Consider the following 57,399-nt stretch of genomic DNA (forward strand, 5'->3'; position numbering starts at 1 on the left):
CGGACGGATCCGTCGGACAGGATTCGTACCGCGAGGGCGCTCTGGCACTGCCGACAGATCGCGACCGATCGCTGTCCGTCGACGGGCATGCCCCGTCGTATTCTGTCATATCACGTTAACGTTTTGGTGGAACGGCTTGTCATCCTCTTGAGCACGATCCGTCCGGTGTCACTATCGCGGATACCGCTCCCACTTCGGTACCGCGCTGCTCGAACCCGCTACGGTACGCTCGAGTTACCGTCCAGATCGATCGCGACCGGCGGCTTTACGTTCCAGCCATCCAGATCACCGGATAATGACGGTCGTCCTCGCCGGTGTCGGCGCCGACAGCACGAATCTCGGGGCGCTCGCCCCGCTGTACGACGACGGGCGCTTCGAGTACGTTCCGATCCCCGAGAAAACCCCGGAGACGGACGAGACCGAAACGCTCGGCTCGTGGACGCTCCGTGCGAGCGACCGCACCGCGGCGGCGCTCACCGATCGAATCGCGCCCCAGCCGATCGGTGACGCCGACCGGACCGTCTCCGGGGATGACCTCGAGTCCTGGCCCCTCCACCGCGATCCGAACTTCGCCGCGTTAACCTACGGCGAACACCGCACCAGTGGCTACGTCTCGAGACTCCGGGCGCTCGAACCGGGCGACGTCGTCGGCTTCTACGCCGGCCTGCGTCGACCCGATGGCGACCGCGCGCACCGCTACCTGATCGGCTATTTCACCGTCGATCGCGTCGACGTCGTCACGCCCGAGATGCCTCGCGACGAACGCGAAGCCGTCCTTGCGGCCCACCCCGAGAACGCCCACACGAAGCGCGCCCGCGACGGCGAGTGCTACCTCGAGAAACCGGTCGTCCTCGTCGACGGACGCGAACCCGGCGGTCTGTTCGACCGCCACCCGATCCGGCTGAGCGACTATTACGTCAAGGCGGGGAACGAACGGGCGCAGTACTATCTGCGGGAGGACGTCGCGACGGGGTTAGCCGTCCGCGCCGGCGGCGAGAACATGATGTACAAACCGGCCTATCGCTGCGAGCTTTCGGCCGAAGCGTTTCGCCGGCGGGTTGGCCGCCCCGGCGAACGGACGGCCGAGCACGCGGTCCTCGAGGGCTGATTCTGCATCACACTCCGCCCCGATCGGGAGGGTCCACTCCGAAGCGGACGGGTCGAACTGATCGAAGTTCAAGGCGCGTTCCGAACGGTCGGTTTCATGTAGTGACAGGACCTATCCCCGGCCAGTGACCGACGAGACGACGTCCCGACACGACCGTGTTCGACGCCATCCGACGCCGGGGCCGGGGAACTCGCTCGCGGACTGGACGGACGCTCGCAGCCCACTTCGGGTCGCCGTCTCCTACGTCGTCGTCTGGCTCGTTCGGACGTCGCCGAGCCTCCGGCTCAAGCGCTGGCTGTTGCGGCGGCTCGGCGTCACCGTCGGCCCCGGCGTCTCCTGGGGTCTCGAGGCCACGCCGGACGTGTTCTGGCCCGAACTCATCACCGTCGAAGCCGAAGCGATCGTGGGCTACGACGCGACGATTCTCTGTCACGAGTTTCTGCAAGACGAGTACCGGACGGGGGAGGTCCGGATCGGCGAGCGGGCGATGATCGGTGCCGGGGCCATCGTGCTCCCCGGCGTCGAAATCGGCCCGGACGCACGCGTCGCGGCGAACTCGCTCGTGACGCGTGACGTGCCGCCGGACACGACGGTTGCGGGCGTTCCGGCCGAGCCGATGGGGTCGGGGAAGACCGGGGGCGCTACGGAGGGCGACGGTGACGGGAGTGGAAACGAAGATGCCGCCGACAGCGAGCGCTAACTCGAGCGGACGTTGTTCCTCGTACAGCCGCGATCAGCGCGACGGTAGCGACACTGTTGGGTCGAATAGAACGGAAAAGCGGTCGCCCCAGAAGTCGGAACCGGTCGGGGAACGGTTACAGCGACGACCAGGACTTGCGGGCCTGGTTCCAGGAGGTGATGTCCGCGATCCAGCGGGCGGCGATCATCTTTTTGAGATTCTTCGCGGGGATGCCCCCGAAGGTGTCGAGAGGGAGCATCGCGACGTCGTGGGCGACTGCCTTCTCGCCGACGGAGACGACGGTCCCCTTGTTGTTGTACTCCCAGGTCTTCAGCGGGCGATTCTCGATGGCACGGGAGATGTTCTCGCCGGCGACCTCCGCGGCCTGCCAGGCGGCCTGTGCGGTCGGCGGTGCGGGCTGGTCTCCCTGATCGATGATCGCCGAGTCGCCGATCGCGAAGACGCGCTCGTCGGATGTCTGAAAGTTGGCCGCCGTGTTGACGCGGTTGTGCTCGTTGTCGAGGTCGACGTCGTCCATCGCGTCGCGGCCCGTGATTCCGCCGGTCCAGACGAGGACGTCGTGGTCGAGTGGGTCGCCCTCGTCGAACTCGATGGTTTCCGCGTTGGCTTCCGTGATCGGGTCGTCCGTGTGAATCTGGACGCCGGCCTCCTCGAGCAGGTCTCGTAGGGCCTGCTGGATCTCCGGATCGTTCCCGGGGAAGATCTCATCGAGCGCCTCGACGAGGTGGATGTCGATCGGCGCGCGGTGGGCGTCGCGGAACTCCGCGATCTCGCCGGCGGTTTGAATGCCCGAGAGTCCGGCACCGCCGATGACGACCTGTGCGGGTTCGCCGCGGGTCGCCTCCTGGCTGGCGTCCGTGATGGCCTCGTGAATCTCGAGTGCGTCATCGAGACTCTTCAGGGTGAGCGAGTGCTCCTCGAGGCCGGGAATGCCGTAGTAGGCGGTTTGGCTGCCGAGTCCGACGAGGACGTAGTCGTACTCGACGTCGTCGGTGTCGGCGAGTTCGACGACTTGCTCCTCCACGTCGAGACCCGTGACGTCGTCATGAATGAACCGCGTCGACGGGTCCGCGATCCGATCGACGCGGAACGTGATGTCCGAGCGGACGTCAGGGTCGCGGATCACGCGGTGGGACTCGTGGAGAACCAGATGATAGTCGACGTCTGCGATCCAAGTGAGGCGCGCGTTGCCCCCGAGTTCCGACTGGAGTTTGTTGATCGCACCGGTACCGGCATATCCGGCCCCGAGCACGACGACGTTTTCAGTCATACCTATTCATCTGAAACACTACGATACAAAGGTGTTGGAACCGATACCTACGTGATGTGTGTTCTCATGACGCAATGGGGTCTCGGTCCGGCTGTCGACCCTGCGACGGCCGTTCCGATCAGAGGATTCGTTCGCCGAACGCGCTCGCGGTGAGTTCGGCTGCGAGCGTCGCCGTCTCGTTGCCTTCGTCGAGGATCGGATTCACTTCGACGACGTCCATCGACCGGACGATCCCGTCGGTCTCCTGACGCTGAGAGACGGTCTCGAGCGCGGCGTGGGCTTCTCGGTAGGTGACGCCGCCGCGGACGGGCGTCCCGACGCCGGGGGCCGTCTTGGGATCGAGCCAGTCGAGGTCGAGACTGACGTGAATCCCGTCGGTACCGTCGGTTGCGACGTCGAGTGCGTCCGCGACGACGGCGGTCATCCCGCGCTCGTCGATGTCGGCCATGGTAAACGCCGTCATCTGGCTCTCGCGGAGCAGTTCCCGTTCGCGTTCGTCGATGCTCCGCAGGCCGACGTACGCGATCGACTCCTCGCGGACGCCCGGCGCGGTAGCCCACTCCATCTCCTCGAAGGCACCGCGACCGAGCGTCGCGGCGAGGGGCATCCCGTGGACGTTGCCGCTGGGAGACGTCTCCGGCGTGTTGAGGTCCGCGTGGGCGTCGAACCAGATCACACCGAGGTTGGCATCTCGCGACGAACCGTGCATCGATCCGATCGCAACCGAGTGATCCCCGCCCAACACGAGCGGAAACTCGTCGGCCGCCAGCGCGTCCGCAACCTGATCGCTCAGTCGCGTACAGACGTCCTCGACCTCGCGAAGGAATTTCGCGTTTCCTCGACTCGGCTGGTCGACGTCCGGATCGCGCTCTTCCGCCCGCGGAATCGAGAGATCCCCCGCATCGACCGGTTCGACGCCGGCGTGCACTAATCCGTCGGCCAGTCCCGCGTACCGAATAGCCGATGGTCCCATGTCGACGCCGCGGCGATCCGCCCCGTAGTCCATCGGCGCACCGATGATTCTGACGGTCGTACCCATACGCTCCCTACGAAACGGCGTGGTTTGATCGTGACGATCGATACCGGCGGCCACCCCGCTTAGGTGCGTCCGGTCGATCGGCTGGCCGCCCCCGTTACCGGCTTTTCCCCGCCGTATGAGACAGCGACAGATTTAGGGTTAGATGGGGCTAAATTCCGAGTACGATGATGCTGAGCGACGTGATGGAGGACTATCTCAAGGCGATCTATCAGCTTCAACGCGAGACCGACGGGCGAATCAAGACGTCGGCCATCGCCGAAGAGCTGGACGTCACGTCGCCGACCGTTACCAGCATGCTCGACAAACTCGAGGACCGCGGCTTCGTCGACCGCGAGAAGTACCGCGGCGTCACCCTCACCGGTGAAGGCGAAACCGTCGCTCTCGAGGTGATCCGCCATCACCGGCTGCTCGAGGCCTACCTCACCGAACATCTCGACTACGACTGGGCGGAGGTCCACGAGGAAGCCGACCGACTCGAACACCACATCAGCGAAGACTTCGAAGCGCGCGTCGCGGACGCCCTCGGCGAACCGACCGTCGACCCGCACGGCTCACCGATTCCCGGTGCCGACCTCGAACCGCCCGAACGAACCGAGGGCAAGTCCGTCACGGAGTTCGAGGAGGACGACGTCGTGGTCGTCGAGGAGGTCGCCGACCGCGACGCCGACGTCCTCTCGTACCTCGCCGACCACGGGGTCGAACCCGGCGTCGAACTCGAGATACTCGAGGTCGCCCCCTTCGGGATGGTCACCGCGCGCTCGAGCAGTCGCGAGGGAACCGTCTCGCTCCCCGAATCCGTCGCCCACCACGTTCGCGTCGCCGCACCACCGGAACTCGAGCAATAGCGCACAGGGATCGTCTCCGCGCAACTATCCGGAGGGGAGCCGCATTCAGACGCCCACCGCTGTGAATATTCATGACCACGCCCGATTTTAGACGCGTCTAACCGCTGGCTGATGCCGTCTCGACCTCACGCTACCGAGGGTGACGTAGGTCCACGACGGGGCAGGATGGGGTACACTCGCCACTGAGACACTGCTCGCCGTCTCCTTACATACGATCGCGCAGTTCGTTTCAGTCGTGCCGATAGCTCGAGCGACTGCCGGTCGTCGCCAATCGGGTGGTCACGAGGACGAGCCGAAAACCGCCCTACTGCGGTACAGCTAACAGCTCATCATCAGTATTCCGTCACGAACTGCGGACAACTATCGAAACAAAACGCCTTACTGTAGCCGACTCGAACGTCAGAATCTGAGGGAAACAGCGTAACCCACCCGTCGGGTTTAAGGAACCCACTTACGAACAATATAGTATGTCATCCATCGAACTCACCCCCAGCCAAAAGAAAATTCTCCGGGCGCTAACGAATCTGCACAAAGAGTCGGAAGCCGCCATCAAAGGAGAGGATATCGCCGAACAGGTCGATCGAAATCCGGGGACGATTCGCAACCAGATGCAGAGTCTCAAGGCCTTGCAACTCGTCGAAGGCGTACCAGGACCCAAAGGCGGGTACAAACCCACCGCGGCCGCCTACGAAGCCCTCGAGATCCAGCAGATGGACGATCCGGCCTCCGTTCCGCTCGAGCACGAGGGGAACCCCGTCGAGGACGTCATCGTCGAAGAGATAGACCTCTCGAGCGTCCACCATCCCGAACTCTGTCGCGCCGAGATCCACATGCAGGGATCGATGGGCGAGATTCACGAGGACGACACGGTTATCGTCGGCCCGACGCCCCTCTCGAAACTCGTTATCGAGGGCCGCGTCGACGGCAAGGACGACACCAACAACATCCTCATCCTGCGCATCGAGGACATGGTCGCTCCCGCCGAAGAACCAGCCCACTGAACCGCACGCCGGTAGCCCGTCTCGTCGCTCCTCGCTCTACCCGACGGGTTCTCTTATGCGCTCTCGAGACAGGATGTGTGTCACGAGACCGATCCTCACGCCGTTTCTCTTCCGCCGAGCGCTCCCCCGCCTCTAGAGGCGTCGAAAAGCCGTCTAAACGGAAAAGAACCGCGCCGTGATACTCAGCTCTCGTCGGTATCGACCGTCGTAGCCGCCGGAATCTCGTCGACGCTCGCGACCGCGTCGCCGTCTTCGACGGCCATCACGATCACGCCCATGGTGTTGCGCCCGACCGTCGAAATTTCGTCGACGCGGGTGCGGACGATCTGCCCGCGTTCGCTCATCACGACGAGCTGATCGTCGTCGGCGACGGCCTTGACGGCCGTTACGGGTCCGTTTCGCTCGCCCGTTTTGATGTCGATCAGTCCCTTGCCGTAGCGCGACTGGGTGCGGTACTCCGAGAGGCGGGTCCGCTTGCCGTACCCGTTTCGGGTTACGGTCAACAGCGCCCGCCCGTCGTCCTCGTCGGTCGCGACCAGGCCGGCAACGGCGTCGTCGTCGGCGAGTTTGATACCGTTGACGCCGCGGGCGTTTCGCCCCATCGCGCGAACCTCGCTCTCGTCGAATCGGATCGTCATCCCGCCTTCCGTCGCGATGACCAGATCCTGCGAGCCGTCGGTGACTTCGACGTCGACGAGTTCGTCGCCCTCCTCGAGGTCGGCCGCGATGATCCCGGTCGAACGGATGTTGTCGAACTGCTCGCCGGCCGTTCGCTTGACGTATCCGTGACGGGTCGTCATCGTCACGTACTCCTCGTCGCCGAAGGCGTCGGTGTCGACGATCGCCGTGATATCCTCGTCGGTATCGAGATCGAGGATGTTGACCGCCGACTTCCCCCGGGCGGTTCGGCCCATCTCCGGGATTTCGTAGGTCTTCAGCTGGTAGACCCTCCCCTGGTTAGTGAAGCACAGCAGGTAATCGTGGGTGTTCGCCCGGAACACCGTCGTCACGCGGTCATCGTCCTTGACGTCCGCACCGATGATCCCCTTGCCGCCTCGACCCTGGGGGTCGAAGTTCTCGATCGGCATCCGCTTGACGTAGTCGTCTTCGGTCATGACGACGAAGACTTCTTCCTCCGGGATGAGATCCTCGTGGGTGACCGTCCCCTGGTCCTCGACGATCGAGGTTCGACGGTCGTCCGAGTACTCGGCTTTGATCTCGCGGAGTTCGTCCTTGATGACGCCGAGCAGTTCCTGCTCGCTCTCGAGGATCGCCGTCAGCCGTTCGATTTCGGCCTGAACCTCCTCGTACTCGGTTTCGATCTCGGCCGTCTCTATCGACGTGAGGCTGCCGAGTTGCATCCGGACGATGTGTTCCGCCTGGTCCTGGGAGAAGTCGTAGGCCTCCCGCAGCGCCTCCTTCGCGGCCGAACGATCCTCGCTGTTGCGGATCAGTTCGACGACGTCGTCGGCGTTCTCGACGGCCGTCAGCCGGCCTTCGAGGATGTGCGCGCGGTCCTCGGCTTCTTTGAGGTCGTACTCGCTGCGCCGCCGAACGACGTTCCGTCGGTGGGCGACGTACTCCTCTAGGGTCTCTCGCAGGGAGAGCACCCGCGGCTGGCCGTCGACCAGCGCGAGGTTGATGACGCCGAAGGTTTTCTCGAGATGGTTCTCGAGCAGTTTGTTCTTGACGACGTCGGCGTTCGCGCCGCGTTTGAGTTCGATGACGATGCGGACGCCGTTTCGGTCGGACTCGTCGCGCAGATCCGAGATGTCCTCGATTTTACCCTCGTGGACGTCGTCGGCGATTCGTTCGACCATTCGGGCCTTGTTGGACTGGTAGGGGAGCTCCGAGACCACGATTCGCTCGCGGCCGTTCTTCCACTCCTCGACCTCGAACTCGGCGCGGACGCGGATGCGTCCGCGGCCGGTCTTGTACGCCGAGTAGATGGCGTCGCGGCCGACGATGTTCGCACCGGTGGGGAAGTCCGGCCCCTTGACGTGCTCCATCAGCTCTTCGACCGTCGCGTCGGGGTTGTCGATGAGTTCGATCGTCGCGTCGATCACCTCGCCCAAGTTGTGCGGCGGGATGTTCGTCGACATCCCGACCGCGATCCCCGAGGAGCCATTCACGAGGAGGTTCGGGAACGCCGCCGGCAACACGTCCGGCTCCTGCAGGCGATCGTCGTAGTTCGCCGAAAAGTCGACCGTGTCCTTGTCGATGTCCTCGAGCAACTCCTCGGAGATGGCCGCCATTCGCGCCTCAGTGTATCGGGGCGCTGCGGCGGGGTCGCCGTCCATCGAACCGAAGTTCCCCTGCCCGTCCACGAGGGGATAGCGCATCGAGAAGTCCTGGGCCATCCGCACGAGCGTGTCGTAGATCGGACTGTCACCGTGGGGGTGGTAGTCACCCATCGTCTCCCCGACGATCGAGGAGGACTTTCGGTGACTCGAGCCGCTCGAGACGCCCATTTCGTGCATCGCGTACAGAATGCGCCGGTGGACCGGCTTCAGGCCGTCCTCGACGCGTGGGAGCGCCCGACCCGCGATGACGCTCATCGCGTAGTCGATGTAGCTCTGCTCCATCTCGTCTTCGATGCGGACGTTTTCGACCGTCCGTGCCTGTACGTCAGTCGGATCGGGTACGTCTGAACTCATGTAGTTACCTCACCTCGTCTCCAGCGCTCAAATGTCGATCCATTCGGCCTCGGGAGCGTTGTCCTTGATAAACTGCTTTCGCGGTTCGACGGCGTCGCCCATCAGCACGGAGAACATCTTGTCCGCCGCGGCCGCGTCCTCGATCGTGATCTGTTTGAGGATACGGTTGTCTGGGTTCATCGTCGTCTCCCAGAGCTGTTCGGGGTTCATCTCGCCTAAGCCCTTGAACCGCTGGACCTGCGTCGGGTTCCCGTCGCACTTCTCCTCGACGATCTCGTCGCGTTCGGCGTCGGTCATCGCGTCGTAGGTCTCGCCCCGGTACCGGATGCGGTACAGCGGCGGCTGGGTCGCGTAGACGTAGCCGCCCTCGAGCAGCGGCCGCATGTGCCGGTAGAAGAACGTCAACAGAAGGGTCCGGATGTGGGCCCCGTCGACGTCGGCGTCCGTCGCCATGATGATCTTCTTGTAGCGGACGTCCTCGACGTCGAACTCGTCGCCGATCCCCGCGCCGATCGCGGTGATCATGTTCCGGATCTCGTCGTTCTCCAAAATCCGGTCGAGGCGGTGTTTCTCGACGTTCAGAATCTTCCCCTTGATCGGCAAGACGGCCTGGAACTCGGGATTCCGGGCCTGCTTCGCGCTGCCGCCCGCGGAGTCACCCTCCGCGATGAACAGTTCGGCCTCGTCGGGATCCTTGGTCTGGCAGTCCGCCAGCTTCCCGGGCAGGGAGGTCGAATCGAGCGCCGACTTGCGCCGAGTCAGCTCTTCCGCCTTCCGGGCCGCTTTCCGCGCCTTCGCCGCCTCGACGGCTTTCATGACGATGGCCTGTGCGGTGTCGGGGTGTTCCTCGAAGTAGGTGCCAAGCCCCGCGTGCATCGCGCTCTCGACGATACCGCGGACCTCCGAGTTGCCGAGTTTCGTCTTCGTCTGGCCCTCGAACTGTGGGTCCGGGTGTTTGATCGAGATCACCGCGGTGAGCCCCTCGCGGATGTCTTCGCCCGTGAGGTTCTCCTCGAGATCCGAGAGCAGGTCGTTGCTCTGTGCGTAGTCGTTGACCGTTCGCGTGAGCGCGGTCTTGAACCCGGTCAGGTGCGTGCCGCCCTCCCGAGTGTTGATGTTGTTCGCGAAGGCGTGAATCGAGCCCTGCAGCTCCTCGGTGGCCTGCATCGCGACTTCGACCTGGATGTTCTGGTCTTCGTCCTCGAAGTAGATGACCTCCTCGTGCATCGCGGAGCGCGTCTCGTTGAGGTACTCGACGAACTCGCGGATACCGCCCTCGTACTCGTAGGTCTCCTCGACGAATTCGCCGTCCTCGGCGTTCTCTTCGCGTTCGTCGCGCAGGGTGATGCGGACGCCGGAGTTGAGGAAGGCGAGTTCGCGGAGCCGATTCGAGAGCGTCGAGAACGAGAACTCGTCGGCCTCGAAGATTCCGGTGTCGGGCCAGAACTGAACCTGCGTGCCGGTCTCCTCCCCGGACTCCATATCGCGAACCCGCTCCATATCGCCGACGGGTTCGCCCTCCTCGAACGCGTGGCGGAAGACGCCACCATTGCGTTTGACCTCGGCCTCGAGGCGCTCGGAGAGCGCGTTGACCACGCTCACGCCGACGCCGTGGAGGCCGCCGGAGACCTGATAGGACTTGTTGTCGAACTTCCCGCCGGCGTGGAGGACCGTCAGGATGACCTCGAGCGCCGGACGGTCGTATTCATCGTGTGTATCGACGGGGATACCTCGGCCATCGTCCGCGACGGTCACCGAACCGTCGTCGTTGATCGAGACGGTGATGTCGTCGCAGTGACCGGCCAGTGCCTCGTCGATCGAGTTGTCCACCACTTCGTAGACGAGATGGTGGAGTCCTCGAGAATCGGTAGAGCCGATGTACATCGCCGGTCGCTTTCGCACAGCCTCCAGGCCCTCGAGGACCTGAATCTGCCCGGCGCCGTACTCGCTTTCCTGGGACATGTAAAACCTGCTTTCGGGTAGTGGTCGGGCCCTAATAAAACTCACGTGTACGCGCTCGCGCGCGAGCAGCACAAAAAAGAATGGTCGCCTCTACAAAAGCGAGGCGACGGGACCCCTGACCTCTTAGACGACCGCGTCGAACGAGTTGTGGCCCTGAATGTCGACGCCGTCGCCGGTGATCTCCGCGAGGAAGACGCCGTTTCCGGAGCCGGTATCGCGCTCGACGGCGCTCTTGATGGCGCGAGCCGCCACCGACCGCGCGTCCGAAAGCGAGAGCTCGTCCGCGTACTCGTTCTCGAGGAGTCCGTAGGCGAGTTGCATCCCGCTGCCGGTAACCGTGTAGTCGTCGGCCATCACGCCGCCGGCGGGGTCGATGCTGTAGACGTGACTGCCCGCCTCGTCCACGCCGCCGAGGATGGGATTGATCGCCTGAAACGGGCCGCCGCGGGCGAAGTTTCCCGCGAGCGTCGCCAGCGCCGGAACGCTCATCTGCTCGCCGCGGCGGGCCTCGTAGAGGTTGACTTCGGATCGCAGCGATCGGATGAACGACTGCGCCCCGCCGACGCTGCCGACGAGCGTGAGCGCCGCCGTGGGGTGGATCTGTTCCACCTTCTGGACGTTCTTGTTCGAGACGAACCGGCCGCCGAGGCTGGCGCGCATGTCCGTCGCGATGACGACGCCCTCATCGGTCGTAATCCCGACGGTCGTCGTCCCCGTGGAGTTTACGTTCTCCTCGTCCTCGCCAGCGCGTGGCAGCGAGCCGAGTTCGGGCTCGTAGGGCGACGGCGAGCCGTCGGCCGCGACGTTCGAGCCGGCGTTCCACTCACTCATCGAGTTCACCCCCGTCGATTTCGGCGAGGATCGTCTCGAGGTAGTCGGTCGAGACCGAGCGGAACGTCTCGTCGTCGGTGCCGATCGTCGCGACGTCGACGTCGGCAGCGTCGACGGGGTCGTCTTCGGCCGCCGCGAGCGCGTTCAGCGCGAGTTCGAGTCCCGCGTCGAGGTCGAGGTCGGGCCGATAGTGCTCCTCGAGGTAGTCTTGAATCTCGTTGCGATTGCTGCCGATGGCAGCCGCCTGCCACTCGTAGTCGGTTCCCGACGGATCGGTCTCGAACAGGCGCGGCTCGCCGTCGCCGTCGATACCGCCGACGAGCAAGGCGACGCCGAACGGGCGCGCCCCGCCGGTCTGGGTGTACTCCTGAATGTGATCGGTGACGGACCGCGTCAGCGTTTCGACGCCGATCGTTTCGCCGTACCGGAGCTGTTCGCCCTGGGCGCGCCGCCGAGCGAGGTCGACGAGTTGGCGCGCGTCGGCCACGTGACCGGCGCTCGCGATACCGATGTGATCGTCGGCCTTGTGGATCTTTTCGACGCTCGAGCGTTCCATGAGCGACGAATTGACCTGCCGGTTGGCCGCGAGGACGACGCCCTCCTGGGTGCGGATACCGACGCTCGGGGTGCCGCGTTTGACGGCTTCGCGAGCGTATTCGACTTGATAGAGGCGTCCGTCCGGGGAGAAGATCGTGATCCCCCGGTCGTAGGCCTGCTGTTGGGATTGACCTTGCATTGGTTCCTCAGGTCGTTCGTGACCTTCACCTCAGGTAAGGGACACCTATATATAAGGGTTTGTGAACGGTGAGCGTCGATCGGTGACTACGGTCGGGCTCCGCAAAGCGAAACGACGGGCGACTCGGAACGGACCCCCAGACGCCGTTTAATAATCGCCGAGGACGCCCAACGTGCGGGCGCGCTTCGTCGTGAGACCGAACACGGCGTAGCCGAGTCCCAGGTAGCCGACCGCCGTCGCGACGAGGACGGCGAACGCGACGGGGTCGAACTCCCAGAGTCGAACGCCCTCGGTCATCGTTAGCTGGAGCAGGGCGCTCCCCTGCACCAGCGGCAGTGCGGCCGTCCACCACAGATCGAAGGCGGGAGCCGAAATCAGGCCGACGAACGCGAACCCGAGGAGGTTGACGACGCTGTCGATCCGCTTGTACAGCACGCTCAATCCACCCATGGCGAGACCGAGGCCCAGCGCGGAGGTGATCGCCAGCATCGCCACGGGGACGACGGTCAGGAGGTGCAACTCGAGTCGCGTTCCGGTCAGCAGCAACATCACCACGAGGACGGCCGAGGACGTGAGAAACGTCCGGAAGACGATCGCGACCGCCTTGGTGAGGACGACCGGTCCGAAGCCGAAGGGCGTGATGTAGTGGCGCTCGAGGGTACCCCAGCTGGCCTCGGACCGAACGTCGTTGGTGATCCCCGAGTACGCGCCGGTCGACAGCGTCCACAGGAAGTAGCCGACGATCAGCCCTTCGATGGAGTCGCCGATCGCCTCCCCCGCGAGCAGGGTCCCGCCGTAGAACAGCATCACGAAAAAGAGCAGGTTCATGAACAACACGAGCCCCGCGTTGACGGGATACCGGATCCATATCAGCAGATCGCGGTAGATAACGGCCCGCAGGAGGTGATAGTAGCCGCCCGTCCGGAGCGGTTGCGGGGCGGCCGTCATCGTGCCCCTCCATCCTCACCGCGACTGCGGCCGATCGATATCATCGGTGACTCCCCTCCCCGGTCATCTCGACGAACGCTTCCTCGAGGTCGGGCTGGACGGTGTCGACGGCCGCGAGCTCGAGCCCGTGGCGTTCCATGGCGTCGGTCAGGCGGTAGAACGTCGCGGAGTCGGCCGCCACCTCGAAGCGCGTTCGGTCGTCCAGTCGCTCGAGCGCGGTCACGTCGAACCGGTCGCGGAGGTCGGCGAGGATCGCGTCGTCGGCTCCGCGGACGGTGAGCCGATACCCCTGCGTCTCGAAGCCCGCAAGCAGGCTCTCGACGGTGTCGTTGGCGATGATCCGGCCCTCGTTCATGATGATCACGCGGTCGCAGACCGCCTCGATGACGTCCATGTCGTGACTGGACACCAGCAGCGTCAGACCGCGTTCTTCGGCCAGCGTGACGAGTTCGCGCCGGAGTTTGAGCGAACTCTCGACGTCGAGACCGAGCGTCGGCTCGTCGAGGAACGCGACGGAGACGCTCCCGGAGAGAACGCTCGCCAGCGAGACTTTCTGTTTCATTCCCCGGGAGAGCTCCCGAACCGGGGTATCGGCCCTGTCCGCGAGGTCGAAGCGTTCCAACAGTTCGTCGTGGCGGTCGGCGAGTGCGTCGGGGTTCTGGCCCCTGATCGCCGCGAAGTATCGGAGGTTCTCCCTGACGGTGAGCCGCCAGTAGTCGTTGCGCGCTCCCTCTAACATGGCGTCGACGTGTTGATAGGCCTCCCGCGGTCGACCGTAGACGTCGATCCCCTGGATCCGAACCGATCCCGAATCGGGGAGTATCAAGCCGAGGATCGATTTGATCGTCGTCGTCTTTCCGGCACCGTTGGGACCGAGTATCCCGATCACCTCGCCGGATTCGACGGTAAAGGAGACGTCCTCGACGGCCGTCACGGCGTCTTCTCCGTCCCCGAAGGTCTTCGAAAGCCCGTCGACGGCGAGTGCGGGGACGCCCCGTTCGTCCCCGGAGCGGGCGCTCGCCGCTCCGGTTTCGGCGACAGCGTCGCTCTCGACCGTGTCGACAGTTTCGGGGTTCGTTGGCTCGGTACTCATGAATCCGTTGATATGTTCAGTAGTTCCGTCGAAAGGAAGACGCTTTTGGTCCGCTCGAGAGGGGGTGGTCTCGAGGGAAATCTCCTCGCGGTCGAATCGCTGCGGCGTTCCCAGCGTCGCCTCGAGATTTGTTATCGTCATTATTCATTTATCGGTCCGGTCGGGATCGGTCGGCTCCGCGAGAAGGTTGGCGGGTCGCACGCGGGTACTCATCGCTGGCTCTGGCAGATCGGCGACCTCGAGGGTTCTTACCTGCGGGTAAGCCAAAAGGAGACATCGCACGTTCCAAAAACGGAGACGAAGAGCGTACCGTCGGACGGACGCGCCTCATCGGCGCTCGGCCGCCGACAGGGTAAACGAGAACGTCGCTCCCGCACCCGGTTCGGAATCGACCCAGATGTCGCCGTCGTGGCGTTCGACGATCCGCTGACAGAGCGCGAGTCCGATCCCGGTGCCGGGATGTTCCTCGCGGCTGTGGAGGCGCTGGAAGACGTCGAACACGCGCTCTTGATCCGCGGGATCGATACCGATTCCCTCATCGTGGACTGACACCACCCACCTCTGTCCGCGCCGCTCGGCGTCGACGCGGATACGGGGCGTCTCGTCCCCGCTGTACGTGATCGCGTTCGTCAGGAGGTTCTGGAGGACCTGTCGCAACTGGCTCGGATCACCCTCGACGCGGGGCAATTCCTCGACCGTGATCTCGACCCCGTGGTCCTCGATCTGGAGTTGAAGATCCTCGAGGACGTCTTCGAGAACGGCCTCGAGTTCCACCGGCTCGAGCGGGTCCCCGCGCGTCTCGACCCTGGAGTACTCGAGCAAACCCTCGATCATCCTCCGCATCCGGTCGGCACCGTTGACAGCGTACGCGAGGAACTCCTCGCCGTCCGCATCGAGTTCGTCGGCGTAGCGGCGTTCGATCAACTGGAGATAGCTCGAGACCATCCGGAGGGGCTCCTGGAGGTCGTGGCTGGCGGCGTAGGCGAACTGCTCTAAGCGTTCGTTCGACTCCTCGAGTTTCGAAATTGTCTGCTCGAGTCTGCGCTGGTACTCCGTGCGTTCGGTGATGTCGGACATCGTCACCACGCCGCGAGTCACGTCGCCGCGCTCGTTCCTGATCGGCATTCCCTTGACGCTGAGGGTTCGCTTCTCGCCGTCTACGGCGTCGATCTCTAAGGTTCTGGGGTCGGTTAGTTCCTCGCCCGCCAGTACCTTGGCGAGCGTCCACTCGTCGCTCTGGCCCGGTTCGCCCGTGTCGGCCCACCTGACGGGGAACTCGTCGTAGTCCTCGATCGAGTCGGCGTCGAACACGTCGCCGCCCCAGATGTCTTCGGCAGCCGTGTTGGCCTCGACGAGGCCACCGTCCTGATCCGCGACGACGACCCCCACGGGGAGGATCTCGAAGAGGGACTGGAGCTGTTCTTTGTTCCGCTGCAGTTCCAGTTCGGCTCGCTTTCGCTCCGTAATGTCCGTCAACGCGCCGGGGAACGTGAGCGGCGTACCGTCCTCGTCACATTCGATGTGGCCACGGGCAACGACCCATCGGAGTTCGCCGTCGGCGTTCCAGACGCGGTACTCCTCCTCGTACTCCCCGCCCGATTCGATGGCGGCCTCGATTCGTCGCATCACCCGCTCGCGGTCGGCCTCGTGAATCGAGGACGTGATGCGCTCGAGCGGAACACCCTCTCGGGCCGCGTCGGGATCGACGCCGAACGTCGTGGCGAACGACCGCCCGGCCACGAACTGATCCGCTGGGATGTGCCACTCCCACGTTCCGACTGCCCCGGCCTCCGTCGCCGCCTCGAGCTGTGCTTTCGCGTCTTCTAAGTACCGCTCCCGTTCTTTCTGTTCGGTGATGTCCTGGGCCATCGTCATCCCGGCGAGGACGTCGCCTCGCTCGTCGGTGATCGGAACCGCGTGGATCACCCACTCCCGTCCGGCGTACGTGATTTCGACCGATCGATCCTCACCCGCCAGTGCAGCCAGAAACGCGGTCTCGAGGTCGGTGGCGATTTCCGACGGCCAGACGTCGACGACGTTCCGTCCCTCGAGATCGCTGGGATCGACGGGAATGCGGTCGAACCCCTGGCCCGCCGCCAGCGTGTACTCAAGGTCGTAATCGAAGAGCGTGACGAGACCGTTCGGGAAGTACTCCGCGAGGGTGCGATAGCGCTGCTCGGACTCCTCGAGGGCCTGCTGACGCTTCCGGCGTTCGGTAACGTCACGGAAGTACACCGAAATACCGGTTTCGGAGGGGTAGCAGTTCGCCTCGACCCAGAAGCCGAGCGTGTCGTAGTACAGTTCGTAGCTGGTCGACTCCTGTGTTTCCGCCGCCGTCCGGAAGGCGTCCCAGACCTCGTCGATTTCGGCGGCGGAGGGGAACACGTCCCAGAGGTTCTCGCCGAGCAGTTCCTCCTCGGAGTGCTGTAAGAGCTCTTCGGCGCGGTCGTTGACGTGAGTGAATCGGAACTGGTCGTCGACGGCGTAGAACGCATCAGAGATCCGACTGAGAATACGCTGGAGTTCCCCCTCGAGTTCTCGCTCGCGCTCCCGCCGGGCAGTCATGTCGCGAGTGACCTTCAGATAGCCACGATGGGTACCGTCGTCGACCCACACCGGGGTAATCGTGACGTTCGCCCAGAACTTCGTCCCGTCGTTTCTGACGCGCCACCCCTCGTCCTCGAGAGAGCCGTTCTCGATCGACTTTTCGAGGTTTCGTTCGGGCACGTTCGCCGCTCGATCGCTCTCGGTGTAGAACGTGGAGATGTGCTCGCCGAGGATCTCCTCGCGGTCGTAGCCCTTGATCTGTCTCGCTCCTTCGTTCCAACTGGCGACGTGTCCGTCCGAATCGAGCCGGAAAATCGCGTACTCTTCGACCGCGTTGACCAGCGATTGAAACCGTTCTTCGCTCTCCTGGAGGACTCCTTCAGAGCGCTTTCGATCGGTGATATCGTAGTAGAGTTCGACCCGCCCGCGTACGCTCCCGACTCGATCAGGCTTGCTCTGATACTCGAGCCAGCGTTCCTCGCGGCCTTCGGATTCGTCGGCGGTAACCCGACACTCGAGGCGGTCGACGTAGCTGTTGTCCTCGTAGCTTCCGAGGACCGTCTCGGCGAACGAGTCGGACTCGGCGAAGCGATCCGTGAGCGTGTTCTCGATCACCCTCCGATTGTCCCGTCCAACGATTTCGTCACGCTCGAGACCGAGGAATTTCTCGCCAGTCTCGTCGATCCAGGCGACTTCGAACGTCTCGTCGAGCACGACGAGACCGGTGTTGACCTCGTCGAGTACGGGTGTGTTCGATGCGGACGATTCCCCCGACGAATCGGAACGGTTCGATCGCGACCCCGTGTCGAAGTGCGTCCGAGCGACGCCAACGAACCCGCGTACCTCGACGTCGTCTCCGAGCGGGTTGAGGCGAAGTTCGCAGGAAACCGATCCGTCAGTGGCGCTCCGAACGGCGAGTTCGGCGGTCACAGTTTCGCTGTCCGCCGTCGAACCGCGGCGATCGAGTTTCCGTTCGATCCGTTCGACAGCGGTACCGAAGAGAAAAGAGACGGGTTCGCCGACGAGTTCCTCGCGAGTGTAGCCCGTCGTTTCGACGAGTGCATCGTTGATCGCGGCGAAGCGACCGTCGGCGTCGAGCCGGAAAATTCCGTCGTCGATCGTTTCGACGAGCGTCTGATACCGAGTGCGTGCCACATCGTCGTCGACGTCCCCCCAAAAGGATCCATCCGTGGCACCCGGTCGTGTACTCATGGTCGTTAGTGAGCGGTGAATCTCATAAATCCACTGCCCCGTAGGCCTATCTCTGAGGCAACCGGTCACGGCCGGATCGAAAAGCGTGTCAGTGTAACGCGCGACGGCCTCCTCGCGCTCGCTCGAGACGGCTTCTTCGCGCGGGTACTGAAAAAAGCGCGTCAGTGACCGGGGTGTCGTTGACGGGCCTCCGTCGTATAGGTGCGATTGAATGGACGCGCTGTATCTGCTCGTCGGTCTCGTCGTGCTCGCCGCCGTGATCGTCGACATTCTCTGGACGACGCTCTGGGTAGACGGTGGTTCGGGTCCGCTCTCGGCCCGGCTCACGACCTGGACGTGGCGCGGCCTCCGGGCGGTGGGCGGCGATCATCCGCGCGCGTTGAGCATCGCGGGTCCGCTCATCCTCACGCTCACGCTCGCGATGTGGATCGCGCTGCTCTGGTTCGGGTGGACGTTCATCTTCGCCAGTGGCGAGCCTGCCCTCGTCGGCCCCCACACCGGCGAACCGGCCGATTGGGCGGGACGCTTTTACTACGTCGCCTACACGATGTTCACCAACGGAAACGGCGACTACTCCCCCACGACGGGGACCTGGGAGATTGCCAGTTCGTTCACGACGGCGACGGGGATGGCCTTCGTCACGCTCGGCGTCTCCTACGTGCTCACCGTTCTCGGTGCGGTCTCCGAGAAACGCTCGTTCGCCAGCAACGTCACCGGACTGGGCGAACGCAGCGAGGCGTTCGTCCGCGCGGGCTGGAACGGCGACGAGGAGTTTCGCGGCCTCGACCTGCCGCTCGAGTCGCTCTCGACGCAGCTATCGCTGCTCGCGGACCAGCACAAGGCCTACCCGATTTTGCACTACTATCACAGCGAACGGGGAACGCGGGCCTCGGCGATAGCCGTCCCGATCCTCGACGAGGCGCTGACGCTGTTTCGCCACGGCGTCTCCGCGGACGCCCAGCCGAACCCCGCGCTGGTGGAGAACGCCCGCTCGAGCGTAGATAGCTACCTCGACACGCTCGGAACGGCCTTTATCGATCCGGCCGACGAAGTGCCGCCCGAACCGGAACTCGAGCGGCTTCGCGAGGAGGAGATTCCCACCGTTGACGACGAGGAACTCGCCGACGCACTCGAGAGTCTCACGGAACGCCGGCGGAAGCTCCTGGGGGTAGTGCGTGCCGACGCCTGGTACTGGCCGCCGATCGAGGAGTGAACACCGGTTGCGGTCAGCATTCGGGATCGACCGGACGGCGAGGGACCGCACTCGAGACCGTCACTTGATGCACCAGTTGGCAGCGGATCCGACGGCTACGGTGCTCCCTGCTCGAGCGCGGATCGAGTACGCCATTCACTTTCACTCCGGTAACGCACACCTTTTAGCCCCGCCGTTAGTATGAAGGGACAATGACGTCGTTTCAGTCGACACTCGAGGACGAGGTGGGAATCGCCGAGGAGCTGGCAGAAAGCCAGCAGGCGATCTCGATCGCCGAGTTCTTCGAGAAGAACAAGCACATGCTTGGCTTCGACAGCGGCGCTCGAGGCCTCGTCACGGCTGTCAAGGAAGCTGTTGACAACGCCTTAGACGCCGCGGAAGAGTCGGGCATTCTCCCGGATATCTACGTCGAAATCGAGGAGGCCGGTGATTACTACCGGCTCATCGTCGAGGACAACGGCCCCGGATTGACGAAGGAAACGCTGCCGAAGGTCTTCGGAAAACTCCTGTACGGCTCACGGTTTCACGCCCGCGAACAGTCGCGTGGCCAGCAGGGGATCGGGATCTCCGCCGCCGTGCTCTACTCGCAGCTGACCAGCGGCAAACCCGCCAAGATCACCAGTCGAACCCAGGGTGCGAGCGAGGCCGAGTACTTCGAACTCATCGTCGATACCGACAGCAACGAACCCGAGATCAGCGTCGAGGAAACCACCTCCTGGGACCGCCCGCACGGGACGCGCATCGAACTCGAGATGGAGGGGAACATGCGCGCACGCCAACAGCTTCACGACTACATCAAGCACACGGCGGTCGTCAACCCTCACGCCCGACTCGAGTTACACGAACCCCAGGAGCACTTCAAATTCGAGCGGGCGACGGATCAGTTGCCCGACGAGACGGAAGAGATCCGGCCCCACCCCCACGGCGTCGAACTCGGTACCGTGATGAAGATGCTCTCGGTAACGGACTCGCAGACGGTCTCCGGATTCCTGCAGGAAGAATTTACGCGCGTGGGGAAAAAGAGCGCCGAATCGGTTATCGACGAGTTTCGCGACCGACACGACGGTCGCGAGATGCGCTGGAGACCCCCGAAAGCGCACGAAGATCTCGACATTCGGACGGCGGTATCGGACGCCACCGTAAACAAAGGAGCTGACGCGACGGCGGCCTTCGCCGACGCCATCGCCGACGCGGTCGACGATCACGACCGAATCGCCCACCACGAACTCCTCGAGATCGTGGATTCGGCCGCCGAGACCGTCCAGAGCGAACGGGGAACGACGTTCGGTGACACCGTTCGAGAGAACGCCGTCGAGACCGTCTGGCTCGAGATCATCGACGCCGCAGGTCCCGACGAAACCGAATCAGACGACGACGCAGCGGGCGACTCGAGGCTCGTCGCCGATCTCTACGAACTCGCCGACGGCGCGACGAGCACTCGCAAGGACGACGAGGTGATCCACGCCTTCGCCGAGCGACTCGCGGCCAAGTTCGAGGACGAACACGAGGACGGGGAGAACGTCCGCCACCGGCTCACCCACAAGCGGCTCCGGGAACACGTCGACCGAGCCGCGGCGCTCACCGAGGAGTACGACGACGTCACCTTCGGCGAAACGGCCCGCGAGAACATCACCGAGGCCGTCTGGGACGTGATGGCGACGGTCCCCGACGATCCGCCGCTGGTCCGCGAACTCAACAGCGACCGCGACGCCACCAGCAATCTCGTCGACGGGATGCGCGCGACCGATATCATGGCCCCGCCGACGCGGTGTCTCGCCCCCATCTCGGAGGACCTGATCACGGCCGGCCTCGAGAAGGAGTTCGACGCCGACTTCTACGCCTCCGCCACGCGGGACGCCGAAGTCCACGGCGGCGATCCGTTCATCGTCGAGGCCGGCATCGCCTACGGCGGGGAGCTTCCGGCCGAAGGCAGTGCCGACGTCATGCGGTTTGCCAACCGCGTTCCGCTGGTCTACCAGCGCGGCGCGTGTGCGACGACAGACGTGGTCAAATCCATCGGCTGGCGCAACTACGGCCTCGACCAACCCGGCGGCTCCGGCCTCCCCAACGGCCCGGCCGTGATCATGGTCCACGTCGCCTCGACGAACGTTCCCTTCACGAGCGAGTCCAAAGACGCCGTCGCGAACGTCCCCGAGATGGAAGACGAGATCGAACTCGCGATCCGGGAGGCCGCACGCGAACTCAAGAGCTACCTGAACAAGCGCCGCTCGATGCAACAGCGGCGGAAGAAACAGAACGTCCTCGGGAAGATCCTCCCCAAGATGGCCGAGAAGGTCGCCGAAGTGACCGGCCGCGAGGAGCCCGATATCGACGACGCCATCGCGCGCATCATGAACAACGTACTCGTCGAACGCTCGGTCGAGGCGAACGGCAACGGCCAGAACGTCTCGCTCACCGTCGAGAACAACTCGAGTACGAACGAGTCGCTCGAGATTACCGAGATCGTGACCGCCGAACCGACGAACCTCTCCGACGGAGCCACCGTCGTCGAGATGGACGGCGAGTGGTTCATCAAGTGGGAGGCCGACGTCTCGAGCGACGAGGACGTCGCTCTCGAGTACGTCGTGCCCGACGACGCGAGCTTCGATCTGGACGTGAAAGGAGTCGAAACCGAGAAACTTACGGTGAAACAATGAGCGCAGACACCGACCAGCAGGCGAAAGCACAGTTGCTCGATCTCGCGGCGCAGTTCTACGATCAGTTCGAACTGGGCGAGATTCCCCACATGTCCGTGCCGACGCGGACGAAGAACAACATCGAGTACGACGAGGACAGCGACGTCTGGGTGTACGGCGACCGGAAGTCGACCCGATCGGCCAACTCCGTCCGCGGCGCCCGGAAACTCCTGAAGGCGGTCTACACGATCGAGTTCTTGGCGACCCAGCTCGAACAGGATCGCTCCTCGACCCTGCGTGAACTCTACTACCTCTCCGAAAGCTGGGACAACAACGAAGCCCAGTTCAACGACCAGGACGAGTCCAACGGGCTGATCGAGGACTTAGAGATCGTGTCGGGGGTTACCCGCGAGGACTTCCACATGCGACCCGAGGAGTCGGGCGCGAAGGTGATGGGCCCGCTTCGCATCCGCGAACAGACCAACCGCGGCGACCGCGACATCCACTGTCAACTCGACGTGGGACAGGGCGGCTACCAGATTCCGAACAACCCGGACACCATCGAGTTCCTGGACAACGACGCCGAGTTCGTGCTCTGCGTCGAGACCGGTGGGATGCGCGACCGACTGGTCGAGAACGGGTTCGACGAGGAGTACGACGCCCTCATCGTCCACCTCGGGGGCCAGCCGGCGCGGGCGACACGGCGACTGACCAAGCGGCTCCACGACGAACTCGACCTCCCCGTCACGGTCTTCGCCGACGGTGACCCGTGGTCGTATCGGATCTACGGCTCGGTCGCCTACGGCTCGATCAAATCCGCGCACCTGTCGGAGTACCTCGCGACGCCGTCCGCCCAGTATATCGGCATCCAACCCGCCGATATCGTCGAGTACGACCTCCCGACCGATCCGCTCAGCGACTCGGACATCAACGCCCTCGAGAGCGAACTCGAGGACCCGCGCTTCCAGACGGACTACTGGGAGGAACAGATCGAGTTGCAACTCGAGATCGGGAAGAAGTCCGAACAGCAGTCGCTCGCCGCTCGAGGGCTCGATTTCGTGACGGACACCTATCTGCCGGAACGGCTGGGCGAGATGGACGTCATTTAAACGCGTCTCAAAGCTGCCCGGTAGTGGTATCCGGTATCGCTTCGGCTGATCTCGGCGACCTCCCACCCGGTACCGATCGTTGCTTCCCGCAATCGGTCCGGACTAACGAGACGGAACAAGAGCGTCTCGCTCACGTCGCCCTCGTACTCGCAGTGGTAGACACGATACGCGAGCCCCGGCGACGGGTCGTCTCGGAATCCGAGTAACTCGACCGCCCTCTCGTGTTCCGGATCGTATAAGTCGATAACAGCGGTGGCAGCTGATTTCGTGACGAGGGAGAGGTCACCGAGAAAACGTCTGAGCCCCTGTAACGACCCGACGAGTCCGACCTGGGTTCCTTTCGCGTGGACCGACGCGAATCGGTTGCGATCGAAACGATCAGGCAGGGCAAACATATCCGCTCGCAACGCGTTCTCGACACCACGGTCTTGCATCGTTTTAACGAGGTGGTCGCTGATTTCGATGGCAACCGTTTCGTGTCGTTCTTGCCAGTACAGTGCCTCGGTCCCGACGCCCGCCCCCATATCGAGGAGCGGGCCGTCGAGCCAGGCGTCAACCCACCGTTGCGTTTCACTTTCGCCGGTCACATCTTCGAAATAGAACGCTTCGATGGGATGTTCGCGAGTCGCGGATCCGTCTCTGTCGATGAGCGGTTCGTCCCGTTCGCCGAGGTAGTGGTCTCGAATCGCCCGCCCGTATGGATCGGTGGAGCCCATATGTGCTATCACACATCAATTATAATAAGATTGTAATGACAGTCGGTACCAGTAACCGTCACCGGTTAGCGATCGTGAGCGGTGATTGGACGGTCCCTGCTGTGAATCACGGCTCTTCTGCTCGATCGTTGGGTTCACTGCATCCGTACACGGACGTACTGAATCGATCGGTGCAGTCGGATTCGACGCCGAACATCGGACCCGCACGCCCACCGACTGCGAGAGGGAGCACTACGCGCAGCGGCGGTTTGATACCGAGGGATGCGGCCCGTTTCATACGGTCTGCTGTACGTCATTTCCGGTGCAGACGGGACCTTTCATGCGGTTCCACCGGTAAATCGTTACAGCAGACCGTATCAGGCGTGATCAGGTTCGGGATCGCGGTCACCGTCGGCGGAGTCCGGCGATCGGCCGGTCTCCCGGTCGGGCGCCGCCTCGACCGTTCGTCGACTACTGGCCTCGGCTGCCGGCGAGTCGGCGTTCGCACACTGCCTGCAGTAGTAGTTTCGCCCCTCCGACGCCGTCAGCGGGACGCCGAGTACGCAAAATTCCTCGCGATACGTTCGCTCGAGACCGTGACCGACGGGGTCGGTACACGCCGAACACGGCCTGTCGTAGGCGCTGACGGTTCGCTCGTCCACCGAATGCGTCCGCCCGTTGGTCGTCACCGAGTGGCGGTTCTCAACGCGACGTTTGACCGACGGGAGGACGCTCACACCCATCGCGGCGAAGACGAACGCGAGGGCGAACAACACGTAACTCGCGGCCGCGAGCCCGACGTAGACGCCGGCGACGGCGATACCCGCCGCGACGAGCCAGCAGAACGCCGCGGTCGCCCGCCAGAGAATCGCCGACCCGATCGATTCACCGCCGTCCGCGTCGCTTCGCTCGACGCCGTCGGCCTGCAACACGATTCGCTCTGCGTCCCCGAAGTAACGATACGCGCCGTACAGCACGTTGCCGAGTCCGCCCGTGAACCAGATGGTGATCAGGGCGACCACCAGGTGTTCGTTCATACTGCCGACGGTCCGTCGCACCATGACCGCGTGATCGCCGAAGTCGTGCTCGAGCCCCCAGCCGTCTCGCGCGGCCGTCACGATTCGGTACTCGAGGACGTCGCGGTCGGTCGCGCCACCGTCCGCATCCCTCGCTCTCGATTCCGCGGTCGTCGCACCTCCGGGGCTCCCGATTCGAGACCGCGCGGTGGACCGTCCGCTCGCGGTCCCGCAGTTCGGACAGTAGTTCATCGATGGCTCGAGTTCGGTGCCACAGTTCGAACAGTAGGATTCACCCCCATCCCGACTCGAGCGACGATTCCCGTCCATATGCCAGGAGTCGTCGGCGGCGACACTAACGCTTTGGAGATATCGAATATCGAACGCGTTTCGATCGAACGCGACGGAGACGAACGGCCGTCGAAGCGGGAATCGACGTCAGCCGATGACGCCGAGGCGGAGCGTAGCGCCCATCGCCCCGAAGGCGAGGACGAGCGCGAGGCTCACGACGTAGTAGGCGTGCCAGGCTCGAGACGGCCGGAACGGCTCGGGCAGGTGTTTCTCGACGACGTACCAGTTGGCCGGATAGAAGAAGATCTCCGTGACCGCGAGTACGGCGGCGACGTAGAGCAACAGCGTCACCGGAACGGTGCCGAGCGCGAGCACCATCGCGCTGCTGACGCCGACGACACCGACGACCACGAGCTTTCGGACGCGTTCGCTATCGATGCTGTCGTCCTCGAGGGCCATCGGCAGGATGTCGCCGGTCGCCCGGGCCGCACCGTCCAGTAGCGTGATGACCGTCGAGTACAGCGCCGCGAAAGCGCCGATCAGTACGGCGTAGTACGACCACTCGCCGAAGGAGTCGCTCAGGATACTGCCGATCGCGAACGCGAGGTTGTCGTCCGTCGGCGGGTTCGGGTAGAGGACGTTCGTCGCCAGGATCACCATCGAGACGATCAGGACGAAGCTGAACGCGTAGCCGATGTTGAAATCCCGCCGACCGGTCCTGATCCACGCGCGGATGTAGTCGTGGTAGGCCGGGTCGTTCGGATCCAGTCCCTTCGACCGGAGTTCACCGGCGCCTTCCTCCTTGGCCATGCTCCAGCTGCCGATCAGGATGCTCGTGCTGAGGCCGGTCGGGGCGAAGCCGGCCGCGGCGGCGAACAGCGCGACGAACGCCGGCCCGGTGAGATCGGGCACGGCGAACGCCGTCTCCGCGATCCGCTCCGGCGACGGCGGGCCGACGAGCACGCCGAGCAGGACCAGGGCCCCGACGGCGACGGTGAACCCGATGAGCGCCTTCTCGAGCAGGCTGTAGCGGGAGACCAGCACGAGCGCGCCGGCGCCGCCGACGAAGACGACGTACGCCCACGGGGCGGTGAACCATTCGGGGGTGAGCGCGGCGACGAACGCCGCGGAGTTCATGCCGACGCTGGCCGTGATGAACGTGTACATGCCCGTGAAGACGGCGATCGTCAGCCAGAGCGCCCAGTTCTTCGGACCCGGCAGGTCGCGGTAGGCCTCGATCGGGTTCGCACCCATCCCGTAGTTGTAGCGGATGCCGAGTTCCCACGCGCCGTACTTCGCGGCGTAGATGAGACCGAACATCCAGATGGCGACCAGCCCGAACGTCGCACCCATCGTCGGCGCGATGACGATGTGACTGCCGCCGATGCCGATCAGCGCCCAGAGCATCGACGGCCCGAAGTGATTCCTGAAAAAGCCCGTCCAACCCGACGAGGGATACGTGAGATCGGATTCGGTAGTTTCGGTTTTGGGTTCCGTCCTACCGCCCACGTCGCTCACCCGCTACCGGCTCCGCTCCCGTCGGTCTCGATTGATCGCTCGTCCGTCCGCGCCTCAAACGTGTAGGTGTGCGAATAGTTTGCATAGCGGATATCAGTGAGTACGGGAGCCGCGACTTATGTCCACGGATTCGCCCCCGAGTGAACGGGTGTGTTCACTACCGTTCGTCGAGGACCACCGGCACGTTACGGTTCGCGACGTCGACGACGAACGCGTCCGCGTCGGTCTCGATCGCCTCGAAAGTGTCGTAGTGGACCGGCAACACGAGATCCGGTTCGATCCGCTCGGCGAGCGCGGCGGCCTCGTGGCGATCCATCGTGAACGTGCCGCCGATCGGCGGGAGGAACAGGTCGATGCGCATCTCCTCGTGGAACGGGAGTGCGTCGGTGTCGCCGGGCCAGAACGCCGAAACGCCGTCGACGGTGACCGCGAAACCACAGCCCTGTCCCTCGGGGTGGTGCGGTTCCCCGTGCTCGTCGACGTGTGGTCCTTCGGGATCGTTGTACGCGGGCGTCGTGAACAGGTCCAGCGGCCCGAGGACGAACGACTCGTCCGCGCGGACGCGCTCGACTTCGTAGGGGAGTTCCTCCGGCTGTTCGTCCACCCGATCGATCTCGCGGGCGTCGATCGACTCGTGGACGACGACGATGGCGTCCTCGTGGGCCACCCGCCGAATCGAGTCGGGATCGTAGTGGTGGCCGTGGCTGACGAGAATCAGATCGCCGTCCCGCGGCTCGTAGCCCTCGAGCACGCCGTACGCTTCCGGACCCGGATCCGCGTAGATGACGGCCCCGGTCTGGCCCTCGAGCCGAACGCTCGCGAGCCCGAACCAGTCGACGGCCACCGCGCCGAATCGAACGGTCATACGGTCGCGTTCGCTCGAACGCGGGGAAAGCGGTTCGGTTCGAGTCGGTCGGGACTGGTGGGCGGCCGGCGATGGTGTCGGAGACGGAGCCGAAAGCGGGCCGATCAGGGACGGCGGATCGAGTGGGACAGCGTCCCGACGCCTTCGACCTCGATCTCGACCTCGTCGCCGTCGGAGAGCGGACCGACGCCTTCGGGGGTACCGGTGGCGATCACGTCGCCCGGCTCGAGGGTCATGTACGTCGTGATCTCGGCGATGAGTTCCGGGATGGGGAAGATGAGTTGCTCGAGCGAGCCGTCCTGTTTCAGGTTGCCGTTGACTCTCGAGCGGACGAACGCGTCGTCGGGCACCTCGTCGGGCGTCGCGAGCAGCGGACCGATCGGCGCGGAGCCGTCGAACGCCTTGCCGCGGATCCAGTTCTGTTCTTCCTGCTGGTCGTCGCGATTCGAGACGTCGTTCACGCAGGTGAACCCTTCGACGACGTCCATCGCCTCGGATTCGGGGACGTGGCGGCACTGTTCGCCGATAACGACGCCGAGTTCCGCCTCGTGGTCGATCCGTTCTTTCCCCGCGGGTGCGGTGACGGTGTCGCCGTGACCGGCGAGCGCGTTCGGCGGCTTCAAGAAGAGCAGCGGCCGGTCCGGCACGTCGTTCCCCATCTCGTCGGCGTGGTCGGCGTAGTTGCGGCCGATACAGACGATCTTCGAGGGCTCGCAGGGCGGCAAGACGTCGATGTCGTCGTCCTCGAGGCGGTAGCTCTCGTTCGCGAAGTGAACGTGGCCGCTTTCGAACTCGCCGCGGCGGACGGCACCGGCCGGATCGCGGAATCGAACGTATTTCATGCGAGATAGCTCGTATCGCGGCATCAAAAGCGTTGAGGTGACGGTGGTACTTGGAGTTCATCGCGTCGACTATCGGATATCGCGCTGTCCCGAGGCCGTTTCGTAGCCTGCTGACGGACAGATCGAACGAGAAACGGAGTGGTGGTGACCGACTCGAGCGTCCGAGAACAAATGAAACTGCGATCTGGCGGCGACTTGAGCACGTCAGGGCGTGCCACTACGGGAGCGGAACGGAACGTTTTTTACTAGCCCCCCGCAATCAGCTAATGCGTTCGACACGCGCTCCGGTGGCGAGATGGGCAGGTCCGTCGAGGCACGGGGTGAGAACGCAGTGAACGCTCCGTTGGTGTAGCCCGGCCAATCATTTCGGCCTTTCGAGCCGATGACCTGGGTTCAAATCCCAGACGGAGCATTTTTGCGAACGAAGTGAGCAAAAAGCGGACGCTCTGGAATTTGAATCGGAGAGGTACCGGCCCGCGAGCGAAGCGAGCGGGATCGTCTTCGCGTCGTTCAAATCCCAGATGAAGCACTAAGACGGCTTCGCCGTCTCGCAGTTTTCACACATAACATAGAATGAACATAAACCCACTTTACGGGTTAAATGAGTGCAAACTTACTGTCGATTGTACAGCTGTAAATGATGTTCCGGAGCTATGCTGCACATAAGGTGCGTATCGGTCACAGATGATACTCCTCTCATGAAAAGACTGAGATGACATTTGATGACTTGGAACAAGCAAACGCATGGGAATACACGTGATGACGCCAATTTAGATGCTGAACTTCGCTCTGTAGAAGTTGAAGTTTATTTCGCCTTGGAGTAGGTGAACGCGCTGACAGACTAAAGTGCATGCCGGTCACCACCGCTCAGACTCGCTCGACAATCGCGAGTAAACCTGGAAACGAGGTTTCGCGCGTCTCGAACGTTACTTCCCGCGTTTCCAGGACGTTCCACTCTATTGCAAAGGCGGTGGATACGTCATCAGGAGTGAGCGGGTTCGGTCCTCCATCCGCTGGAGCACCTGCAGCAAATCCGACAAGGAACACACGACCCCCCATCGAGACGATACTGGCGAGTTCGCAAGCGTAGTCCTCGCGCTCTTCACTCTGGAACGCGTGGAACAGACCACTGTCCAGCACGGTATCGAACGTTCCGATATCGTTGGGAAAGTCCAGTGCATTTGCGACTCGGAACGTCGCATTGAGGCCCCGTTCTTCGGCGTTCTTCCGTGCTTGCTCGATTCCTTTTTTGGAGAAATCTATGCCCACGGCTGTGTGTCCCTCGGTTGCTGCCCAGAGTGCATGTGTTCCAGTTCCGCATCCAACATCAAGGACGCGACCGGATAATCCGTCACTCCCAACGGCGTTCACGAGAGCTGGCTGTGGCTTGCCAATATCCCAGGGAGGGGCGATTTCGCTTTCGTATACGCCGTTCCACCACTCCGCTGGACCACCTGTTTCAGAATCCGATTGGTCCGACATGGACTGGTACTCAATTCAACCATTGATAATAATTTTGTTGAAATAAAACGGAGGCCCGATTGAAAGCGCCGAAGGTGCTCGTTCCGTTGGTGTAGCCCGGCCAATCATTTCGGCCTTTCGAGCCGATGACCGAGGATTTGAATGAGACCAGTCGCGCGCAGCGTAGCGAGCACGTCTTCGCGTCGTTCAAACCCCGGACGGAGCACGACATACGCGACACTTTGTCGGCCTCCATCCTCGAGCAACTCGGTTACTCGATTCGTCGGCAGAGCCGCGCAAAACGACCGCTTAGTCCCGTGAGCCGATCCGAATCGCTCTCGCAGCCGTCGCTTTGAACGATGCGGTGATCGACCGCCCCGGCTCGAGCGCTAACCGGTCCGAACTGGCGTTCGTGATCAGCGCCTGGATCGTGACGTCCGCCGCGAGCCGGATCGTCACTCTGGTGATCGCGTCGCCGGGCTCGAGTCGCTCGACGGTCCCGGTGAACTGGTTCCGGAGACTGGTGCCGTCCGCCTGCGGCGTCTCGTCCGGATCCGTCAGGACGACTGCGTCGGAGCGAACGGTAACCTGGACGTCGCTCGCGCCCTCGGGGACCAGGGCCAAAATCGGTCCGAGACCCGTCTCGACGGTCGCGAGTTCCCCCGTTCGGTCTCGAATGGTCCCCGTAAAGACCGACTCCGTGACCCGTGCGACGCCGTCGAGTTCGGCCTCGTGACGATCGAACTGCTGGCGCAATTCCCGTGCCGTCTGCGTGAGTTCGGTCCCGCCGCCACCGCTTCCGCCTCGCTGTCGCTCCGTGATCGGTCCGACGGCGTCTTCGATTTCGACGACGCGGTTCTGAAGCCGCGCGTACGATCGTCCCAGTTCGTCGGCCGCCTTGTGCATCGATCCGTACCGGTCGATCGCGTCGAGCATCTCGATGTCGCGCTGACCGATCGTGACGCCCTCGACCGAGAGCTTCGTGCTGTATTCCTTTTCTATCGTCATGTTGTCTCCCTGGAGCGGTACGTGAGGACGGTCACACGATGTGGTCAGCCCGGATGGTGTCGAACGACACGATCAGTATATCAGTTCACCGTCGATAAACTTCCGGGTCCGTTCGTCGGCGGGATCTTCGAAGACCGTCTCGGTGGCTCCGACCTCGAGGATCTCGTTCCCGAGCAGTACCGCTACTCGATCCGCGATCCGTTCGGCCTGGTGCATGTCGTGCGTCGCGATAACGACGCCGATTCCGCGATCTCTCGCCTCGCGAACGGCGTCTTCGATGACAGCCGTGTTTCGCGGATCGAGATCCGACGTCGGTTCGTCGAGGAGGAGATAATCGGGTTCGTACGCTAGCGCGCGGGCGAACGCGACCCGCTGTGCCTCGCCGCCCGAGAGCGAGGAGGCGTCTTGATCGGCCCGCTCCCGTAAGCCAACGGTATCGAGCGCGTCGATCGCGTCGCCAGTCCCGTTGGTTCGGCCGACGATACTCGAGAGCTCCCGACGAAGACGGTCGGTCCACGGTTGACGGACCCGTAAGCCGTACTCGGCGTTCCGACGAACGCTCGCGTCGAAGAGGCTCGCGTCCTGAAAGACCATGCCGATGCGGCGGCGGAACTCGAGTCGGGACTGTTCCGATAGCCGCCAGACGTCGGAGCCGTCGTACTCGATCGAACCGCGGTCCGGGGCGTCGAAGAGCGCGAGTAATCGGAGCAGCGTCGATTTCCCGACCCCGGACGGACCGATGACCGCGACGACCTCACCGGGCGGTACCGACAGGGAAACGCCTTCGAAGACGGATTCGTTCTCGTACCCGTGATGGACGGCTCTCGCCTCGAGCGTCATCGGTAGCCCCCGTCGTCGCTTCCCAATCGAACCACGATCGCGTTGACGAGCAACACGAGGACGACGAGAATCCCGCCGAGAATCATCGCCGTTTCGTACCGCCCCTGTTGGGCCTCCAGTTGGATCGCAGTGGTGAGCGTTCGCGTCCTCGAGGTTCCGTCCGCGCCGGCGATGTTCCCGCCGACGATGAGGACGGACCCGACTTCGCTGATCGCGCGTCCGAAGCCCGCGAGCACTGCCGTCGCGATCCCGTATCGAGCCTCCTTGATCGTCACCAGGGCGACGTCGAGTCGCGTCCCACCCATCGCAAACGCCGCGTCGCGGACGTTTCGTTCGACGCTGCTCACCGCGGCGAGGCTGACGCCGGCGATAACCGGCGTTGCGAGCACGAACTGCGACATGATCATCGCTTCTGGGGTGAACACGAGTTCGAGCGACCCGAGCGGTCCCTGATTGGACACCGCGAACAAGACGGCGAGTCCGACGACGACGCTCGGAAATCCCATGCCGGTGTTGATGATCGACGTGAGCAGCGCCTTCCCGCGGAAGTCCTTGAATCCGACGAAGAGTGCGACCGGGAGGCTACACAGCGTGCTCAACGTCACCGCGACGAGACTCACGTACAGCGAGACGCGGATGATACTTCGAATGTAGTTCCACTCGAATGGAACCTCGAGCAACAACGGCGTCAGCGGACTGATTTCGAGTGGCATCCTCGTGTCCGTTAGTCGTCACCGTCCGAACTCTGCCACCCGGCCGGAACGTACTGCTGGAAGTTGGGGTCTTCCGCCAACGCCTTGGCGAAGAACAGCTGCTCGCCTTCGACCGTGTAATTCTCGATGATTTCCTGTCCTTCGACGCTCGTGAGATAGCCGATGTACGCCATCGAGAGATCGTAGTTCACGTGGTCGTGAACCGCGGGGTTGACCGCGACGATCCCGTACGGGTTCGCGAGGAGTTCGGGTCCCCCTTCGACGGGGCCTTGGACGAGAATCTCGAGGTCGATATTACTCCGCATGGACAGATACGTTCCGCGGTCGGCCAACGTGCACGCTTCCCGTTCATTGGCCACATTCAGAATCTCCCCCATTCCGCCACCGCTGTCGTTATACCACTCACCGGCCGACTCGACGTCGAACCCAGCTTCGTCCCAGATCTCGAGTTCCTTCGTGTGCGTCCCCGAGTTATCGCCGCGAGAAAAGAACATCGATTCTGAATCGGCGATGGCGGCGAACGCAGCGGCCGCGTCGTCGCTGCCCGCGATCGATGCGGGGTCGTCGGGTCCCCCGACGATGACGAAGTCGTTGAACATCAGATCACGGCGGTTGACGCCGTAGCCGTCTTCCATGAACTCGTCCTCGAGCGAGCGGGCGTGAACCATCACCGCGTCGGAGTCGCCGTTTCGAGCGGTCTCGAGTGCATCACCGGTCCCCTTCGGGATGGCTTCGACGGTAACGCCGTACCGATCTTGGAAGGGAGCGTTGAGTTCGTCGAGAAGACCCGTCTGGTAGGTGCTCGTTGTCGTGGTCAGGGTGAGCGTTTCACCGCTGATCCCCGCTTCGTCATCGTTGTCGCCACCCAGTGTCGTACAGCCGGCGAGACCGGCTACGACGCCGCCGCCGACCGTCGCGATGTACGCTCGTCGTTGTATCGTCATAGATACTACGTCTGATCCTTCGCGAATATAGCTTTCGGTGAGGCGTAACCACTTCCTGTTACGAAGGCGTCCCGTGGCCGCATTCGCAACGCGAACGACTACTATTTAAGTGACAGCCATACTGCCGAAACGATCCGGATCAGAAACTGCGGCCGCGGATTCGACCGCGGGCGAAACGGATCGTGAATCCACGCCGAAACCGTATGTCTCTCTCGTCGAAAACGGACCCTCAGTGATCGATGCCCGGCAGCCGAAAGGTGGTTTCGTCCGTCGTCGGGTCCGTCAGCGCCGTCTCGATTTCCGGGGCGGCGAGAACGTCGTTCCGAGCGGCTTCCGACGGCCGTTTGAAGTAGTACGCGTCAGCACAGCCGGCGACCATCTCCGCAAGCGGGCGCTCCTCCTCGTGGACGACCGAAACGAGGTCGCCCGTCACCGCGATCAGTGCCGCGTCGTCGGGCTTGTGTAGGGCCGATCGAATCTCGTCGGCGGTGCACGTTTCGGGCAGCGGGAGGTTGACACCGTCGACGGTTACCCAGCGTGTCTCCATACACCGTCGTTTGCGCGTCGCGTCCTATACCGTTGGGCCCGCAGCTTCAGGCCGCGTACTCCGCGAAGTCGGCGGCGTATCGCCGTTCACAGTTCAAACACAGATATCCGCCGTTAACGTGCTCGTAGAGTCGCGCCCCGCAGTGCCGACATCGCCAGTTGGGGTATCGCATCCAGTTAGTTTTCCTGATCGTACAAACGTAAATAATCTGATGTTCGACCGGCTGTACGATACCGGGCAGCATTCGAGTTTGACGGTCGCTCGAGCCGGTCGTGCTCGGAGATAACCAACGAAGACGAGGGGACGGAGCCGTGGACCCCCGCGACAGCAGTGGTTCGTCTGCGGGACGCCGAGGCGTTCGCCGCGACGTTCGGCGAAAGACTCTCACTCGCTCCGTCCGACGGTATACACGGACTACTCCACAGCCCATGGACGACCACACCAGCGATCCGACCGTCGCGCCGCCTCCCGAAACCGAGAATCCGACGGGGTGGCTGGCCGCAGACGGGCGCTGGGAGCACGCGACGCTCCGGCGCGCGACGGTTCACGGTGTCAGGTTGTTCAACGCCGGCGCGTACCACGAGAGCCACGACTGTTTCGAGACGGAGTGGTACAACTACGGCCGGGGAACCGCCGAAAGCGCCTTCTGCCACGGGATGGTTCAGGTCGCCGCCGGCGCGTACAAACGCGTCGATTTCGCGAACGATGACGGCATGCAATCGCTCTTCCGGACCGCGCTTCAGTATCTTCAGGACGTTCCTCGAGACTACTACGGCGTCGACCTGCTCGAGGTCCGAACCGCGATCACGAACGCACTCGAGGACCCGTCCCGAGTCGACGGCTGGCGAATTCCGCTTGATAGAGAGCAACCGCCCGTTCGAGCGGTCGATTTCGAGTACGCGGAGACGCTCTCGGAGTGACAGTTCGTCCCCGGTCGGCGATCGAACAGCGCTTCACTGGAACGGAGTCCCGTGGTATTGTGCGTCATTCACGCTCTATCAGAATACCTGGATTCGTGAGAGACCGAATCGCCTTTGACGTCGGAGTCCCACTATTCGACAATGAGAGTTGCACAGCTTGGATCGGGAACGCCGGAACTCGCAGTCGTGGCGGGGATCCACGGGGACGAACCCTGTGGCGTCCGGGCCGTCGAGCGGTTGCTCGACGAACGCCCGACCGTCGAGCGGCCCGTCAAGCTCATCGTCGCCAACGAGGAGGCCCTCGAGCGACAGGTGCGGTTCGTCGATGAAGATCTCAACCGTGCGTTCCCGGGCGCTCCGGACGTAGCGACCCACGAAGGTCAGCTCGCAGCCCGGCTCGTCGACGAGCTCGAGGACTGTCTCACCTTCTCGATGCATTCGACCCAGAGTCACGCCGAGCCCTTCGCGATCGTTAACAACGTCACCGAGACGGCGAAGACGGTGGTGCCACAGCTTCCGGTCGCGGCGATGGTCGAGACGAGTAACTTCGCGGAGGGACGGCTCTTCTCCGAAGTCGAGACGATCGAAGTCGAGTGCGGAATGCAGGGATCGGAGACGGCCGCCCAGAACGCCGACCGGTTGACTCGAACGTTCCTGACGGCCGTGGATGCGTTGCCCGGCGATACGGTTGGTCGGGATCTGCCCGTCTACCGACTCACCGACGTCATCGGCAAAGAGCAGGCGAGCACCTACGAGGTCTTCGTCGAAAACTTCGCCGTGGTCGAAGCCGGCGACCCCTTCGCGGCCGCCGACGGTGAGACGCAAGTCGCCGAGGAGCCATTCTATCCGGTGTTGATGTCTCCGAACGGCTACCGTGACGTCTTCGGGTACGCCGCCGAAAAACTCGACGTCCTGACGACGACGCCAACTGCAGACTGACGCGTCGTCGCTCGTCGCGGGTTCGACGGACTGTTCGAGCGACGGAGCTGCAGCTCGTGCCGTTCGAAGGCGAAGAACCGTAGAGCGATCAGCCGGTCAACCGATCCTCCGGCGGCCACCGTTCGAGTTCCTCGGCGGCCTCGAGGAGCGTCTCCACGTTCTCGTCGTCGGTCAGCGACACCTCGTTGTCGTCCCAGTCGACCGAGATAATATCGCGGGACAGTAGCTGGGGGAAATGAAGGTGGACGAGTCGGACCTGCGCGCGATCCGTCTTTCCCACGCTGATCTTTTCGGGCGAGATGCCGTTTCGTCGGGAGGCGACCCGTTCGGAGAGGGTGGTGACGGACATCGATTCGTCGCGACCGAGAGCGAGTAACTCGTGAAGCACGAGCTGCCGATCGGCACTTGCGAGCACCCGAAAGGCGTCCGTCTGTTCCAGCACCACAGATCTGAGCGTACGATACGCTGTTGGATAGCTATCCCGCCTAAAGGCGTTGGAAACCCGTTCCTACCGTCGACGTTCACGCAGTTCACCCCGCGAGGAAGGACGGTCCCCTCGAGTCCCCCACCTCGGTGGTCCGCTTACTGGCCGTCGACGAGGGATGTTCATCGGCGCACATACCCGGAGATTCTGGCGACCGGTGGTGCCGAGCGCGGTTCATCCGCCGCGGTGACCGACTGATTCGCCGCTCGTCGAACCGTTCGCACCGACCGAAGTACATTCCCGTTGTCAGTCCGTCCCCTCGAGTATGGTTTCGCCAACGCGGCGACGCGTCCTCGCGTCGCTCGGCCTCTCGATCGCCGTTGCCGGTTGTCTCGGCCCCTCCGAACCCGACGGGGTGGAGCTTGCGACGCCCGCGGAGCGACCGGACGACGACTGGACCGAACCCGAGTGGCGACCCGCCGAAGGAGCCCCCTCCGAGGACGACGTCGCCTCGACGACGGCGGTCGCCGGTCTCGAGATCCCGTGGGACCTCGCGTTCGCCGGCGACGACGCCTACCTCACCGAGCGCGACGGCGGCGTGCGCCGATTCGACGCGTCAGCGCTGGCCGAAGACGCCGATTTCGGTCCCGACGATGGCGACGTGATCCTCGAGGGCTCGTCGCTCCCGGACCGGGCAGCACCCGGAGAGGGCGGTACCCTGGGGATTGCGGTCCATCCGGCGTACCCCGACCGACCGGAGCTGTTCGTCTACTACACGGCCGACGACGGCGAGATCGGGAACCGAGTCGTCAGCTACGATCTCGAGTCGGATACCCTCGAGACCGTTCTCGACGGAATTCCCGGGGCGACGATACACAACGGCGGTCGAATCACGTTCGGCCCCGAGGGAACGCTCTGGGTGCTGACCGGCGACGCCGAGGACCCCGCGCTCACGCAAGATCCCGGCGCGCGTGCCGGTGCGGTCCTTCGCGTTACGGCCGACGGCGACCCCGTTTCGGAACCCGTCGACTGGGGCGACGGCGGTGACGCGCGGACGTACACGCTCGGCCACCGAAATCCACAGGGCATCGACTTTACCCCGCAGGGAACGCCGATACTCGCCGAACACGGGCCGAGCGCTCGAGACGAGATCTCGATCCTCCGGGCGGGCGGAAACTACGGCTGGGATATCGTTCGCGGCGGCCCGGACGATCCCAATTACGGCGGTTACGACGAGTACGATGACGCGATACCCCCGGTGGTCAACACCGGCCCCGAGACGACGTGGGGGCCATCCGGCCTCGCGTTCTACGACGGGCGTGCGATCGAGCCGTGGGAGAACCGCATCCTCGTCTGTGGACTCGCTTCCAATGCCCTGGTCGTCGTTACGCTCCGTCTCGGAAGCGGAAACGAAGAGCTCGAGGACGACGACGGCGTTCGCTACGACGCCGCGTGGCTCGACGACCGGTTTACCGCCACGGCGCACACGCTGTTCGAGGGGGAGTTCGGCCGCCTTCGACACGTCGAATCCGGCCCCGACGGCTCGCTGTACCTGCTCACGTCGAATCGGGACGGTCGAGCGAGCGGCGAGTTCCCGAGCGCGAACGACGATCGAATCATCAGGCTCGATCCGGCCTAGGGCCCTCCGTCGCGGGCCGATGCCGAAACCCGCTCCATCCGAGATTCGTCCTCGCCACCGCTTCCAGCCGGCGTCGCGACTACCGCCTCCGCTCTCCGCTCCGAGCGAGCCGTGATGACGCAAGGCATATCCCCGTTCGACAACGTATGCATAGACATGGACTTCCCACCGAACCAGGGTCTCGATCAGGACGAGGTCGACGAGCAGGTCGACGAAGCGATCGCGGAGAACGAGGTCGTTCTCTTCATGAAAGGGACCGAGTTGATGCCTCAGTGTGGGTACTCCCGCAAGGCCCTCGGTCTGATCGACCAGCACCGCGACGAGTTCGAGACCGTCGACGTCCTCGACTCGCTCGACGAGTTCCGCGTCGCGCTCAACTCCCACAGCGGCTGGGAGACGACCCCCCAGACGTTCGTCGACGGCGAATTCGTCGGCGGTTCAGACATTCTCGAGGAGTTGGAAGAACGCGGCGAACTGGCCGAGACGCTCAACGCAACACCAGACGACAGCTAGAAACGACGTTAAATTTATCCGAACACATCGCCACGTATTCAATAGCAGATCATATAAGTCACCCGCTCGTACTAGGAACCCAGCGACTGTCGCCGCACACCTTCCCACTATGTCAACAGAGGAATCCAGACACGTATATCGACTGCATTCAACCCTCGAACTGCCCCTCGAAGACCTTCGCACCCATATCGACGAGGCGACGTATCCGGATGGCGTCACCGACGTGGAGATCACGCGGCGAAATAACACACTCATCCTCAAAGCCGTCGCCGAAGACGAGTCGGTCAGCAAGTACACCCCGACGGCTCAGCTCAAAGCGAGCGTCACCGAAAACCGGGTTTACGAGGAGGACCCGGACGAACGACGAAACTCGTTCCGCTGGGACGAGGACGAAGAGGACGAAATCGAGTCCGAACTCGTCGAGTTCGCCGCATTCAAGGGCGATCGCGAAACCGTCCTGCAGAACTCGTTGCTCCAGTACCAGATGTTCCTCGTCCTCTGTGGCATCGCCGAAGCCGCGGAGAAGGGGACGCTGACGGCGATTTCGGAACGCGACGGCGATCTCGAGGCGACCCGAATCGTCGAAGGCGAGCCCCGGCCGGCCGACATCGAAGTCGTCGAAGGCCCTCGAGACCACAACTCGGGTCAGGGTGGCGTCAACTGGCGGGATAACAAGTTCATTTCTGACTGACGGCCCCGGTGCTGGCCGTCGAACCGCGGTCGCATTCGTGTTGCCCGGTGGCGACGGCTATCGTACCCCCGAACGAAGGTGGGCGCTACCCGACTCGAAGAGCTACCTCGAGGGCGATCGGATCACCGGCGGGGCGACGGACTCGGACCGATCCCGATAGAGATGCGTGCTGAGTTCGCCCTCGAGTTCCGAGTCGGCAGCCACGACGATGTGGACGGTCTCGCCGTCGGCGGTGTGAATCTCGAGGAGAGTTTCGCGATGTCGGCGAAGCGGGATCTCGTCGAGCGTCCCGCGGTGTCGAACGGCGTAGCGACCGAGCCCCACACCACCGATCGTTCCGAGGACGAACAGTGGAGCGTACACGCTCGTCGCAAGGAGCCCGATGCCGGCGAGTCCGAACAGCGCGAGGGTGCCCCCGCCGACGAATATCGATTCGCGCGCTCGTCCGACGCCGGGCCGTTTGCGCACGCTTTCGACCGACACGGCGACCGCGGCGGTGACGACGGCGAGCGCGATCGTCACGATACCCTGAAACGGGTCGGCGCTCGACAGGGAGAAACTGAGTACCGCGAGGGCACCCAGGAGGAGGGCACCGCCCGCGAGGCGTCCGAGGTGATTTTCCCCGCCCGTGGGCCGATACTGAATGCTCCGCTGGCGCCGACTTCGAATCGAACACACGTAGTCGGTGTTGATATCGACGAACTCGCCCGTTTCCGAGACACACAGCAGTCGTCGGTCGGTAAGTCCGATAGCTGCCCGGCCTCGAACGACGTCCTCGAGGAGCCTCCCGGACGTAAGAACCAACACGGATTCGTCTCCGACGACGGCGTTCCTGAGCCGATCTTCCGCGAGTCCCATTTCCGGTCGGACGGTCTCCGCCACGCCACATAGTAAGCCACACCCTTCTGAGAACGACCCACTCGTGGAGCGCCCCCTCGAGCGAACTCCCGAAACGAACCCACCGGATGAGGGGCGAGGTCGAAACCGGCAGCGTTCCGCTCGTTTCACGCCGCGAAGTAGTCGTGGGGATCGACAGCCGTCGAAACATCGAACGACAATATCATATATCCGGGCCAGTACATACGACACATGACTGCAGTCGGTATCGACGCCATCGAAATCTGGACTGGGAACCTCAAACTCGACCTCCCCGGGACGTTCGCTCCGGCGCAGGGCGAGGACCCCGAGAAGTACACGAAAGGACTCGGCCTGAACGCCAGTTCGTTCCCCGACAGCTACGAGGACATCGTCACGATGGGCGCAAACGCCGCCCACCGGTTGATGGAACGCAAGGGCCTCGAACCCGACGACATCGGTCGAATCGACGTCGCGACCGAGAGCGCCTTCGACAACTCGAAGCCGGTTTCGACGTACGTCGCCGGCTGTCTCGAGCAGGTCTACGGCGAGGATTTCCACCACGCGAACAAGGGCGAGCGGAAGTTCGCCTGTATCGCGGGGACCCAGAGCTTAGACGACGCGTACAACTGGATCCGTGCGGGTCGAAACCGCGGTCGCTCGGCGCTGGTAATCGCCACCGACACGGCGCTGTACGCTCGCGGCGACGCCGGCGAGGCGACCCAGGGTGCCGGTGCCGTTGCGATGCTTATCAGCGAGGATCCCGATCTGGTCGAACTCTCGACCGAGCAGGGCTACGGGTCGGCCGACGAAACCGACTTCCTCAAGCCGAATCAGCAGTTCCCCTCCGTCGACGGCAAACGCTCCGTGCAAGTGTATCTCGCCCGCATGCGCGAGGCGCTCGCGGACTTCGAGAGCGTCGCCGGCGACAGCCATCCCGACCAGTACGCCTACATTCCGTTCCACACCCCGTTCCCGGGGATGGTGCGCAAGGCGGGACTGTTGGTCTACCGGCACATGATTCGAGACACTAGCATCGAAGACGACCTCGCCGAAGAGATCGGCCGCCAACCCCGTGCGGAAGCGTTCGATGACGACGAGGCGTTTCACAACGCGCTTCGGGAGTACATGGACAAACTCAAAGAGACCGATACGTACCAGGAGTGGTACGAGGCGACGATCGATCCGACGCTCACGCTCTCTCGAGAGGTCGGCAACTGGTACACCGGCTCGGTCCACGTCGCCCGCGTGAGCGCGCTGAAACACGGCCTCGAGAACGACCTCGATCTCACCGGGAGCAAACTCCTCGTCGGCTCCTACGGCTCCGGTGCCCAGGCGGAGGGGCACGCGGAAACGATTCAGGACGGCTGGGAGGCGGAAATCGAGGCGCTGAACGTCGACGAGCAACTCGAGAGCCGCTACGACATGAGTTGGGACGACTACGAGGAGATCCACGACGTGCACAACCACGACATGGACGTCGACGTCGAGGAGTTCACGTCGCCCGAATCGGAGTTCGTTTTCGACGGCTGGGGACGAATGGGCGAGCGGAAGTATCGGTACGTCGAGTAGCGGTTTCTGAACGGAGCGAACCGGACAGTGCTCGACGCTTTCGAAATGTAGTGTGGTCCGTTTCTACCGGTGTGAACTGTTTCCACCCGGCTTTGAGAACTGTACGCGAAACCCACTCGAGCCGTCAGTCGGATATTTTTTCATCTCGAACTGAGAGTTCCGTATATGTCCACGAACGAGCGGTCAACGACCGAGATCGAGACGACGCTTTTTCTCACCGTCTCCGGCCCGCCGGGCTGTGGGGCGACGACGCTGTGTGAGCGTCTCAGCGAAGCGATGGGGTGTCCGTACGTTTCGGGCGGCGATATCTTCCGCGAACTCGCGGACGAGCGGGAGATGAGCCTCAACCAGCTGACCGCGAAGGCCGACGAATCTGACGAGATCGACCGCGCGCTCGATCAGCGACTGCAGTTCATCGCCGAGGAGTGGGGGATGGCGAACAAGCCGTTCATCCTCGAGTCTCGACTCGCCGGCTGGCTCGCCGGCGAGCGCGCCGATCTTCGGATCTGGCTCGACGCGCCGGAGGACGTCCGCCTCGATCGAATCGAGGATCGCATCGAAACCGAAGCCGAGATGCGGGTCCGCGAGGTCAGCGAAGCCGGCCGTTACCAGTCGTACTACGACATCGACATCGACGACCGCGAGTTCTACGACCTCCACATCAACACCGCACGCTGGAGCAAACAGGCCGTGTTCGAACTCGTCCGAACCGCGCTCGAGGAGTACGACCCCGAAATCGACGAAGGTGCGTTCGAAACCCCGTCCGTAGACCCGTAGCTCGAGTTCGGTTCCGAGCGGTCTCGATCGTGATCGTCCCAGAAACGGAGTGAAACGTCGAACCCGCGGGCAGTGACGGCGACGCGGCCTAGTTATCCGGCGAGTAGTTCGGTGCCTCGTCGGTGATCACGACGTCGTGAGCGTGGCTCTCGGCCTGTCCGGCGGCGGAGACGCGGACGAACTCCGAGCGCTCCTTGAACTCGGGGATGGTTTCGGCCCCGACGTATCCCATGCCGGACTGCATGCCGCCCGCGAGCTGGTGGAGTTCGGATTTGAGCGTCCCCTTGTACGGCGTCGCGGCCTCGACGCCCTCCGGGACGTACTCGTCTTCTTCGTCTGGTTCGTCCTTGAGATAGCGATCGCTGTCGCCGGATTTCATCGCGCCGACGGAGCCCATCCCGCGGTACTGCTTGTACTTCTTGCCGTTCATCGTAATCACGCGACCCGGCGCTTCCTCCGTGCCGGCGAAGTACGAACCGAGCATGACCGCGTCCGCGCCCGCGGCGATCGCCTTGATCGCGTCACCCGAGTACCGAATGCCGCCGTCGGCGATCACCGGGACGCCGTACTCTCTCGCGACGTCGGCTACCTGTGCGACGGCGGTGATCTGGGGCATTCCGGACCCGGAGACGACGCGAGTCGTACAGATCGAACCCGGGCCGATACCGACTTTGAGACCGTCCGCGAACTCGACGAGTTCTTCCGCCGCCTCGCGGGTGCCGATGTTGCCGACGACGACGTCGGCCTCGACGGACTCCTTGATCTCGCGCGCCCCATCGATGACGTTCATGTTGTGGGCGTGAGCGGTGTCGATGAACAACACGTCCGCGCCGGCCTCGTCGGCGGCGAGCGCACGGTCGCTCTCGAACGGACTGACGGCGACCCCGCAGGTGAGACGTCCGTCCTCGTCGCGAACGGCCTCCTTGTACTCGCGGCGCTGGAGAATGCCCTGCATCGTCACGAGACCGACGAGGAGGTTCTCGTCGTCGACGACCGGCACGCGCTCGATCTTGTGGTCGTACATCAACTCGAAGGCATCGCGCGGGTCGATGTCCTCGTGGGCCGTGATGACCTCGTCAGTCATCGCTTCCGTAACCGGATCGTCCTCGTTGACCTCGAGGTGGGGCCGGATGTCCGTACTCGAAATGATTCCCAGGACTTCGCCGTTGGTGTTGACGACGGGTGCGCCGCCGACGCCCCGGCGAGCCATCCGTTCGTCGACCTCGCGGACGGTCATGTCGGGGTCCGCGGTGACGACCGAATCGAAGGGGATGATGAGTTCGTCGGCGGTTTTGACGCGCTCGATTTCCTCGACCATCGCGTCGACGTTCATGTTGCGATGGAGGACACCGAGGCCGCCGTGGCGGGCCATCGCGATTGCCATCCGACTTTCGGTGACGGTGTCCATCGCCGCCGAGAGGATCGGCACCGAAACCTCGACGGATTTCGAGACGTTCGAGCTCAGGTCGGCGTCGTCGGGTTCGACACGGCTCTCCTTCGGTCGAAGGAGGACGTCATCGAACGTTAGCGCCTCCGGTACCTGTAGTTTCGAAGAATAGGGCTCGTGCTCAGGAATGTCGTTCGCCATGTAAACCGTCAGAACCCGCGAGCAAAAAGCGTTGCGAGATCTCTTCGAATGCGAACGAATGACGGGGAACCGGCGACGAACGCCTCGGTTTCAGAAGGTGTCCCCGACCGAGTTGCGATCGCGATCCGCTACCAGCCGCTTCGATCGCAGGTCTGTACATTTCAGCGCGCATCTGGCAGACAGTGTTGGATATTCGACCTGTTGTGTAACTGCCTCCCACACAACGCTTATTGATAATCCAGTTCTCTACTCGAGTATGTACGCTGTGAGCTTCAGTGATTCCCGAACCGCTGGCCGGATGAGCGTCGCCGCTGACGCCACCAACTTCCAGTTCGGGAAATTTACAGCTAAACTCACAGCGCGAGGCCGAAATTGGACGAACTGGTGTCTCTCCGTACGGGACCGTCCATCCTATTACCCACCGGCCTCGGGTCACGGCCATCGACCCTGATCGATGAGTACGTCACAACACCCGGTCGCCCTCCGCCTCGAGCGCATCGTCGGCGGTGACGCGAGACTGTTGGCGCTGGTGATGATGCTGCCGTTGATCGACGGCGTCTTCCCCGCACTGATTCTCGCGGGTGCGCTAAACGATCCGCTCGGAGCCGTCCAGGTCGGCCTGTTGATCTTCGGCGGGAGCGCCACGGTCGCGGTGATCCTCGCGGAGATGACCGGCACGCCGCGCGAGCAGGCGGCGATCGTCCTGCTCGTCGGTGTCCCGCTGATACTGCTCGCCGCCGTTCAGGCCGCACTCGCGCCGGCGATCGGAAGCGTTCTCGATAACGTCATCATCACGCGATTCGCGGCGCTGGTGATCCTCGCCATCGCGGCCAAGACCGCCAGCGCGACGATCGGCGAGTATCTGCCAAACCCCGTCGTCATCATCGGATTGGGGCTCGTCGCGAGCTTCGATCCGACGGGGGCGACCGTCGTCGTGATGGACGACCCCGCACTCGTCGCGAACGCCGTCCTCGCCGCGGCCATCGGCGTGGGCTTCGCGCTGGTGATCGCCCTCGGCGGGCCGTACCTGCGCGAGTACATGGACATCGATCGCTTCCGCTTCGGGAGCGCGGTGGCCCTCGGCTTGCTCCCGCTGTCGATGCTCGGCATGGCCTTCGGCCAAGCGCCACTCGCCGCGCTCCTCGTCGCCGGCGTGTTCGCGATCGATCTTCCGCTGGATCGCGACTCGAGCGACGCGGCCGACGACAGCGACACCCCCGCATCCGGGATGGGGGCGGTGACGGACGGCGGCGGCGCGGGGTCGGAGTCCGACGACGTGGACGACTCGGTCGACGACGAGCCGGATACCGGGCCGTATCCTGGCGACGATTCGACGGATACCGAGGGCCGCGCCCCGTGGCTGTAGGGCGGATTCCGAATCGAAACCACTTTAGGCGGGATACCCTAACTGAGAGGCGAGGGGCTGTGGCCAAGCCAGGGATGGCGACTGACTCCAGAGGCTACGGCGCCCGGGACGACACTCCAGAACTGATATACTGATCGGACACCTGATCAGTGTCCGTGTGATGACCCTCTGGAGTTCCGAGGCGCACCGGAGATATCAGTCGATCGGGGGTTCAAATCCCTCCGGCCCCATTACTCTCTCAACTTATTCATAACCCACAGACAGCGGTGGGTTCCTTATGATTGAACCCCTGCGTCGGGTCTGATATTTCAGTCGCGCAGGTTACGGTGTGCAACTCTGTCTGGCAGTTCTATTGCAGGTATGTGGGTGAAAGTGATAAAACTCGCCCTCAATGAATTGACTCGCTAAAGGCGACATAGGCGATTGTACCAGGATCAAGTTAGATCTGACCGGGGAATGATTTATATTGAGTAATTGTCTTAAATGGAATATGTCCGCCGCAACCAATCTTGGCCAACTATCTTACGCCTCATTTTATCTACCTCCCCTTACGTTCGGATATCTTTCCTTCGAAGATAACAATCCATTTATCACATACATCGCGCAGATCAATTTCGAAATCCTCATTTTTAGTCTTAAACCGATTCACGCGTTCTGGTTTCTCACAGCGTTCACATTTTTAGGAGCAATGCAGGCCCATGGTGTTGCCCGTGCTATCTACGGACCAGATGGACCAGAGAAGCGTCCAAAACACAAGACTATACATATACGCCATTCACTGTCATTTGTCCTCGGGACCGATGCAGAAAATATCCCGGTAATACCGTGTCGACTGGCTCACAGAGGATTGATACGAGAGTTACTGAGAGATATAAATCAGGATCGAAATCAGTTGAAGGCGAGCTTTAAGCAATTTAAGGAAATTGGATTGATGTTGACTTTGTCAAAGATTCCACGGGTTCTGTATTTCACCCCAATGGGGCTACATCGCTTATCGGGACGGGTAGCATTCATTGCGCTCGGAGCGGTTCTCTATTTCGGGAGAGGGAGTTATGTAGCATTTGTGTTGTTTGCTGCATTATTTGTTCTTCTATTCCGAAAGATCATCTGGGCACCCCTCCCAACCGTTTTGAATACCGATGGTCTCGATGATAGGTTCACTGCAGAATATCAGTCAAATGACGTAAATGACGAAGGATGATTCCGACATAAAATTCAGATCGTAGAGTTAAGAATATATGCGTGCAGAATACACGAGAGTGTAGTAAATAGACGATCTATATCCAGTATATACTTCTCATAACTACAGAGTTTATTTCATATTTATCAGAGATTATCGAGATACTTTTTCCTTGTTACTGCCTTCTCATCTTCCTGTCGTGTATCATAGTGTTCTTCAAGAACGTCTACAGTTACGTTCGCCCGTTCACTCAACTTCTCATTCGGCCACTCTTGGTTCAAATGATACGTGATAGCCGCTCGTCGTAGAGGGTGAGGACTCATTGAGGAAGGGCATTTCGACGAATCTTTCTTTCTCACAGCAGCATCACACGCCTCAATGGTTCGATTATGTGGACAACCCCCGTGAACTTTGCACGGTCGGGTGATCCCGTACATATTCTTCCGCAATGCGGTGTGGGACACTCGTTGATTACGAGTGGTGAAAAGCGGCTCTCTGCCACTTTCCTCAACAATATTGTGCCGATGCCCCTCGATATAGTCATCAAGGACTTCCCGCATTGAGTCGCCGGTGTTGATTTTCCGTTGCGCCTCAATGCCGTTCTTCAGCGGAGTTCCAGTGTCCGGGCGATGGCGGATCTTAATCTGCTTCCGGGAAGAGAGGTAGTCGTCGAGATCGATGGCAACGACTGTTCCCATTCGGAGGCAGGTGTGCCATATGAGCTGGAAGATCGCATGTCGTCGTTGTGCATACTCGAATTTGTAGAAGAAGTCCAGAATGTCTTCTACTCTATCCTGCGACAACGTATCGTCACTAACTCGATCGTCTTCATCGAGCTTCGGGAGTTGGACGAGTTCAGCAGTCCCTTGCTCGAGAAGTTCTGCCTGCTCGCACCAGCGGAGGAACACCCGGAGGGTCGAGAGATTGTTCTTCAGCGTGACCTCCTTGATACCCTGTCCTCGTCGTCGGAGCTTGTACTGTTTCAGGTGGTAGCCGTGAAGCTCTCCGACCTCCTCAATGCCTTGGTTCTCGCAAAACCGAATTAGCTCTTTGAGTGCGTACTTGTAGTTTCGATGGCTGGCTTTGCTAACTTCTCCCTCACGCTCTGCGAGGAAGTCCTCTACTGCTTGTGACGGCGTTACGTTCGGTGTCATTGGTATCGTTCTGAACCGCCGAACGTGAGCTGACCACCGGATCAACATTCGAATGATGACCCACTCGCGTTCCGCCCTCAGGTATCAGCACTTGCGGTGCGGCCCGCGCTGGAACGGAGTGGAAGCGCGGCGGGGGTTCAAATCCCTCCGGCCCCATATTCTCGCCGCTCACAAACTCGTGAGCGGCGAGTATTGAAAGCGGATGAGCCCGCGGACGAGCGAAGCGACGGCCTCGCGGCCCAAATATTATTATTTTGATAATGATTAGGAGCCCCCGCTCGCCGAACTACGATGACGACGAACTCCGAGCGCACGGACGGCAGAGACTACGCGGATGATCTCGAGGACCTCCCTTCCGACGGACAACGTGCTTCAACTCGAGGAGTACCTCGACATGCACGCGCGATCGGCCATCGCACCCGCTACGAGATCTGTTACCGACTCGTCCACGACGGGGAGATGAGTCCCAAAGAACTCGAGGAAGCGATCGGGATCGACGACAGCACCCTGCACTACCGCCTCAATAAACTGCTCGAGGTCGATCTCGTAGAGAAACGCCAGCGCACGGAGCGGGGACAGGACGGGCTGTACACATACTATCGGGCGACCGTCTTCGGCGAGGTCGTGCTCACCGACGGCGTCGACGGACTGAGCCGTAGCGAGCGGGCGTTCGAGGCGATGTGCGACGGGTCGCTCGAGGACTGAGTCAGCGGCTGTGCAGTTCACAGTGTTTTTGCAGCAGGTCCGAGGGTGTTGATTGGAGTGGGTTCTCGAGGCCGCCTCTCGAGCCTGCACACTCTCCGAATGCGTTCCCAAATAGTGATGCTGAAACGTTTCGTAATCATCCCAGCCGCCCCACTGCATCAACACTGACGGGAGTACCTCGGCTTCGAGTGCCAGGTGCCCCCACGTCCGGCGGAGATCGTGCGGTCCAACGTATAGCATCGATCGTCGTCCTCCCGTTCGGCGAGTTCCGCAACTGTACTCCCAATCCACCGCCGAACCGTCCGTGGCGTAACCTCGAGAACGCGATCGTCGGACTCGAGTCATTGCGATAGAACCCGAACCATCCCGGCGAGCGCCGTGGGTATGGGCGTCTGGCGTTCTTTCTCGCTTTTTCCTTCCGGTATCCGTAGGAACCACTGGCCGGCATCGTTGCCCTGGTAGACATCTCGAGGGCGAACGTCAGTGACTTCAGGAACGCGGCAGCCACAGCGAGCCATGAACGCGAGCGCGACCTGTTTCGTCGGTCCGTTGTCGTACACCGCTAGGAGCCGATCGCGTTCCATTTCGGTCAGGCGGACTTGTCGACCGTCGGCGGTGTCGTATGTCTCGAGTTGCACGTCTGGTTTCGCCACAGACCGGACGTAAAAGCGTCCCGCGCGAGCCGATCAGTGGGGATTCGGCCCAAATGGGTCGAATTCTGTCCGAGAATCAGGATTTCTTGGACAGTCGCTCGTACAGTCCTCTGGACCGGGGAGAGACACTCCCATCGGATCTCTGTTCATTAACAGCAACCACCGAACTGCTCGGTACTGGAAATCACAACTGGTCGGTATGAGCGTAGTTGAGATCAGAGCAGGAGTTTTTCGTTCCCATATTCCAGATGTGATTTCTGTAGTGTTAGCTTATAACTAGTGGCGATAGCGACTGGGCGGAATCTATTTCACGTGCCCCGTGCTAGTTAGTTTTGAAAAACTCGCCACTCAGGACTCTGAAAGAGTTCGCCAAAGATAATGTATTTGTTATGTCCCGTTCATTTGTCGAAATAGATGTTCTGTTGCCAGTGGCGGACCAAGAAGATGCTTCCAACACGTGCAGTGCAGTCTACCCGTATTTGGAAGGGAAAGACTGTCGACTTCATGTGATTCACGTCATCCAGAAGGAGCCAGACAACGTTGATCAAGCCGCGATCAAACATCGTTCCAACGAAATTTTCACAGTTGTTAGAGAGTGTTTTGAGGCGTCGGAAATCCCTGTCTCGACCGATATTCGTTATGGACGGAACATTGCTGACGTAATTCTCGAGGCCGCCGACGAGTACACAGCCGAATCTATCATATTAACTCCACGCAATCGATCAATTTGGCGTAAACTACGTTCGCAGAACGTTCTCGGTTCATTGATAACAGCGGTCGAACAACCACTTATAATTATTCCAGCAACCGACTAAAGACGAGTTTAACCGCCTTTTATACACTATTATAGCATGAATGGTGTGTCGATCTGCAGAAGATGATGATTGGTTAGTACAGGGATTTTATTGAGAAGTACCCTGAAGCTGTTCAGATATAACCATTTTCTCAACAAGCAACGCGACTATATAACCGGTAGCTGATATATCACTCTAAATCGCCACTAGGGATAACTCCTGGCGTTCAGTTCGCATCTGTAGTGAATGGCTGGTTCACCGGTGTCGCCGCGAAATAATTGATGTCGTGCTAAACTCATCCACTCCATTCAGCACGCTGTTACTGACAGAATCTGAGTAGAAGATTCAGTTTCTGCTGAATACAGGGCACAACTGTGGCACGAGCTTCAGGGTAATCAACGAAGGATGATGGATTTCGAGCAAGTCGCGCATTGGTGGGGGTACTTAAAATCAAAGGGAGATTTCGATCTTTGCAAGAGTCGACAGAAGCCCTGTGAAACTGTTGGGAGTGTAAGGAGTATCTAATCAACAGATAATAATGATCTACTAATGGTTTCTGCGAGAGTATGGGTGAACACGATAGTGGGCTACTCGGAGAACAGTCGTTCGAATCAACTCCCCGCCGCAGGTTCCTGGCCGGTGCTGCGGGCACGTGCCTCCTTTCGGGAATCGGGACCGGGATCGCTATCGGTGACGAAAGTGACGGAAATGCAGAATCCAGTGCAGGTGAAGAACTGTGGCGAGTCGATTACGAAACTCCGGATCCCCTTGGTAGACCGTACTTGTCATCCGTAGCGGATGGTTCCCTCTTTGTGAGTAACCTCGATACCGTCCATGCACTGTCCGCATCGACGGGCGACGAAGAGTGGCAATTCGGCGTTGACGACACGGAGTTTCACGAGCAGCCCCTCGTGGTCGATGGCACCGTCTATGCTACGAGTCACGTTTACTCCAATCGGGACGTAGAAGACACTGCAGTGTACGCGCTGGATGCGGACACGGGCGAACAGAAGTGGCAGTTCGACGACTACGATGTGACCGTCGCACCGATACACGTGGCGGAGAACACCGTCTTCATCCCCAAGCAATTTTGCGTCACCGCAGTAGATGCGGACACCGGAGACCACCGATGGGACTTCAAGGTTGGGTACGGTATCGAAACCCATCTCAAAGTCAAAACGGACTCGTTCGCCAAGACGGACTCCGGCACGTTCTACGTCGCTGATGGCGACGGGAACGTATTTGCCGTGGACGTGGCTAGCGGCGAGGAAGAGTGGCGCGCCGATGTCGGCAGTCGAGTGCATACCGAACTCTCGGTGGTCGATGACACGCTGTTCCTCGGAGCGTTCGACAGTGAAACTGACCAACCGGACAACTTCCAGTACTACGTTTCCGCGCTTGACGCGACCACCGGCGAAGAACGGTGGCGGTTCTCGGTGAATCCGGATCCCGGTACCGAAAGGCCAAGACCCGAGTTCGTGACCGTGTTCGACGACACCCTGTATGTCGGGACGGACGATTGCTACGACCATCCCACGTGTGCAAGCCTGTACGCCGTCGACGCGGATTCGGGCGAGAAAAAGTGGCAATTCGAGGCGGACAATTCCGTCGACACGGTGACCATGGCAGATGGCACGCTCTATGTCGGAACTGCGCTTGGGGTAGGCGACGACGGTGTCGTTCACGCACTCGAGCCGGAGACGGGCACGGAACTGTGGTGTTTCCTCGCCGGTAATTTATTAGTCTCACCGATAACCGTACTCGAGGACACCCTCTTCGTCGCCAGCAGAACTGACACGGATTTCGAGGACGCCTATCGGTTAAACGCACTGGATGCGGCCACCGGCGACGAACAGTGGAACTTCGTTACCGATTCCAACATAAGCGAGCCGAGATTTGCCGATGGTTCCGTCTTCTTTTCAGCTGACCGTGCAACAGTGCACGCACTGGATGCGGGCGTAGAGGGGTCAAACGAGGAGACCGAGAACTAACGACGACTCGAGCGGACCCGAAAACGACCACGAACCGCGGCCAGCGCCGTACTACAGTCGTCAGCACCGCCTCGCTGGATCCGGATTTGGAACCACTCGCAGTTTATGATCGACCACGGTGGCTCGTCGGTTCGACGGTGATCCAGGCACTCTCTGTCTGCAGCACGAATTCTTTGACGGTATTCGGAGATACTGAGGGAGACCCCGATAATAGCACTACCTGTACTGAACGGTAACTACGTGTGCGAATCTCCATCAGTCTATGCCGTATTCTTCGTCGAGATACGGGTCGTATCTTCGACCACAATTATCACATTCGTAGAATTGGATTCGCCATCCCGGCGTCGTATACCGGGCCGAGTATGTCTCCCGTTTGTTACATCGAGGACAGATAGCTGGTGGGGAGGATATCATAACTGTAGATGGTCGGACGAATCATGATAAGTTCGCTCCCTGTACTGAATGAAGCGGTTCGTGAGAGGCTTTGTAGACCGTGAGGTTCCTCGGCGCATCACCCCGGTATCAGCACTGATGGAACGCTCGAGAGGGATCTATCGTGGATGGACGATTCCGAGAGCGTGGCAGGGATACCCATAATATGGTCGGAAGCGAGTGAGTCCAAAACGAGGGGTCGGTGGGTGTTTTTACGAGGATGCGAATCCGAACTGATGGCGACCACGGATACCGAGTACCGGACTATGGGTCACAGAACTGCCTCCGTTCACCCTCTATCTCGAATTCACCGGCCGCGTTCCCACATGTTAGCAATAGTTATAAGCCACGTTAGGTCAACAAATAGAACGGAAGCCACACTCCACGAGAACAGGGGGGCATGTACGGAAATGCCCCGGGTGCTAGGACCACCCGAGGCGTGGCTTCCAACCCGCGAGGGTTTGCAAGCCATGATTGCGTACATTCTACCGGGATATAAACATCCCGCACGCCAGTCGAACCACACCATCAACGCACCGCCGTCTGCCACTCCTCCCGGGAGACCGCGATGAGCGATGGCGACGACTCGAGCGCGGACGACTCGTCGCGGCCCGCCTGTCCCAACTGTGGCGAACCGATCGTCGTCGTGACCGTCACCGGGCCGCTCGAGGGCGTTGCCGCCCCCTGTGGCTGTCGGGTCCCGCCCGACGTAGCGACCGACTCGAGGACCGAGTGAGGGCCCGCCTCGAGTCGCGGCGGCTAGCCGGGTGTCGATAGACGCATCCCCAGTGCGAAACCACCACCGTCGGCACCCGGCCCGCAATCGGGGCTCGAGGCGCTCGAGTCACGATCCGTTCGGCGCGGAAGACCGGGAGGTGCGGCGAGTTCGCGTCCCCGACGAACCGTCGGAGCCTGCGGCGACCGATCAGTCGCCCGAACAGTAACCGGGAGTGCCGCCGTTCGGTGTCGCTCGAGACGCGCGGTGCGGACGCGAGGCGATCGTCGTCTCGCAGTCGGGGCAGGTGTAGATCTCGCGGTCGCAGCGCTGTCGAACGGTCCAGTCGCCGTCGATCTGGCTCTCGTGGCCACACTCGAAACAGTACAGCACCGTTTTGCTGAAGGGCGGATGGGTGGCGTTGGATGTGGAGGGAGTCATTATCATCGATAGGGGTTACGCACCGAAAACGGTGTCGTCCCGCGAATCAGCGCCGGGTACGCCCGCCGCTCGCGGTCGAGTCCGAACCGAAAACGAGACTTGAGATTCCTGTCCGACCGCGACGCGAGGGCCGATTTCGAGCCGCCGCCGATAACTTCCAAGGTCGGTGGTCGAACCGCGTGTCACTCGGTCGTCGAGGACGGGTTTCGAACGATGGTGAACCAAAATTCTTCGATCGATCGGACGAAGTCGGCGAAGTCTTCGGCCGAAACCGGTTTCTGGATGTAGGTGTCCGCGTCGATATCGTGGGATTTGACGATCCTTTCGCCGGCGTCCGAACTCGTGAGGACGATGACCGGAATCTCGCTCAGCGCCGGCTCGTCGTTCAGTTCGGCGAGAACGTCCATCCCGTCTCTATCGGGCAACTGCGGCTCGAGCAAGATGACGTCCGGCTGCGGTTTGTCGGTGTGGTCGCCGCGCTGGTGGACGAAATCGAGGGCGGATTCGCCGTCGGAGACGGCGTAGATCGTATTCAGAAGTTTCGCGTCCCGGAGGTTTTCCGTAAAGAGACGCGTGTCGCCGGGGTTTGGCTCGACGAGTAAAATGTCGATCGGCTGCTCGGCTTGTTCCTCCGTCACGGTCATAAGCCGGTATTCGTCTGGGAGGTTAAAACTACACGGATACCGCAGTGAGCGGCCAATATTGTCGGGTAACGAGAGAATCTTTTATCCCCGGTCCGGATGGGGGGTTCCACCGACGCTCCCGTCCTCCCCGTCGGCGATTCGACCGCTTCTCGAGCGTCGCGGGCCCCGGTCGCCTCGCCCGTCCCGCCGCGTCCGGTGACTGGAACCGATCGCCCGCGGCATCGACGCTGGCGTAATGCTTGGCCCATATTTAGAGCGCTGGGTCGCGTACGCCCGGGTATGAGCGACGCACCCGCAACCGACGAACGGTCATCGATTCCCGTGCGAACGGCCGGGCTCGCCGCCGGGCTCGGTGCCTGGATCCTCTGGTCTGCGATCATCCTGACGGGATCCGGACCGATCATCATCAACAACGTCATCGCCGGCGCGGCGATCGGTGCCTTCGCCGCGTACACTGCCGGATGGCCCGACGGCGGCGCGCTTCCCAGCATCGCCGCGCCGCTGATCGTCGTGCTCCTCGGCCTGTGGGTGATCGCCGCCCCGTTCGTCCTCGAGGTTCCCGCGGATCGACTGTTCTGGAGCAACGTGATCTCCGGACTCCTCGTCGTGGCGCTGGCGGGCGGCAGCGTCTACGGAAGCTGGCAGCTGACGCGGTCGACTGCAACCGGCGTCTGAGGTCCGGGCCAGAATTGAAAGTGATCTGACCGGTGTCCTTTTACCGCCGTGGGCAGTTACTCGTCACAGCGACTTTCGGACCGTACGCCGTCAGAGAGACGGGCGGTCATCGCGGTATTCGACCGCCGAATGCCACACCGCTTCCGACAGCGATTCGCGCACGACAACCGTCGTCGAGTCGGGCAGTCGTGGCGAACGCGGAATCCGTTCGATCTCGTGCGGACAGCCACCCGCTGCTGTCCGCTCGCTTGACACATCATGAGTCGACCCAGACAACGCGCCGAGGACACTATTCTCGGCCTCGAGAGTGGTTTCGCATCGTTACGATCGAACCCCGAGTTCACCGGTCCCGCGGAATCGGTCGCCGAACACGAGTCCTACGATCATCTCGCGCTCGTTTACGAAAACGCGGACGAGCAGTTCGAGACCGCGATTCCCTTTATAGCGGCTGGCCTCGAGCGCGGCGAACGGTGTCTGTACATCGCCGACGAGAACGAGATCGAGGACGTGACCGCGGCGCTGCGAACCGCCGGCGTCGACGTCGAGTCGGCCCTCGAGTCGGGTGCGCTGACGATGCATACGGCCACGGACTCCTACCTTCGAAACGGGACCTTCGATCCGGACGACATGATCGCGTTCCTTTCGGACGCGATCGAGGAGGCCAACGACGAGTTCGACGGACTCCGTATCACCGGCGAGATGTCGTGGGTGCTCGGCGACGATCCGTCGATCGAGTCCCTCGTCGAGTACGAGAGCAAACTCAACACGCTCTTGCCGGAGACGAACGGGATCGCGCTCTGTCAGTACAACCGCGAGCGGTTCTCGCCGGAGATCATCCGCGATATCATCAAAACGCACCCACACCTCGTCTACGACCGGACGGTCTGTCAGAACTTCTACTACACCCCGCCCGAGGAATTTTTCGGCCCCGATCAACCGGCTCGAGAAACCGACCGGATGATCGGAACGCTCGTCGACCGAACCGAGGCGCGAGTCGAACTCCAGTCCCATCGCGAGCACCTACAGCGCCAGAACGAAATTACGGGCGATCCGGACTGGTCGTTCGAGGAAAAGCTCCAGCAGGTGTTCGAACTCGGCTGCGACCGCTTCGATCTCGAGCTCGGAGCGGTGGCTCGCGTCGACACCGACGAGGACTGGTTCGAAGTCGAGTACGTCAGCGACGAGCACCCTCACTTCGAACCCGGCGTCGAGCTTCCGCTATCGGAAACCTACTGCACCGCCGCGACGGAGATCAAAGCGGCAAACTCCGTCTCGAACCCCGTCGCAGAAGGGTACGACGATAGTCACGTCTATGCGGAATTCGATATTCGGGCCTATCTCGGTACGTACCTCGAAGTCGAGGGCGGTCCCGATCGGACGTTCTTCTTCGTGACCAGCGATCAGCGCGAGGACGGGTTCTCGGAGGAAGAACGGACCTTTCAGCACCTGTTGGGCCAGTGGGTGACGTACGAACTCGAGCGCGAGCAACGGGAGCGCGACGAGCAGGCGCTGTACGAAATCGCGGCCAACCCCGAGTGGTCGTTCGAGGAAAAAACGCAGCGACTGTTCGAACTCGGCTGCGATCGCTTCGGGCTCGAACTCGGGGTGCTTGCACGGATCGATCCGACGAACGATTCCCTCGAGGTCGAGGCCGTCAGCGGCGAGCACGAGCACCTTCGACCCGGCGCGCAGGCCCCGCTGTCGGAGACCTACTGTCGACTGACCGTCGACGACGAGGAGATCGCCGACGTGACCGCGCCCGCGGATCAGGGGTTCGAAGGGACGATCGCGTACGACGAATTCGGGATCGAAACCTATCTCGGTACCCGAATCGAACTCGAGGGATCGCTCGACCGGACGTTCTTTTTCGTCTCCTCGGAGTCCCGCGATCGACCGTTTTCGGACGCCGAGGAGACGTTCCACCACCTGATGGGGCAGTGGATGAAGTACGAACTCGAGCGCGAGCAACGCGAACGGGCCCTCGAAGCGTCGAACGAGCGCCTCGAGCAGTTCGCCTACGCCGCTTCCCACGACCTCCAGGAGCCGTTGCGGATGGTGACGAGCTACCTCCAGTTGATCGAGCAACGAAACGGCGACGCGCTCGATGCGGACGGCGAGGAGTTCCTCGAGTTCGCGACCGACGGGGCTCGACGCATGCGGTCGATGATCGACGGCCTCCTCGAGTACTCCCGGGTCGAAACGCAAGGGGACCCCCTCGAGCCGATCGAACTCGACGACGTGTTAGAGCACGTCCTCGAGGATCTCCAGATACGGATCGAGGAGCACGACGCCGAGATCACGGTCGAGGAACTGCCGCGCGTACTGGGCGACGCCAGCCAGCTGCGCCAGGTCTTCCAGAACCTGCTGTCGAATGCGATCACCTACAGCGGCGACGAACCGCCGCGGGTCCGCGTGGACGCCAGACGACGCGGTCAGGAGTGGGAGATCAGCGTTCGGGACGGGGGGATCGGGATCGCCCCCGAAGATCAGGATCGGGTCTTCACGGTCTTCGACCGCCTCCACAGTCTCGAGGAGTACGAGGGGACCGGGATCGGACTCGCGCTCTGTCAGCGGATCGTCGAACGTCACGGCGGGGATATCCGGGTCGACTCCGAACCCGGCGAGGGATCGACGTTCACGTTTACGCTCCCGGTTCCTGATCGATAACCTCACGTTCGTTGACGAGTGAACGCTATTGCTGTCGGCCGCCTATTGCCCTCGATGACGTCACAAACACCCTCGCGCGCACCCGGTCGTGGACGCAACCGTCGACCGGTACGGGCGGAACTCGAGGCGGCAACCGCGCGCCTCGAGCGATCGGAGTCCCGGCTACAGGAGGCGATCGCTCGGCTGGAACGGGCCGAATCCCGACTCGTGCTCCTGGAAACGACGCTGCACGCCGTTGGTCGCCGGACGGGGGTTTCGATCGGAAGCCCGTGTGACTACTGCGAACGGAGCCACCTCCTGATCTCCGATGGCATGATGCGGTGTCCGAACTGCGGCTACCAGCAATCGATTTGACGGCGCGAACGACGGGTGATCGAGACGCCGGAAGGGAGCCGGGAACCGGCATCCGGCAGCGGT

The 57,399-nt window shown here is 62.3% G+C and carries 49 protein-coding genes, 3 tRNA genes and 1 pseudogene; 26 read left to right on the forward strand and 27 right to left on the reverse strand.

The features are described 5' to 3' along the window. The first annotated feature begins 295 nt into the window (after positions 1–295). Together DWB23_RS20275 and DWB23_RS20280 are read left to right on the forward strand one after the other, a co-directional pair. Positions 296–1,108, forward strand: coding sequence for an Nmad3 family putative nucleotide modification protein (locus DWB23_RS20275; RefSeq protein WP_121744601.1), 813 nt, complete (start codon positions 296–298; stop codon positions 1,106–1,108). A gap of 124 nt (positions 1,109–1,232) precedes the next feature. After that, positions 1,233–1,808, forward strand: coding sequence for an acyltransferase (locus DWB23_RS20280; RefSeq protein WP_121744602.1), 576 nt, complete (start codon positions 1,233–1,235; stop codon positions 1,806–1,808). A 115-nt stretch (positions 1,809–1,923) separates the two neighbouring features. Here the strand turns inward: DWB23_RS20280 and DWB23_RS20285 are convergent, their stop codons facing one another. Both DWB23_RS20285 and rocF read right to left on the reverse strand, forming a co-directional pair. Then, positions 1,924–3,078, reverse strand: coding sequence for an NAD(P)/FAD-dependent oxidoreductase (locus DWB23_RS20285; RefSeq protein ID WP_121744603.1), 1,155 nt, complete (start codon positions 3,076–3,078; stop codon positions 1,924–1,926). Positions 3,079–3,196: 118 nt separating this feature from the next. Then, positions 3,197–4,117, reverse strand: a complete 921-nt coding sequence (gene rocF / locus DWB23_RS20290) for an arginase (RefSeq protein ID WP_121744604.1) — start codon at positions 4,115–4,117, stop codon at positions 3,197–3,199. Between the two features lie 164 nt (positions 4,118–4,281). On the opposite strand from rocF, the gene DWB23_RS20295 reads away from it, so the two are divergent. Further along, complete coding sequence (locus DWB23_RS20295) at positions 4,282–4,962, forward strand: metal-dependent transcriptional regulator (RefSeq protein ID WP_121744605.1); 681 nt, start codon at positions 4,282–4,284, stop codon at positions 4,960–4,962. A 467-nt stretch (positions 4,963–5,429) separates the two neighbouring features. After that, the gene (locus DWB23_RS20300; RefSeq protein ID WP_121744606.1) at positions 5,430–5,963 is read left to right on the forward strand and encodes an Rrf2 family transcriptional regulator; all 534 of its coding nucleotides are present in this window, start codon (positions 5,430–5,432) and stop codon (positions 5,961–5,963) included. Positions 5,964–6,145: 182 nt separating this feature from the next. On the opposite strand, the gene gyrA is transcribed toward DWB23_RS20300, so the two are convergent. The 7 genes from gyrA to DWB23_RS20335 form a co-directional block, all read right to left on the reverse strand. Beyond that, the gene (gene gyrA / locus DWB23_RS20305; RefSeq protein ID WP_121744607.1) at positions 6,146–8,620 is read right to left on the reverse strand and encodes a DNA gyrase subunit A; all 2,475 of its coding nucleotides are present in this window, start codon (positions 8,618–8,620) and stop codon (positions 6,146–6,148) included. Positions 8,621–8,647: 27 nt separating this feature from the next. Beyond that, entirely contained in the window at positions 8,648–10,582 is a 1,935-nt protein-coding gene (gene gyrB, locus DWB23_RS20310) for a DNA topoisomerase (ATP-hydrolyzing) subunit B (RefSeq protein ID WP_121744608.1), read from the reverse strand. A 123-nt stretch (positions 10,583–10,705) separates the two neighbouring features. Continuing rightward, on the reverse strand, positions 10,706–11,413 hold the full coding sequence (gene psmB / locus DWB23_RS20315; RefSeq protein WP_121744609.1) for an archaeal proteasome endopeptidase complex subunit beta: 708 nt from the start codon (positions 11,411–11,413) through the stop codon (positions 10,706–10,708). Beyond that, positions 11,406–12,149: an archaeal proteasome endopeptidase complex subunit alpha gene (gene psmA, locus DWB23_RS20320; protein ID WP_121744610.1), complete on the reverse strand. Its 744-nt coding sequence runs from the start codon at positions 12,147–12,149 to the stop codon at positions 11,406–11,408. The genes psmB and psmA overlap by 8 nt, the downstream gene beginning before the upstream one ends. 147 nt (positions 12,150–12,296) lie before the next feature. Next, positions 12,297–13,097, reverse strand: coding sequence for an ABC transporter permease (locus DWB23_RS20325; protein WP_121744611.1), 801 nt, complete (start codon positions 13,095–13,097; stop codon positions 12,297–12,299). Positions 13,098–13,137: 40 nt separating this feature from the next. Beyond that, positions 13,138–14,190, reverse strand: a complete 1,053-nt coding sequence (locus DWB23_RS20330) for an ABC transporter ATP-binding protein (RefSeq protein WP_121744775.1) — start codon at positions 14,188–14,190, stop codon at positions 13,138–13,140. A gap of 327 nt (positions 14,191–14,517) precedes the next feature. Beyond that, the gene (locus DWB23_RS20335; protein WP_121744612.1) at positions 14,518–17,949 is read right to left on the reverse strand and encodes a PAS domain S-box protein; all 3,432 of its coding nucleotides are present in this window, start codon (positions 17,947–17,949) and stop codon (positions 14,518–14,520) included. A gap of 211 nt (positions 17,950–18,160) precedes the next feature. Between DWB23_RS20335 and DWB23_RS20340 the strand changes: the two genes are divergently transcribed. The 3 genes from DWB23_RS20340 to DWB23_RS20350 all read left to right on the forward strand — a co-directional run bounded on the left by DWB23_RS20340 (position 18,161) and on the right by DWB23_RS20350 (position 22,907). Further along, the gene (locus DWB23_RS20340) at positions 18,161–19,162 is read left to right on the forward strand and encodes a potassium channel family protein (RefSeq protein WP_121744613.1); all 1,002 of its coding nucleotides are present in this window, start codon (positions 18,161–18,163) and stop codon (positions 19,160–19,162) included. A 191-nt stretch (positions 19,163–19,353) separates the two neighbouring features. Beyond that, positions 19,354–21,819 (forward strand): DNA topoisomerase VI subunit B, encoded by a 2,466-nt coding sequence (locus DWB23_RS20345; RefSeq protein WP_121744614.1) that lies wholly within the window; start codon positions 19,354–19,356, stop codon positions 21,817–21,819. Then, on the forward strand, positions 21,816–22,907 hold the full coding sequence (locus DWB23_RS20350) for a DNA topoisomerase IV subunit A (protein ID WP_121744615.1): 1,092 nt from the start codon (positions 21,816–21,818) through the stop codon (positions 22,905–22,907). Before DWB23_RS20345 ends, DWB23_RS20350 begins: the two co-directional genes overlap by 4 nt. Here the strand turns inward: DWB23_RS20350 and DWB23_RS20355 are convergent. From DWB23_RS20355 to DWB23_RS20375, 5 genes are all read right to left on the reverse strand, one after another. Continuing rightward, positions 22,904–23,623, reverse strand: a complete 720-nt coding sequence (locus DWB23_RS20355) for a class I SAM-dependent methyltransferase (protein ID WP_121744616.1) — start codon at positions 23,621–23,623, stop codon at positions 22,904–22,906. The two genes, DWB23_RS20350 and DWB23_RS20355, sit on opposite strands and share 4 nt — an antisense overlap. Before the next feature lie 356 nt (positions 23,624–23,979). Continuing rightward, positions 23,980–24,948, reverse strand: a complete 969-nt coding sequence (locus DWB23_RS20360) for a zinc ribbon domain-containing protein (protein ID WP_121744617.1) — start codon at positions 24,946–24,948, stop codon at positions 23,980–23,982. Between the two features lie 108 nt (positions 24,949–25,056). Continuing rightward, complete coding sequence (locus DWB23_RS20365; RefSeq protein WP_121744776.1) at positions 25,057–26,418, reverse strand: Nramp family divalent metal transporter; 1,362 nt, start codon at positions 26,416–26,418, stop codon at positions 25,057–25,059. A 166-nt stretch (positions 26,419–26,584) separates the two neighbouring features. Continuing rightward, a complete protein-coding gene (locus tag DWB23_RS20370; RefSeq protein WP_121744618.1) occupies positions 26,585–27,292 on the reverse strand; it encodes an MBL fold metallo-hydrolase in 708 nt (235 codons plus the stop codon). A gap of 104 nt (positions 27,293–27,396) precedes the next feature. After that, positions 27,397–28,134 carry a fumarylacetoacetate hydrolase family protein gene (locus tag DWB23_RS20375; protein ID WP_121744619.1) on the reverse strand — a complete coding sequence of 246 codons (738 nt, stop codon included), beginning with the start codon at positions 28,132–28,134 and terminating at the stop codon, positions 27,397–27,399. A 337-nt stretch (positions 28,135–28,471) separates the two neighbouring features. Here DWB23_RS20375 and DWB23_RS20380 point away from each other — a divergent pair. After that, a tRNA-Glu gene (locus DWB23_RS20380) sits at positions 28,472–28,546 on the forward strand. Positions 28,547–29,001: 455 nt separating this feature from the next. Here DWB23_RS20380 and DWB23_RS20385 read toward each other — a convergent pair. After that, positions 29,002–29,616 (reverse strand): class I SAM-dependent methyltransferase, encoded by a 615-nt coding sequence (locus DWB23_RS20385; protein WP_121744620.1) that lies wholly within the window; start codon positions 29,614–29,616, stop codon positions 29,002–29,004. A gap of 80 nt (positions 29,617–29,696) precedes the next feature. Between DWB23_RS20385 and DWB23_RS23210 the strand changes: the two genes are divergently transcribed. Continuing rightward, a tRNA-Glu gene (locus DWB23_RS23210) sits at positions 29,697–29,821 on the forward strand. 83 nt (positions 29,822–29,904) lie between these two features. Here the strand turns inward: DWB23_RS23210 and DWB23_RS20395 are convergent. The 5 genes from DWB23_RS20395 to DWB23_RS20415 all read right to left on the reverse strand — a co-directional run bounded on the left by DWB23_RS20395 (position 29,905) and on the right by DWB23_RS20415 (position 33,647). Next, entirely contained in the window at positions 29,905–30,603 is a 699-nt protein-coding gene (locus DWB23_RS20395; protein ID WP_121744621.1) for a TOBE domain-containing protein, read from the reverse strand. 72 nt (positions 30,604–30,675) lie between these two features. Next, a complete protein-coding gene (locus DWB23_RS20400) occupies positions 30,676–31,443 on the reverse strand; it encodes an amino acid ABC transporter ATP-binding protein (protein ID WP_121744622.1) in 768 nt (255 codons plus the stop codon). After that, positions 31,440–32,156, reverse strand: coding sequence for an ABC transporter permease (locus tag DWB23_RS20405; protein ID WP_121744623.1), 717 nt, complete (start codon positions 32,154–32,156; stop codon positions 31,440–31,442). Before DWB23_RS20405 ends, DWB23_RS20400 begins: the two co-directional genes overlap by 4 nt. A gap of 11 nt (positions 32,157–32,167) precedes the next feature. After that, positions 32,168–33,100, reverse strand: a complete 933-nt coding sequence (locus DWB23_RS20410; protein WP_121744624.1) for a substrate-binding domain-containing protein — start codon at positions 33,098–33,100, stop codon at positions 32,168–32,170. Between the two features lie 229 nt (positions 33,101–33,329). Continuing rightward, positions 33,330–33,647, reverse strand: coding sequence for a hypothetical protein (locus DWB23_RS20415; RefSeq protein WP_121744625.1), 318 nt, complete (start codon positions 33,645–33,647; stop codon positions 33,330–33,332). Positions 33,648–34,075: 428 nt separating this feature from the next. On the opposite strand from DWB23_RS20415, the gene DWB23_RS20420 reads away from it, so the two are divergent. Both DWB23_RS20420 and DWB23_RS20425 read left to right on the forward strand, forming a co-directional pair. Further along, positions 34,076–34,567, forward strand: coding sequence for a DUF309 domain-containing protein (locus tag DWB23_RS20420; RefSeq protein ID WP_121744626.1), 492 nt, complete (start codon positions 34,076–34,078; stop codon positions 34,565–34,567). Positions 34,568–34,708: 141 nt separating this feature from the next. Next, entirely contained in the window at positions 34,709–35,506 is a 798-nt protein-coding gene (locus tag DWB23_RS20425; RefSeq protein ID WP_121744627.1) for a M14 family metallopeptidase, read from the forward strand. An 88-nt stretch (positions 35,507–35,594) separates the two neighbouring features. Here the strand turns inward: DWB23_RS20425 and DWB23_RS20430 are convergent, their stop codons facing one another. Then, positions 35,595–35,951 carry a DUF7344 domain-containing protein gene (locus DWB23_RS20430; protein WP_338067833.1) on the reverse strand — a complete coding sequence of 119 codons (357 nt, stop codon included), beginning with the start codon at positions 35,949–35,951 and terminating at the stop codon, positions 35,595–35,597. 304 nt (positions 35,952–36,255) lie between these two features. Between DWB23_RS20430 and DWB23_RS20435 the strand changes: the two genes are divergently transcribed. The 3 genes from DWB23_RS20435 (at position 36,256) to DWB23_RS20445 (ending at position 38,773) form a co-directional block, all read left to right on the forward strand. Next, positions 36,256–37,569 carry a PQQ-dependent sugar dehydrogenase gene (locus DWB23_RS20435; RefSeq protein WP_121744628.1) on the forward strand — a complete coding sequence of 438 codons (1,314 nt, stop codon included), beginning with the start codon at positions 36,256–36,258 and terminating at the stop codon, positions 37,567–37,569. Between the two features lie 156 nt (positions 37,570–37,725). Then, on the forward strand, positions 37,726–38,082 hold the full coding sequence (locus DWB23_RS20440; RefSeq protein WP_121744629.1) for a glutaredoxin family protein: 357 nt from the start codon (positions 37,726–37,728) through the stop codon (positions 38,080–38,082). Positions 38,083–38,191: 109 nt separating this feature from the next. Beyond that, the gene (locus tag DWB23_RS20445) at positions 38,192–38,773 is read left to right on the forward strand and encodes a DUF7110 family protein (protein WP_121744630.1); all 582 of its coding nucleotides are present in this window, start codon (positions 38,192–38,194) and stop codon (positions 38,771–38,773) included. 102 nt (positions 38,774–38,875) lie between these two features. Here DWB23_RS20445 and DWB23_RS20450 read toward each other — a convergent pair whose 3' ends face one another. Continuing rightward, entirely contained in the window at positions 38,876–39,631 is a 756-nt protein-coding gene (locus tag DWB23_RS20450; protein ID WP_121744778.1) for a hypothetical protein, read from the reverse strand. A gap of 231 nt (positions 39,632–39,862) precedes the next feature. Here DWB23_RS20450 and hmgB point away from each other — a divergent pair, with 231 nt between their 5' ends. Next, entirely contained in the window at positions 39,863–41,200 is a 1,338-nt protein-coding gene (hmgB, locus tag DWB23_RS20455; RefSeq protein WP_121744631.1) for a hydroxymethylglutaryl-CoA synthase, read from the forward strand. A gap of 165 nt (positions 41,201–41,365) precedes the next feature. Continuing rightward, positions 41,366–41,977: a (d)CMP kinase gene (cmk, locus tag DWB23_RS20460; protein WP_121744632.1), complete on the forward strand. Its 612-nt coding sequence runs from the start codon at positions 41,366–41,368 to the stop codon at positions 41,975–41,977. 88 nt (positions 41,978–42,065) lie between these two features. Here cmk and guaB read toward each other — a convergent pair whose 3' ends face one another. Next, positions 42,066–43,565, reverse strand: coding sequence for an IMP dehydrogenase (guaB, locus tag DWB23_RS20465; protein ID WP_121744633.1), 1,500 nt, complete (start codon positions 43,563–43,565; stop codon positions 42,066–42,068). Positions 43,566–44,019: 454 nt separating this feature from the next. Here guaB and DWB23_RS20470 point away from each other — a divergent pair, with 454 nt between their 5' ends. From DWB23_RS20470 to DWB23_RS23215, 3 genes are all read left to right on the forward strand, one after another. Then, positions 44,020–44,931: a DUF5794 domain-containing protein gene (locus DWB23_RS20470; protein WP_121744634.1), complete on the forward strand. Its 912-nt coding sequence runs from the start codon at positions 44,020–44,022 to the stop codon at positions 44,929–44,931. A 53-nt stretch (positions 44,932–44,984) separates the two neighbouring features. Further along, positions 44,985–45,161: transfer RNA gene (locus tag DWB23_RS20475), tRNA-Trp, on the forward strand. Between the two features lie 260 nt (positions 45,162–45,421). Continuing rightward, positions 45,422–46,132: a hypothetical protein gene (locus tag DWB23_RS23215; RefSeq protein ID WP_162989886.1), complete on the forward strand. Its 711-nt coding sequence runs from the start codon at positions 45,422–45,424 to the stop codon at positions 46,130–46,132. A gap of 125 nt (positions 46,133–46,257) precedes the next feature. On the opposite strand, the gene DWB23_RS20480 is transcribed toward DWB23_RS23215, so the two are convergent. Beyond that, positions 46,258–47,265 carry a tyrosine-type recombinase/integrase gene (locus DWB23_RS20480; RefSeq protein WP_121744635.1) on the reverse strand — a complete coding sequence of 336 codons (1,008 nt, stop codon included), beginning with the start codon at positions 47,263–47,265 and terminating at the stop codon, positions 46,258–46,260. Positions 47,266–47,556: 291 nt separating this feature from the next. On the opposite strand from DWB23_RS20480, the pseudogene DWB23_RS20485 reads away from it, so the two are divergent. Continuing rightward, positions 47,557–47,970: pseudogene (locus DWB23_RS20485) on the forward strand (winged helix-turn-helix domain-containing protein). A 341-nt stretch (positions 47,971–48,311) separates the two neighbouring features. On the opposite strand, the gene DWB23_RS20490 reads toward DWB23_RS20485, so the two are convergent. Beyond that, entirely contained in the window at positions 48,312–48,608 is a 297-nt protein-coding gene (locus DWB23_RS20490; RefSeq protein ID WP_162989887.1) for a site-specific integrase, read from the reverse strand. Between the two features lie 404 nt (positions 48,609–49,012). On the opposite strand from DWB23_RS20490, the gene DWB23_RS24065 reads away from it, so the two are divergent. The 3 genes from DWB23_RS24065 to DWB23_RS23220 all read left to right on the forward strand — a co-directional run bounded on the left by DWB23_RS24065 (position 49,013) and on the right by DWB23_RS23220 (position 52,576). Next, positions 49,013–49,438, forward strand: coding sequence for a universal stress protein (locus DWB23_RS24065; protein ID WP_121744637.1), 426 nt, complete (start codon positions 49,013–49,015; stop codon positions 49,436–49,438). A 545-nt stretch (positions 49,439–49,983) separates the two neighbouring features. Then, the gene (locus DWB23_RS20500; protein ID WP_121744638.1) at positions 49,984–51,408 is read left to right on the forward strand and encodes an outer membrane protein assembly factor BamB family protein; all 1,425 of its coding nucleotides are present in this window, start codon (positions 49,984–49,986) and stop codon (positions 51,406–51,408) included. Positions 51,409–52,408: 1,000 nt separating this feature from the next. Then, a complete protein-coding gene (locus DWB23_RS23220; protein ID WP_162989889.1) occupies positions 52,409–52,576 on the forward strand; it encodes a hypothetical protein in 168 nt (55 codons plus the stop codon). A 189-nt stretch (positions 52,577–52,765) separates the two neighbouring features. Here DWB23_RS23220 and DWB23_RS20505 read toward each other — a convergent pair whose 3' ends face one another. Then, positions 52,766–52,996, reverse strand: coding sequence for a hypothetical protein (locus DWB23_RS20505; RefSeq protein ID WP_162989890.1), 231 nt, complete (start codon positions 52,994–52,996; stop codon positions 52,766–52,768). Between the two features lie 182 nt (positions 52,997–53,178). Next, on the reverse strand, positions 53,179–53,640 hold the full coding sequence (locus DWB23_RS20510; RefSeq protein ID WP_121744639.1) for a response regulator: 462 nt from the start codon (positions 53,638–53,640) through the stop codon (positions 53,179–53,181). Positions 53,641–53,919: 279 nt separating this feature from the next. Between DWB23_RS20510 and DWB23_RS20515 the strand changes: the two genes are divergently transcribed. The 3 genes from DWB23_RS20515 to DWB23_RS20525 all read left to right on the forward strand — a co-directional run bounded on the left by DWB23_RS20515 (position 53,920) and on the right by DWB23_RS20525 (position 57,336). Beyond that, complete coding sequence (locus DWB23_RS20515) at positions 53,920–54,315, forward strand: SPW repeat domain-containing protein (RefSeq protein ID WP_121744640.1); 396 nt, start codon at positions 53,920–53,922, stop codon at positions 54,313–54,315. 258 nt (positions 54,316–54,573) lie between these two features. Continuing rightward, positions 54,574–56,982: an MEDS domain-containing protein gene (locus tag DWB23_RS20520; protein ID WP_121744641.1), complete on the forward strand. Its 2,409-nt coding sequence runs from the start codon at positions 54,574–54,576 to the stop codon at positions 56,980–56,982. A 54-nt stretch (positions 56,983–57,036) separates the two neighbouring features. After that, entirely contained in the window at positions 57,037–57,336 is a 300-nt protein-coding gene (locus tag DWB23_RS20525) for a hypothetical protein (RefSeq protein ID WP_121744642.1), read from the forward strand. Positions 57,337–57,399: the final 63 nt, after the last annotated feature.

Source organism: Natronorubrum halophilum, from assembly GCF_003670115.1.
Taxonomy (GTDB): Archaea; Halobacteriota; Halobacteria; order Halobacteriales; family Natrialbaceae; genus Natronorubrum; species Natronorubrum halophilum.

What these genes read in the sequence shown, in the direction of transcription:
- DWB23_RS20510 (WP_121744639.1), bottom strand. Translation starts at nt 53,640, where the DNA reads ATGACCGTGACGGAGGAACAAGCCGAGCAGCCGATCGACATTTTACTC.
- DWB23_RS20275 (WP_121744601.1), top strand. Translation starts at nt 296, where the DNA reads ATGACGGTCGTCCTCGCCGGTGTCGGCGCCGACAGCACGAATCTCGGG.
- DWB23_RS20395 (WP_121744621.1), bottom strand. Translation starts at nt 30,603, where the DNA reads ATGACGATAGAAAAGGAATACAGCACGAAGCTCTCGGTCGAGGGCGTC.
- DWB23_RS20355 (WP_121744616.1), bottom strand. Translation starts at nt 23,623, where the DNA reads ATGGGCTCCACCGATCCATACGGGCGGGCGATTCGAGACCACTACCTC.
- gyrA (WP_121744607.1), bottom strand. Translation starts at nt 8,620, where the DNA reads ATGAGTTCAGACGTACCCGATCCGACTGACGTACAGGCACGGACGGTC.
- DWB23_RS20425 (WP_121744627.1), top strand. Translation starts at nt 34,709, where the DNA reads ATGAGAGTTGCACAGCTTGGATCGGGAACGCCGGAACTCGCAGTCGTG.
- DWB23_RS20285 (WP_121744603.1), bottom strand. Translation starts at nt 3,078, where the DNA reads ATGACTGAAAACGTCGTCGTGCTCGGGGCCGGATATGCCGGTACCGGT.
- DWB23_RS20520 (WP_121744641.1), top strand. Translation starts at nt 54,574, where the DNA reads ATGAGTCGACCCAGACAACGCGCCGAGGACACTATTCTCGGCCTCGAG.
- gyrB (WP_121744608.1), bottom strand. Translation starts at nt 10,582, where the DNA reads ATGTCCCAGGAAAGCGAGTACGGCGCCGGGCAGATTCAGGTCCTCGAG.
- DWB23_RS20435 (WP_121744628.1), top strand. Translation starts at nt 36,256, where the DNA reads ATGGTTTCGCCAACGCGGCGACGCGTCCTCGCGTCGCTCGGCCTCTCG.
- DWB23_RS20505 (WP_162989890.1), bottom strand. Translation starts at nt 52,996, where the DNA reads ATGACTCCCTCCACATCCAACGCCACCCATCCGCCCTTCAGCAAAACG.
- DWB23_RS20335 (WP_121744612.1), bottom strand. Translation starts at nt 17,949, where the DNA reads ATGAGTACACGACCGGGTGCCACGGATGGATCCTTTTGGGGGGACGTC.
- DWB23_RS20515 (WP_121744640.1), top strand. Translation starts at nt 53,920, where the DNA reads ATGAGCGACGCACCCGCAACCGACGAACGGTCATCGATTCCCGTGCGA.
- DWB23_RS20525 (WP_121744642.1), top strand. Translation starts at nt 57,037, where the DNA reads ATGACGTCACAAACACCCTCGCGCGCACCCGGTCGTGGACGCAACCGT.
- DWB23_RS20370 (WP_121744618.1), bottom strand. Translation starts at nt 27,292, where the DNA reads ATGACCGTTCGATTCGGCGCGGTGGCCGTCGACTGGTTCGGGCTCGCG.
- DWB23_RS20405 (WP_121744623.1), bottom strand. Translation starts at nt 32,156, where the DNA reads ATGCCACTCGAAATCAGTCCGCTGACGCCGTTGTTGCTCGAGGTTCCA.
- DWB23_RS20440 (WP_121744629.1), top strand. Translation starts at nt 37,726, where the DNA reads ATGGACTTCCCACCGAACCAGGGTCTCGATCAGGACGAGGTCGACGAG.
- guaB (WP_121744633.1), bottom strand. Translation starts at nt 43,565, where the DNA reads ATGGCGAACGACATTCCTGAGCACGAGCCCTATTCTTCGAAACTACAG.
- DWB23_RS20410 (WP_121744624.1), bottom strand. Translation starts at nt 33,100, where the DNA reads ATGACGATACAACGACGAGCGTACATCGCGACGGTCGGCGGCGGCGTC.
- DWB23_RS20345 (WP_121744614.1), top strand. Translation starts at nt 19,354, where the DNA reads ATGACGTCGTTTCAGTCGACACTCGAGGACGAGGTGGGAATCGCCGAG.
- DWB23_RS20480 (WP_121744635.1), bottom strand. Translation starts at nt 47,265, where the DNA reads ATGACACCGAACGTAACGCCGTCACAAGCAGTAGAGGACTTCCTCGCA.
- DWB23_RS23220 (WP_162989889.1), top strand. Translation starts at nt 52,409, where the DNA reads ATGAGCGATGGCGACGACTCGAGCGCGGACGACTCGTCGCGGCCCGCC.
- DWB23_RS20295 (WP_121744605.1), top strand. Translation starts at nt 4,282, where the DNA reads ATGATGCTGAGCGACGTGATGGAGGACTATCTCAAGGCGATCTATCAG.
- cmk (WP_121744632.1), top strand. Translation starts at nt 41,366, where the DNA reads ATGTCCACGAACGAGCGGTCAACGACCGAGATCGAGACGACGCTTTTT.
- DWB23_RS20415 (WP_121744625.1), bottom strand. Translation starts at nt 33,647, where the DNA reads ATGGAGACACGCTGGGTAACCGTCGACGGTGTCAACCTCCCGCTGCCC.
- DWB23_RS20360 (WP_121744617.1), bottom strand. Translation starts at nt 24,948, where the DNA reads ATGGACGGGAATCGTCGCTCGAGTCGGGATGGGGGTGAATCCTACTGT.
- DWB23_RS20385 (WP_121744620.1), bottom strand. Translation starts at nt 29,616, where the DNA reads ATGTCGGACCAATCGGATTCTGAAACAGGTGGTCCAGCGGAGTGGTGG.
- hmgB (WP_121744631.1), top strand. Translation starts at nt 39,863, where the DNA reads ATGACTGCAGTCGGTATCGACGCCATCGAAATCTGGACTGGGAACCTC.
- DWB23_RS20450 (WP_121744778.1), bottom strand. Translation starts at nt 39,631, where the DNA reads ATGGGACTCGCGGAAGATCGGCTCAGGAACGCCGTCGTCGGAGACGAA.
- DWB23_RS20375 (WP_121744619.1), bottom strand. Translation starts at nt 28,134, where the DNA reads ATGAAATACGTTCGATTCCGCGATCCGGCCGGTGCCGTCCGCCGCGGC.
- psmB (WP_121744609.1), bottom strand. Translation starts at nt 11,413, where the DNA reads ATGAGTGAGTGGAACGCCGGCTCGAACGTCGCGGCCGACGGCTCGCCG.
- rocF (WP_121744604.1), bottom strand. Translation starts at nt 4,117, where the DNA reads ATGGGTACGACCGTCAGAATCATCGGTGCGCCGATGGACTACGGGGCG.
- DWB23_RS23215 (WP_162989886.1), top strand. Translation starts at nt 45,422, where the DNA reads ATGTCCGCCGCAACCAATCTTGGCCAACTATCTTACGCCTCATTTTAT.
- DWB23_RS24065 (WP_121744637.1), top strand. Translation starts at nt 49,013, where the DNA reads ATGTCCCGTTCATTTGTCGAAATAGATGTTCTGTTGCCAGTGGCGGAC.
- psmA (WP_121744610.1), bottom strand. Translation starts at nt 12,149, where the DNA reads ATGCAAGGTCAATCCCAACAGCAGGCCTACGACCGGGGGATCACGATC.
- DWB23_RS20470 (WP_121744634.1), top strand. Translation starts at nt 44,020, where the DNA reads ATGAGTACGTCACAACACCCGGTCGCCCTCCGCCTCGAGCGCATCGTC.
- DWB23_RS20350 (WP_121744615.1), top strand. Translation starts at nt 21,816, where the DNA reads ATGAGCGCAGACACCGACCAGCAGGCGAAAGCACAGTTGCTCGATCTC.
- DWB23_RS20400 (WP_121744622.1), bottom strand. Translation starts at nt 31,443, where the DNA reads ATGACGCTCGAGGCGAGAGCCGTCCATCACGGGTACGAGAACGAATCC.
- DWB23_RS20420 (WP_121744626.1), top strand. Translation starts at nt 34,076, where the DNA reads ATGGACGACCACACCAGCGATCCGACCGTCGCGCCGCCTCCCGAAACC.
- DWB23_RS20445 (WP_121744630.1), top strand. Translation starts at nt 38,192, where the DNA reads ATGTCAACAGAGGAATCCAGACACGTATATCGACTGCATTCAACCCTC.
- DWB23_RS20500 (WP_121744638.1), top strand. Translation starts at nt 49,984, where the DNA reads ATGGGTGAACACGATAGTGGGCTACTCGGAGAACAGTCGTTCGAATCA.
- DWB23_RS20325 (WP_121744611.1), bottom strand. Translation starts at nt 13,097, where the DNA reads ATGACGGCCGCCCCGCAACCGCTCCGGACGGGCGGCTACTATCACCTC.
- DWB23_RS20340 (WP_121744613.1), top strand. Translation starts at nt 18,161, where the DNA reads ATGGACGCGCTGTATCTGCTCGTCGGTCTCGTCGTGCTCGCCGCCGTG.
- DWB23_RS20300 (WP_121744606.1), top strand. Translation starts at nt 5,430, where the DNA reads ATGTCATCCATCGAACTCACCCCCAGCCAAAAGAAAATTCTCCGGGCG.
- DWB23_RS20330 (WP_121744775.1), bottom strand. Translation starts at nt 14,190, where the DNA reads ATGAGTACCGAGCCAACGAACCCCGAAACTGTCGACACGGTCGAGAGC.